Annotated in this window: 61 protein-coding genes, 8 tRNA genes and 1 rRNA gene (1 of these 70 cut by a window edge); 55 read left to right on the top strand and 15 right to left on the bottom strand. The window is 45.5% G+C overall.

All coding sequences use genetic code 11. From position 1 onward, the window contains the following. Window positions 1-321, top strand: the final stretch of a protein-coding gene (locus tag ACRC6Q_RS13765; protein WP_431466825.1) for a heavy metal translocating P-type ATPase. The gene continues 1,749 nt to the left of window position 1, outside the view; 321 of the gene's 2,070 nt are visible here — the last part of the coding sequence; its start codon lies beyond the left edge, outside the window; it ends in the stop codon at window positions 319-321. Between the two features lie 21 nt (window positions 322-342). Next, entirely contained in the window at window positions 343-1,461 is a 1,119-nt protein-coding gene (locus ACRC6Q_RS13760) for a GNAT family N-acetyltransferase (RefSeq protein WP_223637669.1), read from the top strand. Between the two features lie 146 nt (window positions 1,462-1,607). Here ACRC6Q_RS13760 and ACRC6Q_RS13755 read toward each other — a convergent pair whose 3' ends face one another. After that, window positions 1,608-1,763: a lmo0937 family membrane protein gene (locus ACRC6Q_RS13755; protein ID WP_146558271.1), complete on the bottom strand. Its 156-nt coding sequence runs from the start codon at window positions 1,761-1,763 to the stop codon at window positions 1,608-1,610. A gap of 175 nt (window positions 1,764-1,938) precedes the next feature. Between ACRC6Q_RS13755 and mntR the strand changes: the two genes are divergently transcribed. From mntR to ACRC6Q_RS13725, 6 genes are all read left to right on the top strand, one after another. Then, window positions 1,939-2,361: a transcriptional regulator MntR gene (mntR, locus tag ACRC6Q_RS13750; RefSeq protein ID WP_223636959.1), complete on the top strand. Its 423-nt coding sequence runs from the start codon at window positions 1,939-1,941 to the stop codon at window positions 2,359-2,361. 21 nt (window positions 2,362-2,382) lie between these two features. Beyond that, window positions 2,383-3,243, top strand: coding sequence for a CvfB family protein (locus ACRC6Q_RS13745; RefSeq protein ID WP_431466824.1), 861 nt, complete (start codon window positions 2,383-2,385; stop codon window positions 3,241-3,243). Window positions 3,244-3,297: 54 nt separating this feature from the next. Next, window positions 3,298-4,185, top strand: coding sequence for a DUF1002 domain-containing protein (locus ACRC6Q_RS13740; protein WP_431466823.1), 888 nt, complete (start codon window positions 3,298-3,300; stop codon window positions 4,183-4,185). A 130-nt stretch (window positions 4,186-4,315) separates the two neighbouring features. Beyond that, window positions 4,316-5,284 (top strand): ring-cleaving dioxygenase, encoded by a 969-nt coding sequence (locus ACRC6Q_RS13735; protein ID WP_223636952.1) that lies wholly within the window; start codon window positions 4,316-4,318, stop codon window positions 5,282-5,284. An 18-nt stretch (window positions 5,285-5,302) separates the two neighbouring features. Next, a complete protein-coding gene (locus ACRC6Q_RS13730; protein WP_223636949.1) occupies window positions 5,303-5,584 on the top strand; it encodes a GNAT family N-acetyltransferase in 282 nt (93 codons plus the stop codon). Between the two features lie 370 nt (window positions 5,585-5,954). Continuing rightward, entirely contained in the window at window positions 5,955-6,551 is a 597-nt protein-coding gene (locus ACRC6Q_RS13725) for a DUF4064 domain-containing protein (protein WP_431466822.1), read from the top strand. Between the two features lie 80 nt (window positions 6,552-6,631). On the opposite strand, the gene ACRC6Q_RS13720 is transcribed toward ACRC6Q_RS13725, so the two are convergent. Beyond that, complete coding sequence (locus ACRC6Q_RS13720) at window positions 6,632-7,123, bottom strand: GNAT family N-acetyltransferase (protein ID WP_223636944.1); 492 nt, start codon at window positions 7,121-7,123, stop codon at window positions 6,632-6,634. 95 nt (window positions 7,124-7,218) lie between these two features. On the opposite strand from ACRC6Q_RS13720, the gene ACRC6Q_RS13715 reads away from it, so the two are divergent. Next, window positions 7,219-7,665: a GNAT family N-acetyltransferase gene (locus tag ACRC6Q_RS13715; protein ID WP_431466821.1), complete on the top strand. Its 447-nt coding sequence runs from the start codon at window positions 7,219-7,221 to the stop codon at window positions 7,663-7,665. A 92-nt stretch (window positions 7,666-7,757) separates the two neighbouring features. Beyond that, the gene (locus tag ACRC6Q_RS13710) at window positions 7,758-8,156 is read left to right on the top strand and encodes a hypothetical protein (RefSeq protein ID WP_431466820.1); all 399 of its coding nucleotides are present in this window, start codon (window positions 7,758-7,760) and stop codon (window positions 8,154-8,156) included. A gap of 156 nt (window positions 8,157-8,312) precedes the next feature. Here the strand turns inward: ACRC6Q_RS13710 and ACRC6Q_RS13705 are convergent, their stop codons facing one another. Then, window positions 8,313-9,440 (bottom strand): MFS transporter, encoded by a 1,128-nt coding sequence (locus ACRC6Q_RS13705; RefSeq protein WP_431466819.1) that lies wholly within the window; start codon window positions 9,438-9,440, stop codon window positions 8,313-8,315. A 104-nt stretch (window positions 9,441-9,544) separates the two neighbouring features. On the opposite strand from ACRC6Q_RS13705, the gene ACRC6Q_RS13700 reads away from it, so the two are divergent. The 5 genes from ACRC6Q_RS13700 (at window position 9,545) to ACRC6Q_RS13680 (ending at window position 14,151) form a co-directional block, all read left to right on the top strand. Further along, entirely contained in the window at window positions 9,545-10,441 is an 897-nt protein-coding gene (locus tag ACRC6Q_RS13700) for a diacylglycerol/lipid kinase family protein (protein WP_223636937.1), read from the top strand. Window positions 10,442-10,866: 425 nt separating this feature from the next. Beyond that, window positions 10,867-11,652: a helix-turn-helix domain-containing protein gene (locus ACRC6Q_RS13695; RefSeq protein WP_223636935.1), complete on the top strand. Its 786-nt coding sequence runs from the start codon at window positions 10,867-10,869 to the stop codon at window positions 11,650-11,652. 173 nt (window positions 11,653-11,825) lie between these two features. Continuing rightward, window positions 11,826-12,605: a membrane protein insertase YidC gene (gene yidC / locus ACRC6Q_RS13690; protein ID WP_223636933.1), complete on the top strand. Its 780-nt coding sequence runs from the start codon at window positions 11,826-11,828 to the stop codon at window positions 12,603-12,605. Between the two features lie 52 nt (window positions 12,606-12,657). After that, window positions 12,658-12,903: a hypothetical protein gene (locus tag ACRC6Q_RS13685; protein ID WP_223636930.1), complete on the top strand. Its 246-nt coding sequence runs from the start codon at window positions 12,658-12,660 to the stop codon at window positions 12,901-12,903. A 417-nt stretch (window positions 12,904-13,320) separates the two neighbouring features. After that, complete coding sequence (locus tag ACRC6Q_RS13680; RefSeq protein ID WP_431466818.1) at window positions 13,321-14,151, top strand: M15 family metallopeptidase; 831 nt, start codon at window positions 13,321-13,323, stop codon at window positions 14,149-14,151. Window positions 14,152-14,227: 76 nt separating this feature from the next. Here the strand turns inward: ACRC6Q_RS13680 and cls are convergent, their stop codons facing one another. The 5 genes from cls to ACRC6Q_RS13655 all read right to left on the bottom strand — a co-directional run bounded on the left by cls (window position 14,228) and on the right by ACRC6Q_RS13655 (window position 19,961). Next, window positions 14,228-15,682 carry a cardiolipin synthase gene (gene cls, locus ACRC6Q_RS13675; RefSeq protein ID WP_431466817.1) on the bottom strand — a complete coding sequence of 485 codons (1,455 nt, stop codon included), beginning with the start codon at window positions 15,680-15,682 and terminating at the stop codon, window positions 14,228-14,230. A gap of 307 nt (window positions 15,683-15,989) precedes the next feature. Then, window positions 15,990-16,820, bottom strand: coding sequence for a squalene/phytoene synthase family protein (locus ACRC6Q_RS13670; RefSeq protein ID WP_223636921.1), 831 nt, complete (start codon window positions 16,818-16,820; stop codon window positions 15,990-15,992). A 188-nt stretch (window positions 16,821-17,008) separates the two neighbouring features. Then, entirely contained in the window at window positions 17,009-17,710 is a 702-nt protein-coding gene (locus ACRC6Q_RS13665; RefSeq protein WP_263298616.1) for an HAD family hydrolase, read from the bottom strand. After that, window positions 17,670-18,935 carry a glycosyltransferase gene (locus ACRC6Q_RS13660; RefSeq protein ID WP_223636915.1) on the bottom strand — a complete coding sequence of 422 codons (1,266 nt, stop codon included), beginning with the start codon at window positions 18,933-18,935 and terminating at the stop codon, window positions 17,670-17,672. Before ACRC6Q_RS13660 ends, ACRC6Q_RS13665 begins: the two co-directional genes overlap by 41 nt. A gap of 180 nt (window positions 18,936-19,115) precedes the next feature. Continuing rightward, a complete protein-coding gene (locus tag ACRC6Q_RS13655; RefSeq protein WP_431466816.1) occupies window positions 19,116-19,961 on the bottom strand; it encodes an MBL fold metallo-hydrolase in 846 nt (281 codons plus the stop codon). Between the two features lie 167 nt (window positions 19,962-20,128). On the opposite strand from ACRC6Q_RS13655, the gene ACRC6Q_RS13650 reads away from it, so the two are divergent. Both ACRC6Q_RS13650 and ACRC6Q_RS13645 read left to right on the top strand, forming a co-directional pair. Then, window positions 20,129-21,244: an NAD(P)/FAD-dependent oxidoreductase gene (locus ACRC6Q_RS13650; RefSeq protein ID WP_223636909.1), complete on the top strand. Its 1,116-nt coding sequence runs from the start codon at window positions 20,129-20,131 to the stop codon at window positions 21,242-21,244. Window positions 21,245-21,259: 15 nt separating this feature from the next. Next, the gene (locus ACRC6Q_RS13645) at window positions 21,260-22,813 is read left to right on the top strand and encodes a GNAT family N-acetyltransferase (protein WP_431466815.1); all 1,554 of its coding nucleotides are present in this window, start codon (window positions 21,260-21,262) and stop codon (window positions 22,811-22,813) included. Between the two features lie 13 nt (window positions 22,814-22,826). Here ACRC6Q_RS13645 and ACRC6Q_RS13640 read toward each other — a convergent pair whose 3' ends face one another. Further along, on the bottom strand, window positions 22,827-24,050 hold the full coding sequence (locus ACRC6Q_RS13640; RefSeq protein ID WP_431466814.1) for a helix-turn-helix domain-containing protein: 1,224 nt from the start codon (window positions 24,048-24,050) through the stop codon (window positions 22,827-22,829). A gap of 115 nt (window positions 24,051-24,165) precedes the next feature. Between ACRC6Q_RS13640 and ACRC6Q_RS13635 the strand changes: the two genes are divergently transcribed. The 4 genes from ACRC6Q_RS13635 (at window position 24,166) to ACRC6Q_RS13620 (ending at window position 27,232) form a co-directional block, all read left to right on the top strand. Next, a complete protein-coding gene (locus ACRC6Q_RS13635; protein WP_431466813.1) occupies window positions 24,166-24,387 on the top strand; it encodes a hypothetical protein in 222 nt (73 codons plus the stop codon). A gap of 15 nt (window positions 24,388-24,402) precedes the next feature. Beyond that, window positions 24,403-25,458 (top strand): MFS transporter, encoded by a 1,056-nt coding sequence (locus tag ACRC6Q_RS13630; RefSeq protein ID WP_431466812.1) that lies wholly within the window; start codon window positions 24,403-24,405, stop codon window positions 25,456-25,458. 96 nt (window positions 25,459-25,554) lie between these two features. Further along, complete coding sequence (locus tag ACRC6Q_RS13625) at window positions 25,555-26,412, top strand: SDR family oxidoreductase (RefSeq protein ID WP_223636898.1); 858 nt, start codon at window positions 25,555-25,557, stop codon at window positions 26,410-26,412. A 496-nt stretch (window positions 26,413-26,908) separates the two neighbouring features. Further along, the gene (locus tag ACRC6Q_RS13620) at window positions 26,909-27,232 is read left to right on the top strand and encodes a DUF5658 family protein (protein WP_223636892.1); all 324 of its coding nucleotides are present in this window, start codon (window positions 26,909-26,911) and stop codon (window positions 27,230-27,232) included. A gap of 81 nt (window positions 27,233-27,313) precedes the next feature. Here ACRC6Q_RS13620 and ACRC6Q_RS13615 read toward each other — a convergent pair whose 3' ends face one another. The 4 genes from ACRC6Q_RS13615 to ACRC6Q_RS13600 all read right to left on the bottom strand — a co-directional run bounded on the left by ACRC6Q_RS13615 (window position 27,314) and on the right by ACRC6Q_RS13600 (window position 31,635). Continuing rightward, entirely contained in the window at window positions 27,314-28,495 is a 1,182-nt protein-coding gene (locus tag ACRC6Q_RS13615; RefSeq protein WP_431466811.1) for an MFS transporter, read from the bottom strand. A gap of 114 nt (window positions 28,496-28,609) precedes the next feature. Next, window positions 28,610-30,997 carry a heavy metal translocating P-type ATPase gene (locus tag ACRC6Q_RS13610; protein WP_431466810.1) on the bottom strand — a complete coding sequence of 796 codons (2,388 nt, stop codon included), beginning with the start codon at window positions 30,995-30,997 and terminating at the stop codon, window positions 28,610-28,612. 77 nt (window positions 30,998-31,074) lie between these two features. Beyond that, the gene (gene copZ, locus ACRC6Q_RS13605) at window positions 31,075-31,296 is read right to left on the bottom strand and encodes a copper chaperone CopZ (protein ID WP_223636885.1); all 222 of its coding nucleotides are present in this window, start codon (window positions 31,294-31,296) and stop codon (window positions 31,075-31,077) included. Between the two features lie 15 nt (window positions 31,297-31,311). Continuing rightward, complete coding sequence (locus ACRC6Q_RS13600) at window positions 31,312-31,635, bottom strand: metal-sensitive transcriptional regulator (protein WP_223636883.1); 324 nt, start codon at window positions 31,633-31,635, stop codon at window positions 31,312-31,314. A 231-nt stretch (window positions 31,636-31,866) separates the two neighbouring features. Between ACRC6Q_RS13600 and ACRC6Q_RS13595 the strand changes: the two genes are divergently transcribed. Continuing rightward, the gene (locus ACRC6Q_RS13595) at window positions 31,867-32,007 is read left to right on the top strand and encodes an Lmo0850 family protein (RefSeq protein WP_186759981.1); all 141 of its coding nucleotides are present in this window, start codon (window positions 31,867-31,869) and stop codon (window positions 32,005-32,007) included. Window positions 32,008-32,034: 27 nt separating this feature from the next. Here ACRC6Q_RS13595 and ACRC6Q_RS13590 read toward each other — a convergent pair whose 3' ends face one another. Then, window positions 32,035-33,216 (bottom strand): FtsW/RodA/SpoVE family cell cycle protein, encoded by a 1,182-nt coding sequence (locus ACRC6Q_RS13590; protein WP_223636881.1) that lies wholly within the window; start codon window positions 33,214-33,216, stop codon window positions 32,035-32,037. A gap of 159 nt (window positions 33,217-33,375) precedes the next feature. On the opposite strand from ACRC6Q_RS13590, the gene ACRC6Q_RS13585 reads away from it, so the two are divergent. From ACRC6Q_RS13585 to ACRC6Q_RS13545, 9 genes are all read left to right on the top strand, one after another. Next, entirely contained in the window at window positions 33,376-34,146 is a 771-nt protein-coding gene (locus ACRC6Q_RS13585) for a hypothetical protein (protein ID WP_223636879.1), read from the top strand. A gap of 88 nt (window positions 34,147-34,234) precedes the next feature. Then, window positions 34,235-34,582 carry a DMT family transporter gene (locus tag ACRC6Q_RS13580; RefSeq protein ID WP_223636876.1) on the top strand — a complete coding sequence of 116 codons (348 nt, stop codon included), beginning with the start codon at window positions 34,235-34,237 and terminating at the stop codon, window positions 34,580-34,582. Next, entirely contained in the window at window positions 34,582-34,899 is a 318-nt protein-coding gene (locus ACRC6Q_RS13575) for a DMT family transporter (RefSeq protein WP_431466809.1), read from the top strand. Before ACRC6Q_RS13580 ends, ACRC6Q_RS13575 begins: the two co-directional genes overlap by 1 nt. Before the next feature lie 73 nt (window positions 34,900-34,972). Further along, window positions 34,973-36,043, top strand: a complete 1,071-nt coding sequence (locus tag ACRC6Q_RS13570; RefSeq protein ID WP_223636871.1) for a D-alanine--D-alanine ligase — start codon at window positions 34,973-34,975, stop codon at window positions 36,041-36,043. A gap of 13 nt (window positions 36,044-36,056) precedes the next feature. Next, window positions 36,057-37,415: a UDP-N-acetylmuramoyl-tripeptide--D-alanyl-D-alanine ligase gene (locus tag ACRC6Q_RS13565; protein ID WP_431466808.1), complete on the top strand. Its 1,359-nt coding sequence runs from the start codon at window positions 36,057-36,059 to the stop codon at window positions 37,413-37,415. A gap of 64 nt (window positions 37,416-37,479) precedes the next feature. Continuing rightward, complete coding sequence (locus tag ACRC6Q_RS13560) at window positions 37,480-38,178, top strand: alpha/beta hydrolase (RefSeq protein WP_223636865.1); 699 nt, start codon at window positions 37,480-37,482, stop codon at window positions 38,176-38,178. Window positions 38,179-38,512: 334 nt separating this feature from the next. After that, window positions 38,513-40,036, top strand: a complete 1,524-nt coding sequence (locus tag ACRC6Q_RS13555; RefSeq protein ID WP_223636862.1) for a DEAD/DEAH box helicase — start codon at window positions 38,513-38,515, stop codon at window positions 40,034-40,036. 146 nt (window positions 40,037-40,182) lie between these two features. Beyond that, window positions 40,183-40,662: a PH domain-containing protein gene (locus ACRC6Q_RS13550; RefSeq protein ID WP_223636859.1), complete on the top strand. Its 480-nt coding sequence runs from the start codon at window positions 40,183-40,185 to the stop codon at window positions 40,660-40,662. Then, entirely contained in the window at window positions 40,655-42,166 is a 1,512-nt protein-coding gene (locus ACRC6Q_RS13545) for a PH domain-containing protein (protein WP_431467000.1), read from the top strand. Before ACRC6Q_RS13550 ends, ACRC6Q_RS13545 begins: the two co-directional genes overlap by 8 nt. Before the next feature lie 57 nt (window positions 42,167-42,223). Here ACRC6Q_RS13545 and ACRC6Q_RS13540 read toward each other — a convergent pair whose 3' ends face one another. After that, on the bottom strand, window positions 42,224-42,832 hold the full coding sequence (locus ACRC6Q_RS13540) for a rhomboid family intramembrane serine protease (protein ID WP_223636856.1): 609 nt from the start codon (window positions 42,830-42,832) through the stop codon (window positions 42,224-42,226). Window positions 42,833-42,900: 68 nt separating this feature from the next. Between ACRC6Q_RS13540 and acpS the strand changes: the two genes are divergently transcribed. From acpS to ACRC6Q_RS13420, 24 genes are all read left to right on the top strand, one after another. Beyond that, entirely contained in the window at window positions 42,901-43,254 is a 354-nt protein-coding gene (acpS, locus tag ACRC6Q_RS13535; protein ID WP_223636853.1) for a holo-ACP synthase, read from the top strand. A 15-nt stretch (window positions 43,255-43,269) separates the two neighbouring features. After that, window positions 43,270-44,427 carry an alanine racemase gene (gene alr, locus ACRC6Q_RS13530; RefSeq protein WP_431466807.1) on the top strand — a complete coding sequence of 386 codons (1,158 nt, stop codon included), beginning with the start codon at window positions 43,270-43,272 and terminating at the stop codon, window positions 44,425-44,427. 43 nt (window positions 44,428-44,470) lie between these two features. Next, window positions 44,471-44,755, top strand: a complete 285-nt coding sequence (locus tag ACRC6Q_RS13525; protein ID WP_142827252.1) for a transcriptional regulator — start codon at window positions 44,471-44,473, stop codon at window positions 44,753-44,755. A gap of 4 nt (window positions 44,756-44,759) precedes the next feature. Beyond that, window positions 44,760-45,110: a type II toxin-antitoxin system PemK/MazF family toxin gene (locus ACRC6Q_RS13520; RefSeq protein WP_008432415.1), complete on the top strand. Its 351-nt coding sequence runs from the start codon at window positions 44,760-44,762 to the stop codon at window positions 45,108-45,110. A gap of 170 nt (window positions 45,111-45,280) precedes the next feature. Then, window positions 45,281-46,108, top strand: a complete 828-nt coding sequence (locus ACRC6Q_RS13515; protein WP_223636848.1) for an RsbT co-antagonist protein RsbRA — start codon at window positions 45,281-45,283, stop codon at window positions 46,106-46,108. Beyond that, window positions 46,108-46,470: an STAS domain-containing protein gene (locus ACRC6Q_RS13510; RefSeq protein WP_008432419.1), complete on the top strand. Its 363-nt coding sequence runs from the start codon at window positions 46,108-46,110 to the stop codon at window positions 46,468-46,470. Before ACRC6Q_RS13515 ends, ACRC6Q_RS13510 begins: the two co-directional genes overlap by 1 nt. Before the next feature lie 2 nt (window positions 46,471-46,472). Further along, the gene (locus ACRC6Q_RS13505) at window positions 46,473-46,874 is read left to right on the top strand and encodes an anti-sigma regulatory factor (RefSeq protein WP_146558235.1); all 402 of its coding nucleotides are present in this window, start codon (window positions 46,473-46,475) and stop codon (window positions 46,872-46,874) included. A 12-nt stretch (window positions 46,875-46,886) separates the two neighbouring features. Beyond that, entirely contained in the window at window positions 46,887-47,888 is a 1,002-nt protein-coding gene (locus ACRC6Q_RS13500; protein WP_431466806.1) for a PP2C family protein-serine/threonine phosphatase, read from the top strand. A gap of 95 nt (window positions 47,889-47,983) precedes the next feature. Further along, the gene (locus ACRC6Q_RS13495) at window positions 47,984-48,313 is read left to right on the top strand and encodes an anti-sigma factor antagonist (RefSeq protein ID WP_223636844.1); all 330 of its coding nucleotides are present in this window, start codon (window positions 47,984-47,986) and stop codon (window positions 48,311-48,313) included. 1 nt (window position 48,314) lies between these two features. Continuing rightward, window positions 48,315-48,785: an anti-sigma B factor RsbW gene (gene rsbW / locus ACRC6Q_RS13490; RefSeq protein ID WP_006830181.1), complete on the top strand. Its 471-nt coding sequence runs from the start codon at window positions 48,315-48,317 to the stop codon at window positions 48,783-48,785. Next, a complete protein-coding gene (sigB, locus tag ACRC6Q_RS13485; protein ID WP_146558232.1) occupies window positions 48,763-49,545 on the top strand; it encodes an RNA polymerase sigma factor SigB in 783 nt (260 codons plus the stop codon). The genes rsbW and sigB overlap by 23 nt, the downstream gene beginning before the upstream one ends. Continuing rightward, window positions 49,545-50,144 carry a PP2C family serine/threonine-protein phosphatase gene (locus ACRC6Q_RS13480; RefSeq protein WP_191715583.1) on the top strand — a complete coding sequence of 200 codons (600 nt, stop codon included), beginning with the start codon at window positions 49,545-49,547 and terminating at the stop codon, window positions 50,142-50,144. The genes sigB and ACRC6Q_RS13480 overlap by 1 nt, the downstream gene beginning before the upstream one ends. 221 nt (window positions 50,145-50,365) lie before the next feature. Further along, entirely contained in the window at window positions 50,366-51,613 is a 1,248-nt protein-coding gene (locus ACRC6Q_RS13475; protein ID WP_223636842.1) for an MFS transporter, read from the top strand. A gap of 206 nt (window positions 51,614-51,819) precedes the next feature. Beyond that, on the top strand, window positions 51,820-53,985 hold the full coding sequence (locus ACRC6Q_RS13470; protein WP_431466805.1) for a Tex family protein: 2,166 nt from the start codon (window positions 51,820-51,822) through the stop codon (window positions 53,983-53,985). A gap of 22 nt (window positions 53,986-54,007) precedes the next feature. Beyond that, window positions 54,008-54,460, top strand: coding sequence for a SprT family protein (locus ACRC6Q_RS13465; protein ID WP_223636840.1), 453 nt, complete (start codon window positions 54,008-54,010; stop codon window positions 54,458-54,460). A 173-nt stretch (window positions 54,461-54,633) separates the two neighbouring features. Then, window positions 54,634-54,708, top strand: a tRNA-Asn gene (locus ACRC6Q_RS13460). A 5-nt stretch (window positions 54,709-54,713) separates the two neighbouring features. After that, window positions 54,714-54,788, top strand: a tRNA-Glu gene (locus ACRC6Q_RS13455). Window positions 54,789-54,980: 192 nt separating this feature from the next. Beyond that, window positions 54,981-55,057: transfer RNA gene (locus tag ACRC6Q_RS13450), tRNA-Met, on the top strand. A 3-nt stretch (window positions 55,058-55,060) separates the two neighbouring features. Further along, window positions 55,061-55,136, top strand: a tRNA-Asp gene (locus tag ACRC6Q_RS13445). Between the two features lie 7 nt (window positions 55,137-55,143). Then, a tRNA-Gln gene (locus tag ACRC6Q_RS13440) sits at window positions 55,144-55,218 on the top strand. A 109-nt stretch (window positions 55,219-55,327) separates the two neighbouring features. After that, window positions 55,328-55,413 (top strand) — tRNA-Leu (locus tag ACRC6Q_RS13435). Window positions 55,414-55,425: 12 nt separating this feature from the next. Further along, a tRNA-Arg gene (locus ACRC6Q_RS13430) sits at window positions 55,426-55,502 on the top strand. 26 nt (window positions 55,503-55,528) lie between these two features. Continuing rightward, a tRNA-Gly gene (locus ACRC6Q_RS13425) sits at window positions 55,529-55,602 on the top strand. Window positions 55,603-55,769: 167 nt separating this feature from the next. Then, window positions 55,770-55,834 (top strand): 16S ribosomal RNA (locus tag ACRC6Q_RS13420); the annotation flags it as partial.

The raw sequence follows: 55,834 nt of genomic DNA, 5'->3' as shown, positions 1-55,834 counted from the left end.
GGCATTAATGATGCGCCGGCACTGGCTGCATCAAGTATCGGCATCGCAATGGGCGGAGCGGGGACAGACGCAGCGCTGGAAACGGCGGATATCGCCTTGATGGCAGATGATTTGGAGAAACTTCCTTATACGATTCGACTCAGCCGAAAGACATTGCGTATAATAAAAGAAAATATCGTCTTTGCGCTAGGGCTCAAGATTATCGCATTGCTATTGATCATTCCAGGTTGGTTGACCTTATGGATTGCGATTTTCGCGGATATGGGTGCTACGCTATTGGTAATCATGAATGCATTGCGACTTGTAAAAGTTCAGAAGTAAGGCAAGTTTGGAGGTTTTATGTTGAAGTTAACAGAGTGGACAATGGAAGAGCAGGAACAGCTGATTCATTTTATGACAACAAATTCGTGGCCGTTTCATGGCCATGAACATCCGGTGCGGGCGTTGATTGAGAAAACAATTGAAGAAGGCGGCTATAAATCAGACCAAGTGACAACTTTCTGGATAGAAAATGATGAAAATCAGCAAGTTGGCTTAGTCAAAATCTTTGATTTGCAGGATGATATCCCGCTTTTCGATCTACGGATTGCAGATCCTTACCGCAGCAAGGGCTATGGTCCGAAAGCATTGAAACTGGTTGCTGATTTCGTCTTTTCGCTGCCAGAGAAGAAAATTCGGCTGGAAGGCAATACGCGCCACGATAACTTCGCGATGCGCAAGGCTTTCGAGCGGACTGGCTTTGTTAAAGAAGCCCATTTGCGCCAGGCCTGGTTTTCTCCACGGGAAAACCGTTATTATGATGCAGTGACTTACGGCATGACACGTGAAGACTGGCAGGCAGGAATCACGACACCGGTTTTATGGGACGATACCGTCGCAGAAACAAAAGAGCTACCGTTTAACCCCGTGCTGCTCGATTTTCCGGAAGAGTTCGAATCGGAGCGTCTGCTGATCCGGGCGCCGAGAAGAGAAGATGCGCAAGCAAGTTACGAAGCTGTTATGCATTCGTTGGAAGCATTCCGGCCATGGCTGCCATTTGCACAGCAAAAGCCTGACCTTGCAGAAACAGAGGCAACATTGATTGAAGCCGAGGCTAATTTTAAATTGCGTAAGGATTTGCGACTGCATTTCTTCCTGAAGGAAACTGGCCAATTCGTCGGCTCTACTGGACTTCACCGGATTGACTGGGAAGTACGCAAGTTTGAAATCGGCTATTGGGTCGACAGCCGCTATGAGGGCAAAGGGTATGTTACGGAAGCAGTGGAACGCATTACGCGCTTTGCTTTTGAAGAGTTAGGTGCCAATCGGGTTGAAATCCGCTGCGATCCGGACAATGTCCGCAGCCGCGCAGTCGCCAATCGCCTGAAATTCGAGCTGGAAGGAATTTTGCGCAATGATACGGTTTCCCGGGTAGGCAATAAGCTTCGGGATACATGCATCTACGCTAAAATTAAACAATAAAAAGCAGGAGAGGGAAATCGTTGATTTTTCCTCTCCTGCTTTTTATATTGGGTGGATAAGCAAAAATGCAAAAAGAAAAGGTTGTTCCAACAGCCATTTATCATGGCTTTTGGAACAACCCTGTATTTCTTCATCGAATGCTATGGCTATACGCCTTTACGTCCAGTTACTAAGTTGATAACTAAAACGATTGCAGCAATGATTAAAAGAATGTGTATTAGTCCGCCTGCTACGTCCATTAAGAATCCGATTAGCCATACTACGATAATAACTGCTAAGATAATCCAAAGAATACGTCCCATGTTTTTCACCTGTCCTTTCAATAATAACTATTTTGCTTATAGTAATAACTACCCTGACACCAATAAGCTTAAACCTTTCTGAAAAAACGGACTGTTATAAGGGGCGACAAGTCCAGTTGTTTCAATGATGGCGGTATAGTAAACTGAACATAGCTACGTGAGGGAGGAAAGAATTTTGCCTACTCCAAGTATGGAAGACCATATTGAAATCATCTATTCATTAATTGAGCAAAAAGGTTATGCGCGTGTCTCGGATATTGCGGAGGCCTTATCTGTGCTGCCGTCTTCTGTCACCAAGATGGTGCAGAAGCTGGATAAAGACGGGTACTTGATATACGAACGATACAGAGGCCTTGTGTTGACGCCAAGAGGCCAGAAGCTTGGCAAACGCCTATTGGAACGGCACGGCTTGCTTGAACAATTTCTTCGGTTGATCGGTGTAGATGAAGAGCGGATCTATGGGGATGTTGAAGGAATCGAGCATCATCTGAGCTGGAATTCAATCGATCGAATTGCCGATTTGGTCCAACTGCTGGAAGAAAGCCCGGAGTTTACGGAAAAGCTGGAACAGCTGAATAAAGAAGGAAAAGAAAGTTAAGAGAAATAGGAGGAGCTAATTATGGCTTTACACCCAGGGTTAAAAGCGGTACTGCAAGTGAAAGACCGTTCAACATCGCAATGGATCTTATCGGATGGTTCAGGCGATGAAGTAATGATGAACGCATCAGAAATAGAAGAAGGCCAGGAAATCGGGGAAGAGATTGAAGTTTTCCTTTACCGTAACCGTCAGGGAGGCGTTTCAGCCACACCGATGATTCCTCATATCCTGCCAAGTGAGTATGGCTGGGCGAAAGTATTAAAAGTATCACCACGTGAAGGTGCAGTAGTTGATATCGGCACCACACGCGAAGTCTACCTACTGCCAGCTGATCTTCCGCAGATCATGGAATTATGGCCGAAACAGGGCGACCATATCTTTATGACACTTCGTACAGATCGCCACGGCGATTTGTACGGGCGTCTCGCAACTGAAGAAAAAGTTCTGGAATTGATGCAGCCGGCACCTGAAACTGCCTTTAACCAAAATGTGCAGGCACGCGCTTACCGTTTGTTGCCGGTTGGGACTTTCATGCTGTCCGTACCTGAAATGTACCGGATCTTTGTTCACGAAACAGAACGCCATGAAGAACCACGCCTTGGGGAAGAAAAAACCGTCCGCATCATTGATGTCAAAGACGATGGTACACTTAACGGCTCGTTGCTTCCAAGAAAACAGGAACGTTTGTCTGATGACGCGGATGAAATCATGCGTTATCTCGAAGAATCAGGCGGCAAGATGCCGTTCACCGATAAATCTTCACCGGACGAAATCCAGGAAATCTTCGGCATGAGCAAAGCGGCATTCAAGCGCGCGCTCGGCAAATTGTATAAGAATCGTCAGATCATCCAGGAAGAAGGATGGACCAAGTCGACGAAATAAAGGAACCTTTTCAAATTGATTTCGTATTAATTTGAAGAAAGGGGCAATAAAAAAATGAAAAAATTACTCACTGTCATAGCATTACTGTTTACGCTATCTGTCGTCCTGCCATCCTATAGTTCGGCAAATGTCGGCATCAATGAAAAATTCGGCCTGCCAATCGTTGTTTACGGAGGCAATCTGTCGGCTGATGAAAAAGCATCTGTTGCTGAAAGCCTGGATGTTGCAGGGGAAGCTGATGTAGAAGAAATCGAAGTGACTGGCCAGGATTTGGTCAATTACATTAAAGATGGCGATTCCCGTGCCAATATGTATTCGTCTGCTAAAATTACACGCAAAGATGAAGGCAACGGACTGGTCATTGAAATCGTAACTCCCGATAATATTACACAAGTGACATCTGAAATGTATGCCAATGCCATGCTGACTGCAGGAATTGAAAATGCTACTGTGGAAGTTGCGGCGCCCAAAAAGGTAACCGGCCACTCAGCACTTGTCGGAATCTACAAAGCTTATGAAGTGAACGGTGAAGAGCTGGATCCGGAACGGACAGACGTTGCAAATGACGAATTGACTGTAGCGACTGAACTTGCGGACGGCGGCGTGGAAGATGCCAAAGTCAGCGAGCTGTTAACCGAAATCAAAAAACAGATTGCTGAGCAAAACCCGGCATCACGTGAAGAAGTGGAACAGATTGTCGAAGATCAACTGAGCAAGCTTCAAATCGAATTAAGCCCGGAAGATCGTCAATTGTTGGTTGATCTGATGGACCGTATCCGTCAGCTTGACATCGATTTTTCCCAGTGGTCAACTCAGTTGGAAGATTTGAGCAAGACGATTGAAGACAAAATCGGCAACATCGTCAATGATGAAGGTTTTTGGGAAAGCGTCAAAACTTTCTTTAGAAACCTGGCTGATACAGTACGCGGTTGGATGAATTAACCCGAAAAAAGGCAAGCCCGAAACTTAGGGCTTGTCTTTTTTTTATGAAGCTCAATGGCTTGCGTGGAATAAAAGACAATGCTACTATGAAATAAATATCTCGAATTCAAGATAAATAGGAGGAACTTATATGAAATTAGAAGGAATTCACCACGTTTCAGCTTTGACCGCCAATGCCGATGCCAACCACGATTTTTTTACAAGGATACTGGGGATGCGCTTAGTGAAAAAAAGTGTCAATCAGGACAATCCATCTTCCTACCACCTGTTTTATGCAGATGCGGTCGGCACTCCGGGTACTGACATGACGTATTTCGATATTCCGATGGCTGGACGGACGCATCCAGGGGTTTCGAGCATCAGCAATACCGCATTCCGAGTGAAAAGTGAAGCAGCTTTGGATTATTGGACTGGACGTTTTGATGAATTCGAAGTTCCCCACGGAAAAATTGAAGAGCGTTTCAACCGCCCGACCTTGACGTTTCAGGATTTTGAAGGCTCCAGGTTGATGCTGGTCGTTGATGACGGCAAGGGCATTGACTATGGAATACCTTGGACCAAAACTGGAGTTCCGGAAGAGTTCGCGATTGTCGGTTTGGGGCATGTCCGATTGACAGTCCGCAAAAGCGAGAAAACGGCTGCCGTTCTGACGGACATTATGGGATTTGAAGAAATAGGGGCATATCCGTCTACTGTAGAAGGGCAAAAAGATATTTTGGTCTTTTCGACAGGAAAAGGCGGTCCCGCTGGCGAAATACACTTAGAGGAGCGTTCGGACCTTCCGCCGGAACGTCCGGGAAGAGGCAGTGTCCATCATGTTGCGTTCCGGGTAAAAACGTTCGAAGAGTACAGCAAGTGGAATGAGTATTTGCGTTCGAACGGATTCGTGACTTCTGGTGAAGTCGACCGTTATTACTTTAAGGCAATTTATTTCCGGGAGCCTAATGGGATTCTTTTTGAATTATCAACAGACGAACCGGGCTTTGCAACGGACGAACCGATGGAAAGCTTGGGAGAGGAGCTTGCGCTACCGCCATTTTTAGAGCCAAAACGCGCTCAGATCGAAGCATCTCTTCGTCCGTTGAGCATCAATCAGTGAAGAGGAGGAGAAGGAAGAATGGACTTTAAATTAATTGAATTAGGCAGTGATGAATTTGCCTACCGCCTTGAAGAACAAGGGGAGACAAAAGCGGAAATCACGTGGACAGAACTGGCGAATGTCATGGTCATCGAACACACCTTTGTCGATGAGTCGATGCGCAATCAGGGAATGGCCAAGAAGCTTTTGGATCAGGCAGCAGATTACGCCCGTGAACATAGCTATAAAATGGAACCCGTGTGCTCCTATGCCGTAACGGCTTTTGACCGCTACAAAGAATATGATGACGTCAAAATATAGAAAATTCGTACCAATTGAATAAGTGAACATATAAAAAGCAATCCGCTCTCAATTACAGTGGATTGCTTTTGCTAGTTATCAAGTATGTAGTTTACCATTTGTTACCTCCACTTTAGATGCTGGTCATAAAGAAAACGATAGCTGTTAAAATCGAAGCTCCACCAACACCATACATGAAATCTGCTTGGCTAAAAATTAGGTTTTTTTCCATTTTATAGAACTCCTTTCAAATCTTTGTTATTATTAAAATACCCGACTTCCCATATTTTAAACAGGTTTTATTAATTTTATTAGGGGAACAGAGTAATTAAGTAACCAAATCCTTATTTGTACGTATACTCATAAGAGACTATAGGAAGAGGTGGATTGAATGAACCAAGAAACAGTGAATAGAGCAGGAGAAAAAGTGCTCGGCATTATCGGAATCATCTTTAATGTTTTAGCGATTGCCTTAATCGGGTTTGCGATGGCAAGTTACGCAAATGTCCAAGGTACTCCAGAATTCCAGCAGTATATAGAAGATGAAATTATGGCAGATCCAGCCTTTTCAAATCCTGAAGAAGCCCAGATGGTCATGGATATGATGTCTTCAAGCTTCAGCGTAGTAGGATGGGTGCTGATTGCGCTATTGGCATTAAGCACAATTCTGGCAATTGTCGCCTTAGTTAATCTCCGCAAAACCGAGAAAGCGTCCATTGCCGGTGTCTTATTCATCGTCGCCGGTCTGTTTGCAGGCTTGCTGTCATTAACCTCGATTCTTTTCTACATCGCTGCAATCATGTGTTTTGTCCGCAAACCACGTGTGCAAAACGATCAGAATTTGCGCGATGAGGATTTCAAGTATCAAGAGGATCAGCTTCGCCGCAAAGAAGAGTCTGTGCGCCGTGAAGATGAGGTGCGCCGCGATGATACAACAACCCGCAGTAATCGCAGCAATGACGATGATACCCCTTACCGTCCGCTGTAAAGCAGACATGTGCATCAAAAAAGAGACGTCCGAGCTGTAACTACTCGGACGTCTCTTTTTAAATATATAAAAACAGCCGCCTATAAGGCAGCTGTTTTCAGGTGGTAGACATATTTGGCGGTCTGCAAAGGGTGGCCTTCAAATAATTCTTCAAATTCTTCGAGTAGCTCAAAGCCGTTCGCTTCATAGAAGTTGCGGCCTTTGGTGTTTTCGCTTTCGACATAGACAAATAACTGGTTGCCGTTAAGCAGGTAGCTTAGACCGCTGTTCAATAATTGTTTGCCATAGCCTGACCGTTGAAATTCAGGTTTCATGTAAATGGCGATCAGCTCAGCATCTCCGTCTTCATCCACTTTCGTGAAATTGGCGAACCCGACAGGCTGTCCTTCATGTTCCGCAAGCAATATAATCGTCCTCTTTAAACGCATCTCCATCATAGGAGTAGAATATGATTTATCTAAAAAACTTTCTTGGACTGTAGAGGGAATGATTCCAGCGTACGTATCATTCCAGCTAACTTTGGCAATCTCCTGAACAGATGTAATATCTGCGGATGTACCGGTACGAATCATGCAATCACCTCTGAAATTCTTTCTGCAATCATATCAAAAAAAGAGTCCAATAGCCACTAATGTGGAATAATAGAAACTAAAGGAGTGTGTCAGATATGAACTGGAATACCTATCGATTCGACGATTTTACAGCAAGGGAATTATACGGAGTTCTGAAGTTACGGGTAGATGTATTTGTCGTTGAACAAAATTGTCCTTATCCCGAGTTGGATAATTTAGACCAGCAATCCATTCATTTGCTTTATGTTGAAAATGGGGAAGTATTGGCCTATGCACGACTGGTTCCCGCTGGCGTAAAATACGAGCTGCCTTCGATTGGGAGAGTCATCGTACGAGAAGATGCCAGAGGACGTGGCTTAGCGAAGCAGCTATTGGAACGGAGCATCGATTACATTGTAGGGGAATGGCGGGCGGAAGCCATCCAATTGCAGGGCCAAGTATACTTACAGGAGTTCTATCAATCATTTGGGTTCCAAGCTGTCTCAGACAGCTACGAAGAAGATGGGATCCCGCACGTAGACATGAAACTTACCAATAGTTAAATGTAATACTTTTGACATACAATCGAGGATTAGCTTTGGAGAGAATAGGGTAAATAAATAGTAATATATAAATTGATGAAGGAGTGCTGCAAATGGCAAGAGGAAGAGGTCTCTTATTAGCAGGATTAGCTGCTGGAGCATACGCATATTTCAAGAATCCTGAAAATCGTGAAAAAGCTACGAAGGCGTTCAATGATACGAAAGTGAAGGTGAATTCTTACATGGAATCACAAAACCTGGACAAAGATGGAAATCCGACTTCGAAAACTACAGATACGCTGAGTAATACGGAAAAACGTGAAAACAAAATGGTTGCAGAAGGTGGAGCCTCAGCAAGTGTTCAATATTATAACGAGCAGCAGCAAAAGGAAAAGGACAATGAAAAAGACAAGGACGATGTGAAGCTGTCGTCAAACGATGTCAGCAAAGAGAAAGCTGAAAACACAAGTTCAGCTGCTCCCGAAAATAAAATAAGCACCGATAATTTATAAAGAGAAGCATCAATCAGTGGGGGGGTTCTTCATCCCCACTGATTGTTGGTTGATCCTTTACGGTCAGTGATCTCCCGCTTATAAAAGCGGGAGTCTTACTGCCTGTTAAAGCGGGATAAAAAAAGGATGGTCCGGGACCATCCTTTTTACTGCCAACTATTTTTTATAAGACCATATATTTAGTGAAGCGATAATCAACAATAGAGAGCCACTGACGAAAAATCCTTGATTGGGGCTTAAAGCAAAAGCTCCTGTAATACTCGATCCGGCTACAACACCGATGGAAAAGAAAGCATAGAAATACCCATAGGCGCGTCCGCGGGTTGAAACACTTGTTGAATCGATCAATATGGAATTGATTGAAGGAAACAGCAGAGCAAAGCCCAACCCATACGTGCACATGCTGGCATACAGCAACGGCTCAATTGTCACGGCACTTAAAAAGAACAGGGAAGCCCCCATTATCGTAAAACCGGCGATCAAGGTGTAGATGGGTTTGGCAGCGTCAAAAATTCGATTGACGGGAAGCAGGAACACCAAGATGGCTGAAATTCCAAAGGTGCTCAGCAGCAAACCGCTGAGCTGGGAATCCAGCCCAAGTCCTTCAACTTTCAGCGGCAGCATATAAGCTAGGACCCCTTGTGAAAACATCAGGAAAAAAGCGCCTGAAAAAGAACGGATCAACCCATTGTTCTTTAAGATATCCTTGAAGGAAACGGCGTCTTTGACAGCTTTGTCTTTCTTGATGGTGGTCTGCCGCAAGATGAAAAATGCGGCTATTCCTATCAGCAGAATCAGCGTTCCGGTAAGGAACATGGTCTGCGGCACATCGTTTCGGCTTGTATAGATTGCACCATACGCTGGTCCAAGAATTGCTGCAAGCCCGACAAAAGCGCCTGATAAAGCAGCTCCTTTGCCGCGTTTAGCGGATTCAGTTCGATTGGCCAAGTACGTGAAAGCGGCGGGAACTGTCAGGCCAGCTGCGAGCCCGTGGATAAACCGGACAGCAAGCAAGCTATAAGGGCCGTCGATTGAAGCATATGTAAACAAGGTTAAACTGGTCGACAATAAGCCGGTCACCAGAATTGCAAAAGGTCCTTTTCGATCTGAAAAAATACCGGAAATGACATTCCCGAAGGTATTCGACAGTGAATACATGCCGACTGCGAGTCCGGCGATAAAAGGACTGGCACCCAATGACACCGCATAAGTGCTCATGATGGGAAGTTGGGCAAATAAGTCGAAAAAAGCAAAAAAGATAATAACATAAATGAAAATTCGCAAGATGGCTCCTACTTTCTTAAACAACGTACCCTTTTGTGGATTTGTTCATCCTGATACAAGAGTAAAGATAATTATAGATGTATTATACCATCGGAGGTCTGATGATGAAAAAAGCAATGTTTATACTGAATCCGTCTGCCGGAAAAGAACGCGCTTCCGAGTATCGTGGGCAGGTGGAAGAAACGCTCGCTTCAATGGGTTATGAGGTTGATACAAGAGAAACACAAAAGGCAAAGGATGCGACACATTTTGCCACTGAAGCATGTGAAAAGAAATACGACTTTGTTGTAGCGATGGGTGGCGACGGAACAATCAACGAAGCGGTGTCCGGAATTGCGGAACAGCCGCATGAGCCTTTATTTTCTTTGATTCCGCTTGGCACCGTCAATGATTTCGCGCGGGCGTTAGGAATTTCCCTAGATCCGCCCGAAGCTATTGAAGCACTTAGAACCGGCTATGAAAAACGGGTGGATATTGCCAAAGTCGGCAAACATTTCTTCATGAATATACTGGCAATCGGAGATATTGCGGAATCCACATACGACGTGGATCCGGAGCAGAAAACGAAATTAGGGGCATTGGCTTATTTCATTGAAGGGGTCAAAGCCATTACGGCGGATACAGAAACTTATTTTGAAATTGAACATGATCACGGCGTTTGGTCTGGAGAAGCAAAACTGGTATTGGTCGCTTTAACAAATTCAGTAGGCGGTTTTGAAAAATTAGCGCCAGAAGCCCTGACGGATGATGGTTTGCTGCATCTGTATATTGTGAAGAATGCAGCGTTGCCTGCTTTTGTCCGTATTGCAACTTCAGTTTTAAGAGGCAAGCTGGAAGAAGACCCGGCAGTGGAAGCGGTTCATACGACAAAAGTTTCCATAAAAACAACGGAACCATTATCTTGTAATATTGATGGGGATGAAGGTTGTATGACGCCTTTTGTCATCGAAATTCTGCCTCGCCATATCCGTGCGCTTATTCCGCCAGACAAAGATGAATAACAGAGAAAATATTGTATTATAAAAGTTGAGCTTGAAAGATCGCCATTTTGTACAAGGTTTAATAGAGTGGGGGATTTTTCCACTTTTTGAAGCGATGCATAAAAGTTGATTTCTCTTAGCTCACCTTAATTGATCGCCAAACAGGAATTTAAAGCAAACTGTCTTATTTCTAGGGTTTGTTTTGGATTCCTGTTAAAATTGAGTTTTATGAAGTAAAAATGAAACCTTTTTCAAGCTATTTCGTTATGTATAGTATAAATTTTGTATTAAAATGTTACTGATGGCATAAGAAAAGGAATTAAGTACTAGAGCAAATTACACAAAAAAATTACAAAAACAGAAGCGTAACTCTATTATTTTGTGGTATTTCAGTATATAGTTGAGGGAATGCTGCAAAAACTTGGATAAAGAAAGACGGGGAACCCATGAATATTATTACAGCGCCATCCATTCAAGAAACCATTTCGAAAATATTTATGAACGAAACAGAAAATTTAAACCAAATTGAAGGATTGGATAGATTTTTTGAAATTGAAACACAATTGATGTATGAAATTCATCACCTTGAAAAAGAACGTGCAAAAGAGACCTTGAGAGAATTGATTGATATGCTCTCACTCCGTTCGGAAAAAGACATCATCCGTTCTATCCGCAATTACTACATCATCCTATCTTCCGTTATGGCACGCAAACTTTACGAAATGCGTGTACCGCCCAAAAAAGCATTTGCTTTCAATTCAGCGTGTGTGGAATTAGTGGACAAGCATATGAATGATTCTGAATTCATGTTTGTGGCAGATGAATTGATCGAATTCTTTGTGTCGATTATTTCAGAACGCAAACAGCCTTCTTTTGGACATCAAACTGTCAACAAAGTTGTCATCTACATCAACGACGAAGTGGAGCGCGATTTGTCAGTTGAAGAAATTGCCAAGCATTTCAACATTTCGACAAGCCATTTATCCCGCATCTTCAGAGAACATGCCGGCATTACGCTTGTTGAATATTTGAATGTACGTCGTGTGGAAGAATCCCAATATTATCTTCGCCACTCGGATAAAGGGATTTCAGATATTTCGAAGCAATTCCATTTCTGTAACCAAAGTTATTTTACACGGATCTTTAAAAAGTATACTGCCGTTACACCGAAGCAATTCCGTGACAGCCAACACATTCCGTATTTCCGCTATACGTTGCCGAATGCCAAGTAAGGAGAAGCAATTCTCCTTTTTTTCTTGCTTACTTTCCATCTTGATTGAGCAAATGGGGTGCCGTAATTTTGTCACAAAACTTAAAAAATCCAATAGTGTTCCCTCCATGGATTGAATTTTCCAGCGCTTATCGTTATACTTCTTAGTAGTTGAAAAAGGTGAAGGTGACTAATTTGAAAAAGAAAATTACATTATTAATGATGATGGCGACAGCCGTTGTTCTATTGAGTGGTTGTTCGGCTGTTGAAAACAAGGAAGGGTTCTTCTATTCCATCTTTGTTAAACCATTTGATTTCTCGTTGGATTATTTAGGTGGATTGTTCGGCGGCAGCTACGGCATGGCCATTGTTGTCATTACAATTATCATCCGTTTAGTATTGATGCCTTTCATGCTGCGCACATATAAACGCCAGCAAGGTATGAAAGTGAAAATGGATAAGATGCGCCCTGAAATGGAAGATATCCAAAAGCGTTTGAAAGAAACAAAAGATAAAGAAGAACAGATGAAACTGCAGCAGGAAATGATGGGGCTTTACAAGAAGCACGAAGTGAACCCGTTGAACATGGGTTGTTTGCCTGTCGTTATCCAAATGCCGATCATCATGGGCCTTTATTTTGCGATTCTTTACTCACCGGATGTCCGTTCCCACGAGTTCCTTTGGTTTAATCTCGGGTCGCCCGATGTGATCATGACCTTGATTGCTGGAGCAGTTTACTTCTTCCAGGCAAAAGTTTCTTTATGGACAATGCCTGAACAGCAGCAAAAACAGATGAAACTATTCGTCTACATTTCTCCAATCATGATCATGTTCATTTCATTCACATCGATGGCAGCTTTACCGGTTTACTGGGCAGTCGGAGGGATCTTGTTGATTATCCAAACTTTCATTGGCCGTAAATTCTATTCGAACCATCCAGAAAAAGCACTTGAAGCAGTAGAAGAGAAGAAATAATACAGAAGGAGCCGGCAGTTATTGCCGGCTTTCTTTATTGGGGGATAGCTGCATGAATATGAAACTTCTGCAAGGAATCGGAATTGCACTTTTGAGTATCACTGCGTTGACCTGCTTGATATTCGGCTACCTGGAAGTAGCGGTCTTGTTCATGACCTTATTGTTCGTTCTGACAAACAGTTTCCGGTACCGCCACATGAAGGCGCAAGGGATGCACCGGGAAGCCAAGTGGATGCTGGGCATGTCCATTATTTTTGGTTTATTGTTTTTTGTCGTGTTAGCGACTATTTTAGTGTAGACGAAAAAACAGCGCGATCTCATTTATTGAGATTGCGCTGTTTTTATATATTCGTGCTTTTCTTTCATTCGTTCTTCCAGTAGTGTATCCAATTGATTCATTAAGGCTTGGATATCACGTTCCGATATTCGATTCAATGTTTCCATCTCCTTATGCGTTTATACTTATTTTTTCGTAAAAAGCGTATGCCTTATGGGGGTAATGAGTTAATATAAAAGAAGTTTATTTATGGTTAATAGTTCCATTATTCCGAAATCTGAATGACTTAAGACAAAATAGACTGTTTGTGTTTCAAGAGTTGTCTTCAACTCTTGAAATAGGACGAATGCACAGAAAAAAGCGCTGCCTGTTAAAGAGAGAAATTCACCGATAAGAATGGTAGAATAATAAAGACGTTGATAGAAGGAAGGCCTTGGCATGAAGTTTATAGATAAAGGAAAACAAGCTAATAAAAAGTTATATCGTAAATGGATGGTGATCAGTTTGTCAGCAATTATGGCTGCTTTAGCAGCAATGTGGTTTTATATACATGACTGGAATGTTGAACAAAGCATGAGAGCATTGGCGGAAGCTGTGGCAATCGAAGAAACTGCTACAGAAGCACCGAAGGAGGAAGCGGCGATGCCGGTTGAACCTGAAGAAACGGAGACAAGTGTAGAAGAGGAACCGGCTGCAGAAGAAAAAACGGATGCGACGATTTATCCGGCAGACAGTGCTTTGCCTGAAGCACCGACCGTGATCAATGGCGTCCTGCTGGCAAATAAGCAGCACCCGTTGCCTGCAACATACGCGCCGGGAGAAGTGCCGGAAGCGCGTGCAGCTTTTGAAACCATGAAAGCGGCGGCGGCTGAAAATGGCCTCAACTTATCAGCGTTCAGTACCTATCGCGATTTTGCACGGCAAAAACAACTATACGAAGGCTATGCAGCAAAGGATGGCCAGGACGCGGCGGATCGATACAGTGCACGCCCTGGATACTCAGAGCACCAGACAGGTCTTGCGTTTGATATCGGCGAAGCCGGAAAAGAACAGCATTGGGCTTCTGCCTCATTTGGTGATACAAAGGGTGGCAAATGGTTGGCAGCCAATGCGCATGCGTACGGATTTATCCTTCGTTATCCAGAAGGCAGTGAACACATCACGGGCTATATGCATGAGTCCTGGCATTTCCGCTACGTAGGAAAAGATGTTGCTGCAGATATTCATCAAAAAGGCATTACCCTGGAAGAGTATTTAGGGGTTCAGTAAAATAAAAAACGTCTCCGGTTTTATTCGGAGACGTTTTTCTATGGACATAAATACCTTGGAGAGTTCTTATTATTTGTCACAGAATAGGTGCCAGCAAACGGGCGATGGATTCTTTGGTTTTGATCATACGGGTGCGATCTAAATACATCATATAAGTCAATTCGGTTGAAAGCTTCATATCCCGGTGAAAGAGTTCTGCAAGATCTGTGGATACTTTTTCATCATAAATAAAGGCGTTCACTTCAAAATTCAATTTAAAGCTTCTGACATCAATATTGGCCGTACCGACCGTGGATGCCTTATTGTCGATGACAATCATCTTGGTGTGCAAAAAGCCGTTGTCGTAGATGAAGACGCGGGCTCCAGCTCTCAACATTTGGCCGGCGTATGAGTAGGTTGCCCAGTAGACGAATGGATGATCGGGCTTGTTGGGGATCATGATGCGCACATCGATGCCCGACAAAGTTGCGATGCGTATAGCATCGTAAAAACTGGCGTCTGGTATGAAGTAAGGGGTCTGTATGTAAATATACTCTCTTGCTAAGTTAATCAGCTTCAAATAACCATCTTTGATTTGCTCCCATTCCTCATCCGGTCCGCTGGAGACAATCTGCATCGATGTGTTTCCTTTTTCCTGCTTTAGCGGGAAGAACGATTCATGGTATTCAATATCATGGCGTGTAGAAGCCTGGTTCCAATCCCGGATGAAGCGTGTCTGTAAAGGATACAAGGCACTGCCTTGGATGCGCAGATGCGTATCCCGCCAATAACCGAATTTCCGGCTCAGCCCAATATACTCATCCCCAACATTAAAGCCGCCGATATAACCGATTTGCCCATCGATTACGACGATTTTCCGGTGATTTCGGTAATTCAGCCGTGGGTTAATGATTGGTAAAATTGAGGGGAAGAAAGTTTCGACTTCTCCTCCGGCTTCTATAAGGCCTTTAAAATGCCGTTTACTTAAGCTTCTGGAGCCCATGTCGTCATACAGTAACCGAACCTTAATGCCTTCTTTTGCCTTGAGGGTCAATGCATCGACAATTCGGGTGCCCAGTTCATCCAATCGGAAAATATAGTACTGAATGTGAATGTGGTGGGTGGCATTTTCAATGTCCTGGATAAGGGAATCGAACTTTTTTCGTCCATCATTAAAAATTTGAACGCTGTTATCCTGGGTCAGTAAAGCACCGTTATTGCGCAGATGCAGATAAACCAGATCCGTATAGTTTTTGGCGTTGGAATCTTTGAACTCAAAGGTCTCGTCGTTCAATTCATTCATTTGGTGTGCAATCCGGCTTTCAATCCCGATCCGTCTGCTGCCTTCCCATTTGAAAAGCGTTTTTTTTCGCAATTGTCTTCCTAAAAGAAGATAAATGAAGAACCCGAAAATAGGGATGAAAAACAAGACCAACAGCCATGCCCACGTAGAAGAGGCATCTCGTCTTTCTAGAAAAACCAGCGCCGCTGCAAGCGCGATATTGAATATGAAGATCGCGGCTGTTAAAACACTGAAAATGGTTACAGTCATTGGAATTCTCCTAACTTATAAATCTTCGATCACCAAAGCGAACCAAGAAAATCAATTTCTTCCAGTTTCTCCGATGATTATTCGCATTGAATTGTTGCATCAACGTACAGCCTCTTCCTGCAAAAGATCCAATGCATAGACGCATTTCTATTTTACCATTGTTTGGCTAAAGGATAGAATGCAAGGCAGTGGATGTTCTCCAATGGACAGCAATATCAAAAAAAAGGGGGGGCAATGTCTTTCCTAACTTAAATAAGAGCTTGAATTTAAAAAATCCGGCCTCTTTGTAAAATCAAGGCCGGAAATCTTAACGTAAGTGTTCTTCTTGTTTTAATTGTTCGACGATGCCTTCCACTTCCTGGCGGCTCATCTTTTCTTTTCCGGATTTCAATGCTTTTAATGTGCTGTGGGCTAACGCCAAAGGAACTTTACAGAACATCAATATTCGCTTGTTCTTGATTGGTTTGACGTACAGGTCGGCTTTCGCCAAATTGTCTTTAGCGTAGTTGAACATATCTTCACGCGTCCAGCCTTCCGGTACGAATGTCACGCCCCGCTCAAAATCTTCGTCGTAATTCCGCAGCATATTGACTGCCTGCAGCCCGCGGCCGAAAGCGATGGCATGATCAGGGTCAGTTTCCGTTCCGTCAAACCAGTGCCAGATGTCTGAGAGCATCGTGCCGACCAGACCGGCTACGTAATACGTGTATTCATCCAGATCTTCTTTTGTTTTGATGACCCAGTCTTTTTCAACCCATTTGGACATGCCGCCAGCCATAATGGCGGTGGATTCCATCACTTTTCCTTTTATCTCTTCGGGGCACACGCTGATCCAGTCAGCTAAGCGCATAGTGACAGGTGGAAGGAGGTGTTCGTAAGGAGTCACAAGTTCCAAATAACGTGCCTCATCAAACTCTGTTGCCAACATCTGTTGAATGCTGCTCAGCAAGTTGATCTTTATCTGGTCCTCAAGCTCTGGGTGGTCTTCAATTTCATCAATTGCCCGCATACAAAGATAAGCGGAGCCGACAGTCTTCTTTAAAGTAGGTTCCAAAAAGCTGATTGGGATGAAAAAGGTCCGGCTAGTTTCTTTTAGCATAACCAAGGACTCTTTTTGTAGATTCGAAACTTTGCTCATCTCAATTTCCTCCTGTTATGGATTGACGTTAACTGATTTTATGTACGCAAAATCTTTTGATTATAAAACGGCTTCCTACTAAATATAAACCATATAGGCAAAAAAACAAACGATTACCCGTAAACTCATCATTTGAAGAGAAAATAACCCCTTTGAACAGGTTTTTCATGCTCAAAGGGGGAGGGGGGTTAATCCGTATGGAAATGGCTCCATGCTTCATGGATGCCGCCTGCAAACTTCTGCTTGGCCCGGTAGATGGACGGATGTTCGGGCTGTTCAAGCAACTCAGGCTGGGCATTGCCGACAATGACAGAAGGGAAGCCCAGCGTCAACATTTCGACGTCGTTCCCGGAATCGCCGGCTACCAACAACTTGGCTTCTGACAACTTGTATTTATCCAGGATGTACTGGAGAGCCTGCCCTTTGCCGCTTTCGGCTGGAAGAATATCGACATCCCGACCGCCACTGTAGATCAATTTGTATGGAATTCCGGCTTTGGTCAACTTTGATCGAAAAGTCTCCACAATAGTAGAGTCGGAAGCGAAATACGAACAACGATTGGTGATGGGCAAATCCTGTGAGGTAAGACCCGGAACCTCGCTCGCGATAGACTCTATTTTTTCAGGCGTCCAGGATTTTTCCAGCCGTCTGCTCCACTCCAGGTCTGGCTCCAAACGATCGCCTATGTATATGCCAGTTCCCACGTCTGTAATCAGCACGTCGGGAACTGGTAAATTTTCTTCTTCTATAAGAGACAAAGCGGATTGATAATGGCGCCCGGTAATGTAAACCAGAGAAACCTCATAGGTCTGGCTGCCGTAAAAATCCAGCAGCGCCTCTAAGCTGCTTTTATCGCCGACCAATGTCCCGTCCAAATCTGTTGCTAACAAATGCGTTGCTCCGTGCACCGATGATCACCTCATACAATGAATTTATCCGTTTGGAAATGGAATCCCAGTCGAAATCTTTACGTGCAATCTTTACCGCTTGACGGCTTAGGCGTTCCGTCAACAGCGTATTCGCTGATAGGACTTCCATCGCGATTGCCAAATCGATTTCATTTTTTGTTTCAACCAATAGGCCGGTAATGCCGTCCTGCACAACGTTCTTCAATCCGCCGACGTCTGACGCGATGACAGGACTGCCGCAAGCCTGTGCTTCTGCAGCGACCATTCCGAAAGATTCGTAGAAACTTGGTACAATCGTTGCGGTTGCAGAATTGAATAACAAAGCCAATTCGTCTTGAGATTGTGGTCCCAGGAACTCGACCCGATCTTCAATGCCTCGCAGGGCTTCCCGTAATTTTGTGTCTTTAGGCAATTTGGTTTCCATATCGATGGATTCTGCATCTCCGCCTGCGATGATCAGGTGTGGAGTATTGGAAGAGTCGGTTCTTTCTGCCAGCAATTGAAAAGCTCTCAATAAAGTGAAAATGCCTTTGGTTACTTCCAGTCTCCCGGCAAAGACAAAGAGAGGGTTATTGTAGCCGAATTTTCTGCGTAAATGTGTCCGGTTGCCACGCACTTTGAATGCCTGGTCTACTCCGATGGGGATAACTTTGATGGGAGAAGGAGAATCAACAAAAGTTTTGATCAATTGTTTTTCGTTATTGGTGGTAGCCAATACCTGATCGGCGTTTTTCAAAATTGCTTTTTCCGCATTGATGCGGCGCTGATCATGAACTCCTGTTGCTTTTTCTTTTGCCCATCCAAGTGAGTGTGCGGTATGCACATATGGCAGGCCAAAGTCTTTCTTCAGTTTTTTGCCGATTAAGCCTGACAGCCAATAATGCGTATGAACAATATCATAGGAATCAAGGGTCAATGTAGTTTTCAGTTCTTCATAAAAAGCTGGAAGCATGGAATACATTTCATCTTTCGAAACGAATCCTCTATGGCCGGCTTCAAGTCTGATGACACGGCATGTGTTTCCGAATGTCTCTATTTGAGGAGCTGAAGAATCGCACCAATGCGTAGCGACATCAACTTGCCAACCTTTATCTTCTAATGCAAGCGCTAATTGTTTTACATAATTATTTTGTCCACCCGCTTGTTTGCCACCGAGTTTCGCTAAAGGATCACCATGATCCGAAATAAACAATGCTTTTTTATTCATCAAAGCTCAACTCCTTTTTATCGTACTTAGGCTCTTAGTAAACAGAGACCGCTTAATTAGTATACCCGTCTAAAATAAATCTAAACATCGTATTTTGAATTTTCCTTCATTTGAAATTACATAAAAACCAGCAAGAAACACCGGACTGTAAAACCCGCTGTTTCTTGCTGGACAACACTTTTATTTGGTATGAACGTATTTTCCGTGCGCTGGGACAGCTTCTTCCTGGAAGTTCTCGGCCAGGGAAACCAGTCCCTTGGCCAGTGCTGCTCCTTTTACGGGTTTGCCATGTCCTGTTGCAGCAATGGAAGGCTCAAGATCCGCCAGCTTGCAAACCGATTCCCAGGCGGCTCGCCAGTTTGTTGTCAAATAGACCGGCGGCCCATGAATGGCTTTTTTCTGGCGCAGCACTTTATAGAGTGAATCCTGTTTCACTGTAACAAAAGCGTCTCCGGCAATCAGGACGCGGCCCCGCTCCCTGAACAGCGAGACATGGCCTTCTGAATGTCCAGGCGTATGAAGCCATTGCCATCCCGGCATTCCCGGTACACTGCCATCTGAGGGCAGCTCGTGAAGATGCGCAGAGATGTCGATGGCTTTGACAGGGAAAATCCCGGACATTTTGGCTACCATGCCGCCTTGAACAGAAGTATCGGGTTGTGGATAATCGGTTGCGCCTGTCAAGTATGGGAATTCGAGCGGATGAGCATAGACCGGAACTTTGTATTGCTCCAAGATGTCGATTAGGCTGCCAACATGGTCGAAATGGCCGTGTGTCAGAATGATCGCTTTCAACTGGTGGTCGGGTCCGAAGCGGTTTTCCGCGGCCTTAAGAATTTTGTTCGTGGAATGCGGCATACCGGCATCGACCAATACCCATTCATTGCTGACTTCCGGATTTCCGATAAAGAAGACATTTGCGATCTGTACGGTATAACAGTAAACATCGGGGGTCAACTCAATCCCTGATCCACTTCGAATGGATGTCATAGGCAAGATACTTTCGGTTGCTGAACTTCTTTCCATAAAACTGATTCCTCCTCCTGTAGACTTCCGCTGACTTTCTATTCTATGCTTTACCCCCAAAACCGAAATTCAAATCCGGTGGCTGCTAAATTCACGAAATGGGTTTGAGTCTCCTCGCTGACTCGATTAGAATGAAGACACGAGACTTTTTGAAACTGGGTGTTTAAATGAAATCATTGATAATTATCGGATCAGGAATATTAGGGGCCTCTGCTGCATATCATGCGGCAAAGGCAGGAGCATCGGTGGTGTTGGTTGACCGGGGCGATAAAGGACAGGCAACAGGAGCGGCAGCAGGAATCGTCTGTCCATGGATCTCACAGCGAAGAAACAAAGCCTGGTATGGCCTGGCGAAAAATGGTGCCAAGTACTACCCGGACTTGATTCGGGAGCTGGAAGCTTTAGGGGAGACGGATACAGGTTATAAGCAAGTCGGCATTGTCAGCATCCATGAAGACAGCAAGCTGGATAAGATGGAGCAGAAGGCTTATGAACGGCGATTGGATGCTCCGGAAATGGGGGATATCAAGCGGTTGTCTCCAGATGAAACAAGAGAGCTTTTCCCATTTGCAACAGAAGAGTATGGGTCATTATGGGTCAGTGGGGCTGCCCGTGTCGATGGCCGGGCAATCCGCGATGCGTTGATTTCTGCTGCCGTCAAATTGGGAGCAAAAAAACTGGTGGGCAATGCTGAACTGTTGATTGAGGAATCGCAAGTCATCGGAGTGACAATAGACGCCGAGGATTTGCTGGCGGATCGGGTCATTTCGACAGGAGGCGCCTGGGCAGCGGACTTATTCAAACCTTTAGGATTGGATCTCGATATTGTTCCGCAAAAAGCCCAAATTCTTCATTTGCAGGCGGAAGGACAGCAGACCGGCAAGTGGCCGGTTGCTATGGTGCCTTATGGACAATATATTGTCCCGTTTGATGAGGGCCGGATCGTTGCGGGGGCGACGCATGAAAATGGCGCCGGTTTTGACGACAAGCTGACAGCAGAGGGCATGCACCACATTCTGGACAAAACACTGGAAGCGGCTCCGGGTCTCGGGAAGGCGGAAATCGCCGGTGCGGCGACCGGCTTTCGGCCAGCTACGACCAGCGCGCTGCCGTTTATCGGCCAAGTTCCCGGGCAACCCAACTTCTTTGCGGCGAACGGCCTCGGGGCATCAGGTCTGACGGCGGGCCCTTATCTGGGTGGCCAGCTGGCAAAGCTGGCGCTCGGGGAACCTGTTGAGATCGATTTAAGTCTTTACCTAGTAGAAGATGCATTCAGGAAGTGAAGGGGGCGGACAATTGTGTATTGGTGCAAGATTGCCCGAACAAAAACGGAGTTCGATGAAATTGCGCGGCTGAACTATGAAACTTTTGTCGAAGAGATTCCACAGCACGAGGCCGATGGCAGTGGCATGCGTACCGATCGATTTCATGAGCAGAACATGTATTTGATTGTCCTATCGGGAATGGAAGTAGTGGGGATGATTGCGCTACGGTCTGAACGGCCTTTCTCCCTGGATCTGAAGATTGGGAAAGTGGAGGATTTTTTGCAGGATATTGGGGAAGTCTGTGAAATCCGCCTGTTGGCTGTCCGTAAAGCGCATCGCAATGGACGTGTCTTTTTTCTTTTGGCCCGGGCATTATCCGATTTTTGTCTGGAACAGGGCTTTGAATCTGCAATCATTTCCGGCACTACCCGCCAATTGAAATTATATGGCCAGTTAGGCTTCCGTCCGTTTGCCGAGCCGATGGGTACAGGTGAAGCTGTATTCATTCCGATGGTCACCACCCGCCGGCAGTACAGCAACTCTGTGGCGGCAAGGCTTCAGGGAAAACGCCGGCTGTTCGTGCCAGGTCCTGTTGCGTTGACTGAGCAGCTCGCAGCGCCGTTCCAGGAGTCACCCATTTCCCATCGGTCCGCGGCTTTCCATGAAGTTCGACAAGGCGTCGACCGCCTGCTCGTTGAAATGGCGGAATCCACGCCTTACTTACTGGCTGGAAGTGGAACCTTGGCCAATGAAGCGATGCTTGCGCAAATCAAGCGGCTGGATTCTAAAGGCCTGATTTTGGTGAATGGCGAATTCGGCAGAAGGCTGGTCAACCAGGCAGAACGTCTTGGCTTGGATTACACGGTGGATAACGCACCATGGGGCCAGGCTTTCAATTTTAAAAAGACAACAGAACAGCTGGAAACTGGAGACTATGGATGGGTGCTGATGGTTCATGGCGAAACTTCGACCGGGCAAATCAACGATTTTCGCGCCTTAGCGGATCTTTGCGCACAACAGGGAATCCGGTTATGCCTCGACTGCATCAGCAGTTTTGGTGCATTGCCATTTTCCTTGAGGGATGTCTGGTTGGCGACAGCGGCGAGCGGAAAAGCGGTCGGAACGATGAGCGGAATCGCCATTGTTTTTGCACATCACGAGATTACGCCGGATAGCAAGCTGCCAAGCTATTTGGATTTGGGTCTTTATGCTGAAGGTGTGCCTTTTACGTTTCCTTCAAGTGTGTTGGAGAGCATGAAGCGTGCATTGAGCGCTTATCCCGAGCGCTATAAACTTTTGGATGAACGTTTCAGAAAACTTTTGGAAGATACGAAGGACTGGCCAGCTCTCGCAGCCGGCTATCCGACGTCCCGGACTTTTGAAGCGGAAGAAGAGACCGGTTTCTTGGCACAGGACGCCCACCTTTCCGGATTTGAGCTCCATTCGGCGAGCGGCTATTTAAAAGCCCGGGATTTGTTTCAAATCTCTTGCATCCAGCCGGAATTCGAAAAGGACTGGCAGCAATTCCTCGAATTCCATGAAATTTATCAACGCTACCATACGACTGAAAAAGCCCGCCATATGTGATGGCGGGCTTTTGCTATGCAGTCACTTGTTCATAGACCTTCAAGATGAAGAGTTTGTGCGGCAGATCCGGCATTGGTTCAATCAGGTCTTTGGCGAGAGTGGCATGTTTTACTGCCAGTTCTTTTTTACCAAGTTCCAGGTAAATCAAAGCCAGATAGGCATCTTTTTCATAATGCAGCGACAAATCATAAGGGTGGTGCAGAAATTCCCACAGCGTATGTTTTTTCAGCCAGCCTAACGCTTCCTTCAGCTGACCGAGTCCGTACAAGGCCTTGCCTTTTTCCAAGGCGAATAAAAAGATTTTATCTTCCTGATGCTTTTCCAGGTTCTGGTCGATTAGGGCGTTGGCTTTTTCGTAGTCATGTGCAAAAGAGTTCAAGTAATGGATTTCAATGGCATCCGCGAAAGCCCCGATTTCTTCATCGTCTGTAAAATCAGCGAACAGGCGAAGCTTAGCGATATAGTGATCCTTATTTTCGATATCCCCGTTTAAAACCGCCTGGAAACCGGCAAGGCGATAGAGCGCGTCGATGCGGTAAAACAATTGCTGCTCTTTGGAGAACGTGATGGCTTTTTCCATCAACCGCTTGGAGTTTTCACCATCTCCGACAGCCGAGTAAAGGATGGACTCATAATAATCGAAATCCAATTTCTTCAATGGATCCAACACACCAGCGCGCTCTTCAAAAAGGCTGCGGGATGCTTGGATCATGGAAAGGGCTTCCTTGTAACGATGCTCCGTGAAAGCCATCATTGCCCTGAAAATATGAAGGTCTGCACTTTGGTTGATCATATGGAGGCTATCATAGATTTCCTCGGCTTTTGCGAGTGGATCCTGCCAGTCGTTTTGCTTGCTATGGTAGCTGCAGCGGCTGTAGATATCGAGGAGCCGTGCGGATTCATAGCGAAAAGGCAGCTTCTCCAAATAAGGCTTTATTTTTCCGGCAATTTCCTTGTACTTGGCAATCAGCTCATCACTGATAAGTTCCCGCGTGTAAAGCTGCTCAACTTCTTCCAGCAAGTTTCTCAATTCATTGGCTGGGACGTCTTCCAGCAGTTCGTTGCGGTCCACCTCCAAGCGATCTGCTATATAAGAAAGGCTCTCCATTGAAGGGTTCGCCTTATTGTTTTCAATCAAGCTCAGCATGCCTTTTGTCAGTTGATCACCTGCCAAAGCTTGCAGGGTCAACCCTTTTTGTTTGCGTAAATTTCGGATGCGTTCGCCTAAAGTAGCCATTTTCTCACCTGTCCTTTCATTAGTTTAATTATATTAAACTTTCTCTTGCATTGCCAGTTTCTCCATGTTATATTTTGTTTAATTAAATTAAACTTTCACTGGAGGAGTGAAAAACATGAACGAGGCAACGCGCATTAAACAAGCCACTTATCATCTCTATACGTTTACGGCCAGCAAATTGATTTCGACATTCGGAAGCTCGGTTTACGCATTTGGCATCAGTTTATATGTATTGGCATTGACGGGTTCAGCGGCCAGTTTTGCGATCAACTTGATCTGCAGCATCCTGCCGAGGTCGTTGATGGCACCGTTTGCAGGATATGCCGCAGATAAGTAGTCGAAAAAAGCCATTGTGATTTTCTCTCAAATAGCCAGTATGCTTTCGGTTGCAGGCTTGCTGATTTTCAGTCTGATGAACGGCTTGTCGTTGCCGGCCATCTACACAACGACCGCATTGCTTTCCATCAGTTCCATGTTCACCAGCGTTACATTTTCTTCAGCAATCGCCAACCTTATTGACCCCGATCGCATTCAACGGGCGATGGGCTTTAACCAATCAGCGATTTCGATTGCCACAATCGGCGGGCCTGTGGTCGGGGGAATCCTCTTTGGATTCGTGTCGATGAATGTCTTTCTGTTGATCCAAGTGGCGGCCTATGCGGTTGCGGTCCTGCTGGAGTCGACGATGAATTTCAAGCTCTTCACAGTTCGGGGTGAAAATGCGATGGACGAATTGAAAAAGACCATGCTGACGGAAATGAAAGAAGGCTTTGCGTATTTGAAATCGAATCGTGTGATCATGGTGATTGTGACAACTGCTATCGGCATCAACTTCTTTTTCTCATCTTTGATGATCGGTCTGCCATTTATCGCAGTTCAGCAATTGCAGGTGGAAGCAACCCATTTTGGAATGATTGAAGCGATGATTGCGGTAGGGATGCTGGCTGCTTCCATTTATTTCTCCATCAGCAAAGAAGTGAAATTTCCTTTGCAGTTTGCTAAAAGGGGGATATTGGCGATGTCTGTGTTGCTTGCAGGGATGGGCGTCCCTTTAATTATTGGCTTATCGTATGGAGCGACGGTAATTTATTTTCTGCTGCTCATGCTGACTTTCGGCATCACCAACGTGTTCGTCAACACGCCGATCGGGGTCATGATGCAGAAAGATGTGGAGGAAGAGTATCGGGGCCGCGTCTTCGGGATTTTGGAATCAATGGCGATGGCCATGATGCCGCTCGGTTATCTGCTGTTCGGCTTGCTGTATGATGTGGTACCGGCAGAATATATTGTAGGTGCCAGCAGCCTTTGCTTAATCGCGTTGACCAGCTATCTGATGCGCCCGTCTATCCTGAAAGAAGCGCATCCTGAACTGCAAAAAAATCTTTCGAATCAGCCAGAACCTCTGTAAGTTGGAGGCGCTGGCTTTTTTTATGACCAGGTTTAGTTTGTAAGAATAAGGGAAAATCGTAAAACAATCTGAAAAAATAATTGGAGGGATAGGACAATGGAGAAAAACAAACCAGAAAATGTACCAGCGCAGGAACAGGAACGGCAACCGGGATTTGAGACAGAAATGGATCCAAAACCCGATTTTAAAGGAAATTTAGCCGGCAAGGCACACCGGCTGCCTGATAAAACAGCGTTGATCACCGGTGGAGACAGTGGAATTGGACGTGCCATAGCTCTTGCGTTTGCAAAAGAAGGAGCGGATGTGGCCATTGCCTATCTTGATGAACATGAAGATGCGGAAGAGACCAAAAAATTCGTCGAGCAGGAAGGGCGACGCTGTCTGCTGATTGCCGGAGATATCGGAGATGAGTCTTTTTGCCAGGAAGTAATCCGAAAAGTGATCGATGAATTCGGCAAACTGGATGTGCTGGTCAATAACGCGGCAGAACAGCATGTCCAGCAGTCTCTGAAGGACATTACAGCAGAACAGCTGGAGCGGACATTCCGCACCAATATTTTCAGCATGTTCCATTTGACTAAAGCAGCACTGGATCACTTGAAGCCGGGAGCATCCATCATCAACACGACTTCCATTACGGCTTTCCGAGGAGAGCCGACACTGATCGATTATTCATCTACAAAAGGAGCGATTCTGGCCTTCACACGTGCCTTATCCGCTTCTCTTGTAAAAGAAGGAATTCGAGTAAACGGTGTAGCGCCAGGCCCAATCTGGACACCGTTGATTCCTGCATCTTTTGATGCTGAAACGGTAGAAGGCTTCGGTACCAGTTCGCCGATGGGCCGTCCAGGACAGCCGGACGAATTGGCGCCGGGCTATGTCTACTTAGCCTCCGACGACTCCTCCTACGTAACAGGGCAGGTCCTTCACATAAATGGGGGTTCACCTTACTAAAGAAAAGCGGAAGCAGCCGTTAAGCTCCGACAAGCGCTGGAAGCCTTGCCGGTAATGGCGTTCTTTGCCATTGCTGGAAAGGCTGAAGCGACTCGAGGGGCTGGTTGCTGGAGTCTGGACAATGAGGAAAAGCGGAAGCGCCCGTGTAGCTCTGCCGGGCATAAGACGGACCGGCGAAGCGGCGCTCTTTGCCGTACAGCAGGGCCGGCTTATGACCCAAAGAGCTGGGCGCTGGAGTCTGGACAACAAGAAAAGCGGAAGCAGCCGTTCAAATCCATGTAAACCTAAAACAAATAAGAGAAATTGAATAGAGTAAACAAAACAGACAGGCACTTTAAAAAGGTGCCTGTCTGTTTTATTGTGGATTTCCCCTTCAATCGACCACTGTATTTAAAAAATGCACGACAAAATACCTGCTTTTATTGTCTAAAAATTCTGTTAAGTGGGTACCCCATTACTAAGGACATATGACTGATGGGATAAATGAGGTGAGGATATGAGGATAGGTAAGCAGCATAAACCGTTGGAAAAGCATGTCTGGAGCTTAGTTGTGTTGAATTTTCTTGATGGATTATTGACTTATGTAGGGCTTTCACTCGGTGCCATAACCGAAGCGAATCCAATACTGGCATCCCTTTCTCCTTTTGCCCTCCTGATGACGAAGCTGTTGTTATCACTTTGCCTTTTCAGTTTTCTCTACACGCCTTTCGTCCGCATACAATCCCACAGCTGGCGTTACAGCCTGATTTTCGTCAACACGCTCTATTCCTTCATTTTACTTCTACATCTCCTCTGGTTGATCCTGTTCTTCATCGGATAAGCCAGAGGCATTTTTTGTAAAAAAAAAGCATCGCTGAGAGCGATGCTTTGCTGATTCATCTTAAGAGCTACAGACCAGCGTTCAAACAGAAACGCTGGCTTTTTCTGTTGTCCGTAAAGTCTTATTGGAAGCTTTATACAAAACAATCAGCAGGATGCTGGCGATCGCCAAAGCCGCTGACAAATAATAGATGCTGCCGGCTTGCATCGTCAAAAGCCAAGTGAAGGTCAAAGGCCCGATGATGCGGCCGAGGTTGTCCATTGAGTAGGTCATCCCTGCGGCAGTACCGTATTTACCGCCTGATTCTTTTGACGTCAGCGACACCAACGCTGTACGCGCCAGCGCGTTGCCGGCGGTAAAGATGCTGAGAGCGACACCCGCAAAGATCAAGCTGCCGGTAAAGGGCAGAAGCACCAGACCAAGAGCCGTGACAATTTGTGCGCCGATGATCCATGTGGTTTCGGCACCGTCTTTTATGCGGCGTACGACACCGCCTTGAATTACGGCATCCACAAATCCACTCGCCATGAATAAATAGCCGAGCTGAAGCGGCGTAATTTCAATCTGATCGATTTGGAACAGCTGGAAAGTCGACTCCAATCCTGCCAGGAGAAATGTCACCATAAAGGAGAATAGGAACAGATAACGGATGCGGAATTGCCAAAATGTACTGGAACCTTTCGGCAGGAGTGCGCGTTTCACTGCTTCGCCTTTGCGGACAGGCTCTTTTAGGACCAGGCTCGCATAGCCCATCAATAGAAGGACGAGGACGGCGGAAGCCGTAAATGGCAAGGACAGGGAAACCGCCCCGAGAAAGCCGCCGATTGCTGGCCCGAAAATAAAGCCAAGGCCGATCGACATGCCGAGAAGCCCCATGTATTTATTGCGTTCTTCATTGGTGGTGATATCAGCCACGTAGCCGGTCACCGCAGTGTAAAGCGCACCAGAGAACAAGCCTCCGACAATGCGTGAAAGATACAACAGCACCAGGTTATCAAGGAACAGTGAAAACAGGAAGAAACTTAGACTGAATCCCGCTAATCCCAAAAGAATAAGCTTTTTGCGGCCGGTTCTGTCGGAAAGCCTCCCCCACAGCGGTGCGGTGAAAAAAGAAGATAAGGCATAGATGGTGATCAATCCACCGACATGGATTTCCGAATAGCCTTGTTGAACAATGACTTCGGGTAAAATCGGTATGATAATGCCGAACCCCAGGTAAACGAAAAACTGGACGGACATCAGCAGTAGAATAGTTTTTTTCATAATAAGGAATTCCTGCTTTCTCAAAAGAATATGTCCCCATTTTACTCCTGTTTCAACTTTAGGACAATGGCATAAAAAAGAGGCCCATTTCTGGACCTCTTGTCAGACTCATCCTTATTTATTCAACTTCACACGCTGAAGGCGCAGGGCATTCATGACCACCGATACGGAACTGAAGGCCATTGCTGCACCGGCAAGCCATGGAGCCAGAAAGCCGGCTGCGGCAATCGGAATGCCGATCGTATTATAGGCGAGGGCCCAGAACAGGTTTTGTTTAATGTTCCGGACAGTCAATCGACTCATCCTGATCGCATCGACAACTCTCATCAAATCGCCTTGCATCAAGGTGATGTCAGCGGCTTCCATCGCAATGGCTGTTCCGGTGCCCATTGCCATCCCGACATCCGCGCTGGCTAGTGCCGGAGCATCGTTCAACCCGTCACCAGCCATCGCAACGCGGCGGCCCTGTCCTTGGAGTTTCAAGACAACATCCGCTTTTTCAGCAGGCAGCACGCCAGCAAACACTTCGTCGATTCCAACTTCTTTAGCGATGGCCAAGGCTGTCCGCTCTTGGTCTCCTGTCAGCATAACGACGTGCAATCCCATGTCTTTCATTTCCTGGATTGCTTGTTTTGCGGTTTCCTTAACGGTATCAGCGACTGCTACCATTCCGCTGTAGCGGCCATCCACTGCAATGAACATGACGGTTTTGCCGTCTTGTTCAAAAACTTCTGCCTGTGTTTCGTCAACTTCCAAACCGTCCATCAAGCGGCGATTTCCCATGACCACCTGGCGATTTTCCACTGTAGCCCGGATCCCGTGGCCTGGAACTGCTTCAAAAGCGCTGACGCTAAGCTTAGCGTCGCCAAACTCAGAAATCGCTTGTGCTACTGGATGTTCGGATTGGCTTTCGGCGCTGGCAACCAAATTCTTCAACTCAGCAAGGTCAACATCGTCCGCTGGAATAAAGTCTGTTACGACAGGACGGCCATTGGTGATGGTGCCTGTTTTATCCAGTACGACAGTATCGATGTGCTTGGTATTTTCCAGAGATTCAGCTGTTTTAAAGAGCACCCCTTGCTCGGCGGCACGTCCGGATCCTGCCATGATGGAAGTCGGTGTAGCCAAGCCGAGTGCGCAAGGGCAGGCGATAACCAGCACTGCAATGGTACTTTCAAGTGCTGCGGCGAAATTGCCGGGTGCGACAAGGAAATACCAGACTAGGAAGGTAACGATGGCGATTCCTACGACAATCGGCACAAAGATGCTGGAAATTTGGTCGGCCAGCCGCTGGATCGGCGCTTTAGAGCCTTGTGCCTGTTCAACGACTCGGATGATATTCGACAGCACCGTGTCCTTGCCGATTTTATCGGCACGCACGCGGAGAGAACCGTTGGAATTGACGGTTGCTGCAAATACGGCATCGCCTGCTTCTTTATCGACCGGGAGGCTTTCGCCGGTCAGCATAGATTCATCAACGGCCGAATTGCCGGAAATGACAGCTGCGTCTACTGGAATGGAGGCTCCGGGTTTGATCATCAGGATATCTCCTGTTTTAACTTCGGAAATCGGGAGGCTGACGAATTCGTCATCGCGTTCGACCAGTGCATGTTGCGGCTGAAGTTTCATCAGCTTTTTGATGGCATCGGATGAACGGCCTTTTGCTCTTGCTTCGAAAACTTTCCCTAAGATGATCAAGGTGATCAAAACGGCACTTGTTTCAAAATACAAGCCCATGCTGTGCCCCATATTTAAGTTGGCCAGAACCAGGTAGACGCTGTAGAAATAAGCAGCGGATGTTCCCAGGGCGACCAGCACATCCATATTGGCTGATTTATTTTTTAAAGCAAAATAGGCTCCTTTATAGAAGGATGCACCAATCCAGAATTGAACTGGAGTTGCCAATGCCCATTGGACGAATGGATTCATCAGGATATCGGGTACATACATCCAGGACGTAAAGGAAAAATGGCTGAACATGGTCCATAACAATGGCAGGGAGAGGGCAGCAGAAATCCAGAACAGGCGAGTTTTGTTTTTGATTTCCTGTTCTTTGTGGTCAGTTGCTTCCTCGCTTTCCTGGTTAAGAACTGCGTCATAACCAAGAGATTGGATCCGTTTAACAAAATCTTCAGGGGTGACAGTTCCGGGGTTGTACAAAACATGTCCGGTTTCCATCGCCAAATTGACGTTAGCAAGTTGAACGCCTTCCATCTTATTCAAAACTTTTTCAATGCGTGCTGAGCAATTGGCACAAGTCATTCCTTGAATGGAAAAATCGATTTCTTCCTGCTGCACGCCATAACCGAGTTGTTCCACTTTGTTCTGCACGTCTGCCATGGTGGCTTGCTCATCATCATAGACGACTGCAGCTTTCTCGGTAGCGAAATTAACGCTAGCCTCTGAGACGCCCGGTAATTTTTGAAGGCCTTTCTCCACGCGGTTGGCGCAGGCCGCACAGGTCATACCCGTAATCGCTACTTCAGTTTGTTTAGTGCTCATCGCAATCCCGCCTTTTCTGAAAACAGTATACCTATCGGGGGTATCTAATTTTGAAAAAAATAACTGCGTTTCCGCAGTTATTCACTTAAAGTTGCAACGTCGTATCCTTGATCCTCGATAGCTTCTGCGATTTGGCTTACTTCTACAGCTGAAGCATCGTAAGCAACATCAACTGAGCCGTTTTCAAGAGAAACATCCACTTTTTCGATTCCTGGAAGCGCCATGACGCTATCTTTTACGGAGCTGACACAATGCTGGCATGACATGCCGCTGACCTGTAGGTTGATTTGTTCTTTCATGAAAATTTCCTCCTTTTATTTACGCATCATTTTTTGGATAGTAATTAGCAATTCATCCAACACTTCTTCTTCGCCGTTTTCCAGGCGATCTCTGACACAGCCCTTTAAATGGCCTTCCAACAAAACTTTGGTGACACTGTTTAATGCAGATTGAGTGGCAGCAAGCTGCGTGATAATGTCATCACAGTAAACATCCTTATCCACCATACCTTTAATGCCACGGATTTGGCCTTCCACACGACTCAACCGATTGGTCAAATCCCGTTTAACAGAAGGAGGATGGTGACTTTTTCGACAAGAGTTATCCACTACTAAGGTTTCTTCGATCAATTCGCTCATCTGAAGATCCTCCCATCTTATTTCTAACTATAGTATACCTAACGGGGGTATGCAAATCAATTGATTTACACCACCTTCGCAATTGTCATCAAAATGATAAGTTTAAAATCCTGAAATGATGGTATTATAAGCATAGACACAAAAAAGTCAACGATTTATACCTTGCCCTTGAAACATGGCAAGTTTCTATACGTCCCTATATGTAATGAAAAATACAAAGAGGTGATATGGATGGCGAAGAACGTAGATGTTCGCAACATTGTTTCAAATTTATCGAAACTTGGAATCCAAGCAAAAATCACAAAATCCCGCGTAGAATTAATAAAGGCGATTGCCTTGCCACAACCGATCCAAACCCAATCGCAACAATAAAAACTCCGACGCAGGACGTCGGAGTTTTTATTTTTTGTTTTTATCGAACATATAATTCTTATGGTGGAATTTCATGCTGAAGACGATTCCGAGTGCCAGCATATTTCCGATCAGCGAACTGCCTCCGTAACTGATGAAAGGAAGCGGAATCCCAGTGATCGGCAATAGCTGGATGGTCATGCCGATATTTTGGAATACATGGAACGTGATCATGGCGATGATCCCTGCACATACATACGTACTGAATGTATCTTTGAATTGCAGTGTGATTTTAGTCAAGTGATAAATCAGCATGAAGAATAGGATGATGACGGCACTGGCTCCGATAAACCCGAAGTCTTCCGAGATGACAGTGAAGATGAAATCGGTATGGTTTTCCGGAACATAGACCTGGCGACCTTGATAGCCTTTTCCGAAGACTTCCCCAGATCCGATGGCGTTCATCGCAGCAATCAAATTATACCCGCCCGATTCAGCATAGGAGTAAGGGTCAAGCCATGTGTAAATTCGTTCGAACATATAAGGTTTTAAACCAAACGCACTGGACAGGAAGTTCTGGGCATTGATGGTCATCCACAACAGCAAAGTTCCGATGACTGCAACACCGCCAAAACTCGGAACAATGATTTTCCAGGAGATTCCTGAAACCACGACGATGGCCAAAGTGATGGCGATAAATACGAGTGCAGTCCCTAAATCCGGCTGCAGCAGGATAAAACCGAGAGGAATAGCAAGGCAAAGGCCGATTTTACCGAGTAAGTAAAAATCGGATTTGATGGTTTTCATCAGGTATTCCTCGTGATGGGAAGAAATCATTTTCGCCAACGCTAGTATATAGAAGGTTTTCATGAACTCAGCTGGCTGGATATTGACGAAGGGTGTATGGAACCAGGCTTTGGCACCGTTCACTGGTTGGGCGATTTGGCCGACGCCATCCGGCGAAATCATCAACACGATCAGCAGGAAGATGCCGAAACCGTATAAATAATAAGCCATCTTCTTATATTGTTCTGGATCGAAATACATCAGTACCCCGATCATTCCGACAGAGATGATGTAAAATAAAGCTTGCCTCGGGACAAAGTTGGTTAAATATTGACCCGAAGTCTGGGCAGAGGAAATCGCCACGAGACTGACGATGAAGAATAGGAATAAGATGAAAGCCAGCGACCAGTCAAGCCGATCGGTGAAGCTTTTGTTTGTTTGCATGTAATTTCACCTGTACTTTTTATTATTATGAGTCGGAATATATTATAACGTATATATCTGTAATATGCGCATGACAAAAGTAATGACGCAATTGAAGCAGGTATGTTTCATATTTCGCCCCTTTGGTCGTATAATAAGAAATGGAATGGAGTGGGGGATATGGTGAAAAAACCGTTGAACACGGACGCCTACATACAGCATTTATATATTTACCTAAACGAATCCGATCAATTTGCTTTATTCAGCGGACTTACCTTCGCCCATTTTTTGGATGCCATGAAACTGCCTAAAAATTTGCTGCTGTTGAAGCACCCATATGAAGATGCATCCTTTAACATGCACACCCATATGGAATTCGCTACGCAGGAAGAGTTTGGGCAGCTGCGTAAAGCACGTGCAAACAAAAAAAGCGAATTTTGCTGGGTTGATTTCAAAAGTGAAAAGCAATTAAATTCCCTGACACCACAGGAACAAGCCGAATTGCTGTACATCGGCCATAAAAAAGAACCGGTTAAATCCCCGTTCTATTCGACTCTTCAAAATGAATTCGTCTATTTGTCCAGCGAAGAAGAAGAAACCACAAAAATTTACTTCCGCAAATTAGAACGCCTGAATGAGCTTGTCGGAAATTATTTTACGTATTTGATTCGCCGGGAAGAAAATGGGCAGAATTTCTGGCGCCGGAAATCTAAAGACCTGATTCCGGAATTGCCTTCTGAAATTCTGCAATCCTTGAAAAAGAATTACCGTGAAGGCGTACTCATTTCTCTGGCTGACCCCGAAAAAACGAAAAACACAATCGAATTGCATGTTCGGCCAGTGGAGGAGATCTCTTTTCTGGATGAGTTCTGGTCCGATATTGAAGAATACACAAAACAGGGGATTTCACGTAAGATCATCTATGACAGAAAACAAAAAGTATGGAAATGATACCTGGAAACAGGTATTATTTTTTTCGGGCTGCCTTTCGGTCGATGGCTGAAAGTGGAGCAGGTTTAAAATGAAAGTAGGGAACCAAATGGCTTGGATCTACCTTTTGATTGCAGGAGTCACGGAAATTGTGTGGGCAATCGGCTTGAAGCTTGCTGATGGCTTTACGAATTTAGCCCCTTCTCTTGTGACGCTGATTTTTATCGTCATCAGTTTTCTCTTGTTTGCTATAGCGATGAAAACAATCCCGATCGGAACAGCTTATGCAGTCTTTACCGGCATCGGTGCTGCGGGCACAGCTGTTCTCGGCATCTGGATATTCAATGAAAATGCCAGCGCGGAAAAACTGTTCTTCTTAAGCTTATTGCTCTTCGGCATTATCGGTTTAAAAGTGATGGATGGGAAAGAAGCATCCGGTAAAGGAGTGGAGCCGTGATGGAATGGCTGATTTTGATTGCTGCTGGACTATTTGAAGTCGCTTTTGTCACAACGATGAAGTTATCGGATGGCTTTAAAGTGAAAGTATATACAGGATTGACCATTTTGACAGGCGCGCTCAGTTTCTATTTATTGTCACTGGCTCTGACGACTATTGCACTCGGAACAGGATATGCAGTCTGGACAGGCATCGGTGCAGCTGGAAGCGTTTTGGTCGGGATGCTGTTCTTTGACGAAAACCGCCAGCCGGCGAAATTATTTTTTCTATCCTGTATTATTGCAGGAGTAGCCGGTCTAAAAATTTTCGGCGGCTGACATGAAAAAATTATTCGTCCCTGTGGGTTCGTGATAAACTAAGCAATATGGACAATGAAATGAGGTTTCTTGGATGAAAAAACGAATCGGTTTATTATATGGTGGCAAATCGGCAGAGCATGAAGTTTCTCTGTCTACAGCCCTGGCAGTTACAAAAGCAATTGATTTTGATGCATACGAAGTCTATCCCATCTACATTACGCAAGATGGAGAATGGCGAAAAGGAGCCCGTCTTGAAGAGACGGCAAAAACGATCGAGCAGCTTCAATTGAATGGAGAATCTTCGAAGCCGAATGATATTTCCGGATTCCTTCCGGCACAAAGCAGGGAGGCGCTGGATGTCATCATTCCTTTGCTGCACGGACCGAACGGAGAAGACGGAACCGTTCAAGGCCTTCTTGAAGTCATGAATATTCCCTACGTCGGTAACGGAGTATTGGCGTCTTCCGCAGGCATGGACAAAGTCGTGATGAAGCAATTGTTTGAGCAGGCAGGTTTAGAACAAACGCCTTATGTGTATTTTATAAGAAGAGACTGGGATAAAAACCGGGATTTTTGGCTGGATAAAATCGAAGCGGAACTCGCTTGGCCAGTTTTTGTAAAACCGGCTAATTTAGGGTCGAGTGTCGGCATCAGCAAAGCGGATAATCGGGAAGAACTGATCGCCGCAATCAAAGAGGCTCTGAAGTTCGACCGTAAAATCGTGATTGAGCAAGGGGTAGTTGCGCGTGAAATCGAAGTCGGTGTGCTTGGAAATGACGAGCCGTCCTGTTCAGTAGCAGGAGAAATTAAACCATTGAAAGCCTTCTATGATTATCAGGCGAAATACAAAGACGGCAACACCGCTATGATCATTCCAGCTGAATTGGATGATGCAGTCTACGCAAAATTGGAGACGGACGCTAAAAAAGCATTCAAAATCCTGGATTGCTCCGGGCTTGTTCGTGCAGACTTTTTCGTGACAGAAGCCAATGAAATCTTGATCAACGAAGTGAACACCTTGCCTGGCTTTACGCCTTACAGCATGTTCCCCTTGCTTTGGGAACATACGGGTTTACCTTATCCGGAACTGATTGAACGCCTAATCGCTTTAGCAATTGAGCGGCATGAAGAAAAGCAATTACTGCAAGTTAAAATAGATTGAGTGGAGAAGCCAAATGAAAAAAAAGATTGAGCAAGTAGCCAAATGGCTGGATATCAAAACTAATTTAAAAGGCTTTGACGTTACGGGGGTCTCGATCAACACGAGAACGCTCAAGCCGGGCGATTTGTTCATTCCTTTCCGTGGCGAACAAGTGAATGGGCATAAGTATGTCCGTTCAGCTATCGAACTAGGCGCAGCAGCTTCTTTATGGCAGCGCGACGAGCCGGGGGCACCGGAAGATCTGCCTCTGCTTTTCGTGGATGATTGTGAAGTTGCTTTGCAGGAGATGGCTAGAGCCTACCGCGATGAATTGTCTGCGATTGTCATCGGGATCACTGGATCCAATGGTAAGACTTCGACAAAAGATCTCGTAGCGAGTGTGTTAAAGCCTTATTTCAAAGTGCAAAAAACCCAGGGGAATTACAATAACGAATTGGGCTTGCCATTGACCATCCTGTCTTTGGACGAAGACACCAAAGTCGCTGTTCTGGAAATGGGCATGAGCGGCAAAGGGCAGATCGAGTTTCTGTCTGAATTGGCACGTCCCGATTACGCCATCATCACCAATATCGGTGAAGCGCATCTGCAGGATCTTGGATCACGTGAAGCGATAGCGGAAGCAAAGTTTGAAATCACTGCAGGCCTGCAACAGCACGGTAAACTTTTCTATGACGGAGACGAGCCGCTGTTGCAGCCGTTTATGGAATCTTTCCCGCAGGCAGTCTCTTTTGGATTCGATGACAACAACGAATTGACGGTAACGGATATTAAAGCGACTGAAAATGGCAGCAGCTTTATGGTGAGCGGAATCATAGATGCCGCCTTCACCATTCCTGTATTGGGTGAGCATCAGGTGAAGAACACCCTGGCCGCCATTTTGATCGCTCTTGAAGCAGGCCTGTCAGAGGAGCAAATCCGCAAATCCTTGAAAGACGCAGCTTTGACCGATATGCGCATGCAGATGATCCAAGCGGATAACGGAGCCATTTTCATCAATGATGCCTATAATGCAGCTCCTTCATCGATGAATGCAGCATTGAATTTCATCCGTGAAACAACGATGAAAGACAAGAAGTGGGTCGTCCTTGGCGATATGCTTGAACTTGGAGACGACGAACAAAGCTATCACGAAGCACTGAGCAACTCCATTTCAGATAGCCTTGCCGGGGTCTGCCTCTATGGACCGCGCATGAAATGGCTGTATGATAAATTGCAGCCGGCCTATAACGGCAAGTTGCTGTGGAGTGAAGACGACTACGGACCGATTATTGATTTGTTGAAAAGGTATACCAACAAAGACTCAGTCATATTAGTGAAAGGTTCCCGTGGTATGGCGCTGGAGAAAGTGATTGAACCTTTCACCGGCCAATAAAGAAGACGGCAGTGTAGGGGCTGAAAAGTTTTATGCTGTTAAGCGATGAAAAGAGGGAAGCGATTTGAAGACCGGGGTTCTTTGTATTCATGGCTTTACAGGAGGCCCGTTTGAAGTTGAGCCGTTTGCTGATTTTTTAACCGGTGAGACCGACTGGATCGTAGAAATACCGACGCTTCCAGGACATGGTGAAAAATTGGCCTTAAAAAGTATTTCAGCTGAAAGTTGGATGATGGAAGCGGAGCTGGCATTGAAAAAGCTGAAAAAATCAGCGGACCGCATCATCATTGTCGGCTTTTCGATGGGCGGATTGATCGCGCTGTATCTAGCAATGCGCTACAAGGTCGATCGGCTGGTTCTATTGAGTGCAGCAGCCAAATACATCAGTCCTGCACAGATTTTTGAGGAAGTGCAGGAAGCGATGAGAGATGTGTTATCTGGGAAAATAGCGGAAAATTCATCTTTTCATCTTTATGAATACAAACTGATGAACACACCTGTCAGTTCAGCCGTGGAATTTCTGCGGGTTGTCAGAATGGTTGAACCCTATTACGACAAAATCAAAGTTCCGGTTTGTATTGTGCAGGGAGGCAAGGACAGCGTAGTTCCCGCTTCTGCCGCTGACTATATTCATGACCACATCGGTTCAACAGAAAAATACATGATCCATTCAGAAACCGGCAAGCATTTGATTTGTTACAGCGACGACTGTGACGATTGGTTTAAGAAAGTTTTTGAGTTTATGAATAAAGGCGCAGAGTAAACTGATTATTAGAACCTTTGCGTATTGATTGCAAATAGGAAAAAAACATGGTATTCTTTTGAAAGCAATGGATACATTTTTGAATTACTCTTCCCTGTGAAGAGTATTTTTTTGAGCAAAACGGTTTGTTCTATAGATAGGGCATCAAACACCCGCCGATCAGACCGCTCGGCAAAGCCCGAGCTTTTCCTGTTCACACATCCCCTCTGACTTAAAACTACAGAGTATGATTTTCGACGTGAAACTTCCTCATAAAGGCTCGACCTTGTCACGAATTCATCTAAAATGTACACCATTTGTAAATCAGATGAAGACAAAAGGAGATTGAAAAAATTTGGTAAAATTTTCAGAGTTAAATATTAGCGAAACAACTTTAAAGTCCGTAAAACGCATGGGGTTTGAAGAAGCAACACCGATTCAAGAGGGGACTATCCGTCTTGGAATGGAAGGCAAGGACATTATCGGACAAGCACAAACTGGTACTGGTAAAACAACTGCGTTCGGTATTCCTTTGATTGAAAAAATCGACACTAAAGACGGTAATGTTCAAGGATTGATCATCGCACCAACACGCGAATTGGCAATCCAGGTTTCTGAAGAACTTTACAGATTGGGCCAAGATAAAAACGTGCGTATCCTTTCAGTATACGGCGGCCAGGAAATCAGCCGACAAATCCGTGCACTTAAAAACCGCCCACAAATTATCGTTGGTACTCCAGGACGTCTATTAGACCATATCAACCGCCGTACTCTTAAATTGGATAATGTAAACACATTGATCCTTGATGAAGCAGACGAAATGTTGAACATGGGCTTTATCGAAGACATTCAAACAATCATGGCAAGTGTTCCTGATACTCGCCAGACCTTGTTGTTCTCAGCAACTATGCCGGATGCTATCCGCCGTATTGCAGAGAAATTCATGAAGACTCCTGAAATCGTTAAAATCAAATCAAAAGAAATGACTGTTGAAAACATTGAGCAATTCTATGTGAAAGCAGTAGAACGCGAAAAATTCGATGTTCTTTCACGTCTTTTGAATGTTCAACAGCCTGAACTTGCGATCATTTTCGGACGCACAAAACGTCGGGTTGACGAATTAGCTAAAGCTTTGAATATCCGCGGCTATTTGGCTGAAGGAATTCATGGCGACTTGAGCCAAGCAAAACGTATGTCCGTCTTGAAGCAGTTCAAAGCAGGCAAAATCGATATTCTAGTTGCAACAGATGTAGCAGCTCGTGGACTTGATATCTCAGGCGTATCACACGTATACAACTTTGATATTCCTCAAGATCCTGAAAGCTATGTTCACCGCATCGGCCGTACTGGCCGTGCAGGCAAAAAAGGAGTAGCTGTCACGTTTGTAACTCCACGTGAAATGGGCTACCTTGGAATTGTTGAACGTACAACTAAGAAAAAAATGGAAGCTTTGGTTCCCCCAACAGCTGACGAAGCTGTACTTGGCCAAAAACGCGTTGCTATGGAGCAATTAGTTGAAATGACTGAGAAAAACAATCTTGGCGACTATCGTGAATTTGCGACTCAAATGTTGGAAAAACACGAAGCGGTTGACTTGATTGCAGCGGCTCTTAAAACAATGACCAAAGAACCGGAAGATGTTCCAGTCTCTATTTCCGAAGAACGTCCTTTGCCATCACGCGGAGGCGGCGGATATAAAGGTAAAGGCGGAAGCGGACGCAGTGGCGGAGGCGGCGGCTATAAAGGCAATCGCTCTTCATCATCATCTCGTCCATCTTCAAGCCGTGGAGCGAGCTCAGGCGCAAGCCGACGCCGTGAAGGCGGAAGTGGAAGCGGTGGCGGACGTCCAGGACGTACGACTCGCCGCAGCGAATCTTAATACCGATCCATCCAAAGGGCGTATGCCAAACAGGAAACTGTTTGGGCATGCGCCCTTTTTTGCTGTCCGGATTTCAGTTACAATTGACTGAAACGTTTAGATAAGTAAATCGTATAATGGATAGGCACGCGATTGGAGAGAATAGAATGGACAACCAACCGAAAAATCAAATTTCACGAAAAGGATTAACCGTCTGGCGTGTTTACGGCAGTATGGAAACTGCGGTGATCGCATTGATCGCGATTGGAGCTGGCGTTCTAACGTACTTTTTTGACTGGCCGCAATGGCTGTACGCTGTTTATGCAGCAGTGATTCTGCTATTTGGCTTCCTGTTTATTTACTTGTTTCCAAAAATCCGCTGGCAACGCTGGCGTTATGAGGTGAGGGAGCAGGAAATCGAATTGCAGCATGGCTTATTCATCGTTACCCGGACATTGGTGCCGATGGTGCGTGTTCAGCACGTCGATACGGAACAAGGCCCGATTTTGCGGAAATATGATTTAGCGGAAATATCGATTTCAACAGCGGCAACCACTCATACGATTCCTGCGCTTGTAACAGCGGAAGCAGATGAGCTGAGAGCCAGAATTTCTGTATTGGCAAGGGTGGCGGAAGATGATGTATGAAGAACGTTATAAGCTGCATCCCATTTCGGCATTTCTAAATTTCATCAAAGGCTTAAAAGAATTGATTGTTCCGTTCATCATTATTTTTGGTGTCAATATATTCAGGGACGGCGGAGTCAGTTCGATGTTCAACCAGGGTTGGCAAGGCTTGATTCCGGTAATCGTGGGCAGTGTTGTACTGGTCTTCCTGCTGATTGGTGGAATCATCAAGTGGAAACGTTTTGTCTACTGGTTTGAGGACGGGGAATTGCGCATTGAATACGGCCTTTTTGTAAAGAAAAAAAGGTATATACCTTTTGACCGGATCCAGAGCCTGAATTATACTGAAGGCATTTTTCACCGGCCGCTCGGTTTGGTGAAAGTGAAAGTGGAGACTGGCGGCTCAGGTAAGGTCGGCCAGGCCGAAGCCGAATTGACGGCTATTTCGCGCGAAGATGCAGACCGTATCGAAAATGAAATGGAGAAAGCAAAACACCAGCTTCCCGAAGAAAGCGTTGCAGTAATGGGACCGGTGGAACAAGTGGAAGCACCGCCTAAAAAAGAGGCACAGGTACTTTACCGCATGTCCATGAAGGAACTATTGATTCTTGCAACAACTTCTGGAGGGATTGGGGTCGTGATTTCAGCAGTTGCGATTTTCCTTTCCCAGTTTTCAGAACTGATTCCGTATGATGCGATTTACGAGGAAGTCATGCTGTTTCTGCGTTTTGGTGCATTGATTGTCGCGTTGACCATCTTTTTTGTGTTATTGATTGCTTGGATCATTTCGGTCATTATGACCATCGTGGCGAATTACCAATTTACCATCCAGCGTGATGAGGACCATATCTATATCACCAGGGGATTATTGGAAAAGAAAAAAGTTTCCGTCCCCCTGAAACGCGTTCAAGGCATCAAGATCAGCCAGAACCCTTTGCGTGAGCTTTTCGGATACGCGACAGTATTGGTTGAAAGTGCAGGAGGGTCAATCGGGGACAAAGATGAGAAGATCCGCCTGTTTCCTTTGGTCAAAGCAGATCGGATGATTCCCATCCTGGCTGAGTTGTTTCCTGAGCTGGAATGGACGCCGGAATTGGTCAAGGCACCGAAGCGCAGCGTCCACTTTTTCTATCGTCTGGATTTGCTTTGGCTGTCGCCAGTATTTGCTGCGGTAGGCTATTTCTTCTATCCGTACGGCCTGTTTGCATTGATTTTTGTGCCGATCATTGTCGCCATCGGAATCTGGCAGCACCGGACAGTGGGGTATGCGCTGGGAGAACGTCAATTGACGATGCAATTCAGAGGGCTCAGCAAACACCAATTCTTTATGCTGAAGAAGCGGGTGCAGGTTGTTCAAGTGACGCAAAGTTTCTTCCAGCGCCGTAAAGGGATTGCATCGATCAACTCAACGATCAAATCGGGCATGATGGGGGCCACTGCATCAACGCCCCATATGGAAAAAAGCGATGCCAGCCGAATCTTGTCATGGTACGAACCTTCCAGCACCAGAGAAATAAAGGATTGAACACACCCAATTTTTCGCAAAAAAAAAAAGCAGCCGGAATTTTTATTCCGGCTGTCTTTATTTTTTTGCCCGCCAACTGACGATCCGCTTTGGATGGAAATAACTGAGTCCGATTAGGAATCCGGTTATCATTCCAGCGATATGGGCTGTGACATTTACGTTGGGAGTCAAGAAAGTCATGACTATACTAATCACGATAATTGGGAGTATAATTTGTTTTAGCTGAGGCAGAGCGCGTCCGCCGTAATACACCAATGCGCCGAATGCGCCAAACACTCCGAAAATCGCACCGCTTGCTCCTACGTGGGCATAATCGAGCGGCTGCAAAAAGTAGGTGGCCGCTGAAGCAAAGAATCCTGCCAGCAGGTAGATCGTGATGAAGCGGACTTTACCGGTTAAACGTTCCAATTCAGGTCCGAACAGGAACAGTGAAAACATATTAAACAGCAAATGCATCAATCCGCCATGCAGGAACATCGGTGTAAAGAAACGCCACCATTGGCCTTCTGCAATGTAGAAGTTGGAACCGACACCATAAAAGTAAAGCCATTCACCAAGCAAAGGAAGCCATGTCAGTACATAGACCAACAGATTAAGGGCCATCAAAGTGGAAACAACCGGATACAGGCGCAGGTATTGCTTAAAGCTTTCTGTTCGAATAAACATTTAGTCACCTCTATTTCATATCTTTAATTATACCTGTTACCCGTTTGCGATTGAAAGGAGAAACATTTATGATTACAGGAATCGGGTTGGATATCGTTGAATTGTCACGGATCCAGCGATTGGATGCGAAATCAGCGAAATTTCGTGAGCGTGTATTAACACAATCCGAGCACGCTGAATACATTCAGTTAACTGCTGCAAGAAAAGTTGAATTTCTGGCTGGCCGCTTTGCAGCCAAAGAAGCGTTCTCCAAAGCGAAGGGAACGGGAATTGGCGGAGCCTGTTCTTTTCAGGACATTGAAATCCGGAAAGACAGCAAAGGCAAGCCTTCCGTTTACTTTCAGAACAAGGAAACGGGTCTGGTCTCCATTACGCATTCAAAGGAATTTGCAGCAGCGCAAGTTCTTTTACAAACAAATTAACTGGGTGGTGTTACGATGACAGAATATTATCGTCCGACAAAAGCAGTCATTGATTTAGGTGCAATCAAAAAGAATTTAACCGCTTTTCAGGAAAGAAGCAAGGATGCTGAAGTGATCGCAGTAATAAAAGCGGATGCTTACGGGCATGGTGTTTTGGAAGTGGCGAAGACGGCGATTGAAAATGGTGTCCGCTTGCTGGCCGTGGCAACCCCGGATGAAGCTCTTTTTCTGAGGGAAGAGGGCATCGACACGGAATTGCTGGTCCTTGGGGCGACTCCACCGAATTTCATCCCGGTCGCGCAGCAGCATAATATTATCGTTACGGCTGTTTCTCTTGATTGGCTGTCTATGGCGGCAACCCAGTTGGCGCCTGATCTGAATGCATTGAAGATCCATTTGAAGGTGGATACCGGAATGAGGCGCATCGGCATCCAATTGGACGAGGTGGATGAAGCCTTCGGTTTTATTGCTGATCATGATTTTGATTTTAAAGGCATTTTCACTCATTTTGCCACAGCGGATGAAGAGGATTCTTCGTTGTTCAGCCGACAAGTGGGCGCTATGAATAGCGTAATCGATAAATTGGATGATCCTTCCGTCATGGTCCATGTCTCCAATAGCGCAGCGGCCATCATGCATCCGGAATTGTCCTGTGACGCGGTGCGCGTAGGAATTTCATTGTACGGCATCGCGCCATCCCCTTATGTAGGCAAGGAAATGCCATTTGAACTCCATCCGGCGCTTAGCTTGGAAACGGAAATCATCCATGTGAAAAAAGTGAAAGCTGGTGAAGGGCTGAGCTACGGGGCGACTTACCATGCCGAACAGGACGAATGGATTGCAACCTTGCCCATCGGTTATGCGGACGGCATGCTCCGGGGACTGCAGGGGCAGGAAGTTTTAGTGAGAGGACAGCGCGTGCCGATTGTAGGCCGGATTTGCATGGATCAATGCATGATTCGGCTTTCTGAAAAATTACCAATCGGAGAAAAAGTGCAACTGATCGGCGCACAGGGCGGACAGCGTATTTACATCGACGAATGGGCGCGCAGGCTGGATACGATCCCTTATGAAATCCCGTGTATTTTAACAAAACGGGTGCCTCGGGTATACTCGGACAGCACCAAAGTTTCCGATTTACCTTTTCAGGAGCCCGATACAATGTTAAGATGAGAAAGATAAAGGCAGAAGAACGGGATTTTCGGAGGTGTCGGCTGTGTACGAGAAGTCAAAGACAAAAGAAGTGGTTGTAAAGTTACCAAAACAATTTATTTCGGAGTTGACAACTCATTCAGATGAACGTGTTCAAGAAAGTGGAGATTATATTTACGTTTCCACGCACCGGGTGACTAAGAACCTGTACGACTCATATCATATTCGGGAAGCGATGATCAAGGGCTACGTGGAGATGTCACAGATCAATCTATCGATTGCTTGTGAATGTTCTCACGCTGAGTACGAAGCGGAGCACACGACAGTGCGACTCGTAAGCGGAGGGTGACAACTTGATTGTAAAACGCGGGGATGTTTTTTTTGCAGAATTATCACCGGTCGTCGGGTCTGAGCAAGGCGGGACCCGTCCTGTCCTGGTGATTCAAAACGATATAGGCAATCGTTTCAGTCCTACTGTAATCATTGCTGCAATTACTGCGCAGATTCAAAAAGCCAAATTGCCGACTCACGTAGAGATCAATGCCAAGAAGTATGGCTTTGAACGTGATTCAGTCATTCTGCTTGAACAATTGCGGACTATTGATAAGTCTCGGCTGACCGATAAAATCACCCAACTTGATGACACGTTGATGGAAAAAGTAGACGAGGCACTGGAAATCAGTGTTGGCCTAGTAAAATTTTAAGCATACATACTCCTTGAAAGGCACCTTGAGAATTTTTCTCGAGGTGTCTTTTTTTTCAGAAAATAGACTAGCCGACAAAAAAGATGTGAAAAAAACGAATTTCCGATACAATAAAGAGTAGCAGATAAAATTTAAGATACATAGTGTCGCAGGGAGGGTTTTTAATCCATATGAATAAACAGATGGCTCAATATATACAGGGCAATTTAACTGAAATTATTTCACAATGGCAAGAAAAAATGAAGAACGAGAAAGATGAACGTTCTTTTCAGGTGATGCCCACAGAGTTGATGAATCAGACAAGCCATGAATTCGCTGAATTGATGATATCCAATTTGCTGGAAAGCCATCAAGCATATGAAAGCCGATTAATCGATTTTGCGGAAAAGGTAGTTCGCCTTGGTTGGTCCATTACATTCGTTACGAAAGCAATCAATCATTTCGCTGAAATCGTCTATGAAGGCATGACCAAAGAAGGCATTATTAACGAAAGTAATATTGCCGCATTTGTAGAAGAGTTCAACAAATGGATCTCGCCGATCCGCGACAGCACCATCGAGGCATACTCCAAGACATGGGAACGCACGGTCAGCCTCCAAAAGATCGCGTTGCAGGAACTTTCAGCATCGCTTATTCCGGTTTTTGAGAAAGTCTCGGTCATGCCGCTTGTCGGAACAATTGATACAGAACGGGCGAAATTGATTATGGAGAACCTGTTGGAAGGTGTCGTCAAACATCGGGCAGAAGTTGTGTTGCTCGATATCACCGGTGTACCGGTAGTGGACACAATGGTCGCCCATCACATTATCCAGGCAGCAGATGCTGTGCGTCTTGTTGGAGCGAAATGCATGCTTGTCGGAATTCGACCTGAGATTGCCCAGACGATTGTCACGCTCGGCATCAACCTGAACGACTTTACGACAACAAGCACTTTGCAGCGAGGCGTGGAACAGGCATTGGCTTGGACAAACCGAAAAATTGTGGAGGTTGAGGACTGATGAATTTTAGAATTCCAATTTTAAAGTTAAGAGATACATTGATTGTTTCCATCCAATGGGAGCTTGACGACCAGACAGCTCTTCAATTTCAAGAGGATTTACTGACCAAACTGCATGAAACAAGTGCGCGAGGTGTCGTGATTGATTTGACTTCCATTGATTTCATCGACTCATTTATCGCGAAAGTTCTGGGAGACGTCATCAGTATGTCAAGCCTGATGGGGGCCCGAGTAGTCATTACCGGTATCCAGCCAGCAGTTGCTATCACTTTGATCGAGTTAGGAATTCGACTTGAAGACGTTATGACAGCACTGGATTTAGAAAATGGTTTAGATAAACTTCAATTGGAATTGGAGGCTTAAAAATGAGCGACCAGTCCTCGGTGGAAATTTTGACAGAATGGGATATTGTAGCTGCAAGACAACTCGGACGCAATGTAGCGAAAGAGCTTGGCTTTGGCACAGTTGACCAGGCCCGTATTACGACGGCCATCAGCGAGCTTGCCCGCAATATTTACTTATATGCCGGAAAAGGCAGAATCGAAATTCAACAATTAACGGAAAATGGCGTGAAAGGAATCCTGATCATAGCTGCAGACAGCGGTCCGGGAATTCCAGATATCCGCAAAGTCATGGAAGACGGTTTTACGACTTCCGGTGGACTAGGGGCGGGACTGCCAGGTGTCAAACGATTAATGGACGACTTTAAAATCGAAACGATATTAGGCGAAGGTACAGATATAAGAGCTACCAAGTGGCTTCGTTAGGGGGAACACCCAATGGCTCAAGAAATTGAGAATCAGTATAAAGAGATTCTAAATGAATACATGAAAAAACAGACTGAACAAAATCTGTATGTCGGCCAAAATTTCAGCCGGCAGCTGATTTTAGAGAATATCGCGCCTGAAGAAGTCATCAGCATGCACAAAGCGGCGATTCAAGAACTGTATGGTGAGTTGCCGGATGTTGTGTGGCATTCTTTTGATTTTCTGATTGAAATGATGATCAATTATGGCTTGGCGCTTCAGGAGCGGCAAAGTCTCCTGAAACAGCAGGAAGAGCTGAAAGTGGAAATGGATCTTGCTGCCAACGTTCAGGAAACGTTGTTGAAAACCAAATTACCCCTACTGGAAGGTTTGGATATCGGCCTTCTCTCTATCCCTGCGCGAAAAATGAACGGGGATTATATTTATTTTGTCAGTGATCATGATGGCTATGCCGGGGTGGCGGTTGCGGATGTAATCGGCAAAGGCCTTCCGGCTGCTCTTTGCATGTCTATGATTAAATTCGGTATGGATAGCTTGAGCAGCACCCACGCACTTCCGAAAGACGTCTTGAGCGTCATCAATCGGATTGTAGAAAAAAGTGTCGATGATTCGATGTTCGTGTCCATGTTCTACGGCAATTACGATGCCAAGCAAGCGCGCTTGACTTACGGATCAGCTGGGCATGAACCGGCTATCTTGTATCGTGCCAAGGACCAAGAGTTCAGCGAACTGTTTGCAAAAGGGTTGCTGCTGGGTGTATCTCCAGCCGCTGTCTATGAAGAGCATACTGTCGATCTCGAAAAAGGCGACCTGGTGATCATGATGACTGATGGCGTGACGGAAGGCCGGAACGAAGAAGGTTTTATCGAGCGTGAGGTTATTTTTGAATTGATTGAGCAGAAGAAAGACGAGCCTGCACAAACCATTGTGCAATATGTCTATGATGAGCTTGAACGCATGCAAAATGCGCAGTTCCAAGATGACTTTACTTTGGTGATATACAAAAAAGTGTAGTAGCAGGTTTAACTATGGGTCAAATGTGGTATTAATGCTTAGAACAGCTTTTTTTAAGCGGGATTGAATTTTAAAAAACGGGGTGTCGAAATACAATGAATATTCAAGTGGATTTAACTGAATCGGACAATATTCTTGAGGGCTTTGTACGCGGAGAAATTGATGCGCATACTGCACCGGTCCTACGGGAAAAACTAGAAACTTATCAGAATCACCAAGGATTGAAAGCAGAGTTGGATCTTTCCGACGTTAATTATATGGATAGTACAGGATTGGGAGTTTTTGTGGCTTTTTATAAATCGGTCAATTCAAATGGCGGACACGTAAAGTTAAAAGGGCTCTCTGCGCGATTAAAACGGCTTTTCGATATTACAGGTTTAGGAGATATTATGGATATCGAATCAGTCGGGAAGGGTGGTAACTGATATGCGTCCTTTCGATTATGTAGAAATGAGAGTTCCTGCCAAATCCCAATACGTTGGTGTCGCAAGACTCACCATTTCAGGATTGGCCAGCCGTATCGGATTTTCGTTCGATGATATAGAGGATTTGAAAATTGCTTCGAGTGAAGCGGTGACCAATGCAGTCCAGCATGCTTATGCAGAAGGCGAAGAAGGCGAAGTTGTCATTGGCTGTGCCTTGTATGAAGACAAGATCGAGATTATGGTAGCGGATCATGGACAAAGCTTTAACTTCGAAGAAACTAAAGCAAAAGTGGGCCCTTATCATGACCAAGAAGAAGGTGCTTTTCTTCGTGAAGGAGGTCTCGGCTTGTATTTGATTGAAACATTGATGGATGAAGTCAAAGTTCATCATCAAGAAGGAGTGACAATCTTCATGACAAAGCATGTTGAAGGAGAGCAGGTGGAAAAGGATGTCGAAACAGTCTCATCCTAATCAGCCTACTAAAGAGCAGGTGCTTGAGTGGATTGAAGCTTATCAAAAGACAGAAGATGAAGAAGCCCAAACAAATCTAGTGTTGAATTACAAGCGTCTTGTCGAGTCCATTGCACGAAAATACTCTAATGGTAAATCTTACCACGAGGACATTGCGCAAGTGGGCATGCTTGGGCTTTTAGGCGCAATCAGACGTTATGACCCTTCATATGGCCGTAGCTTTGAAGCTTTTGCCGTGCCTACGATCATCGGTGAAATCAAACGCTTTTTACGCGATAAGACATGGGCAATCCATGTACCGCGGCGCATTAAGGAATTGGGACCCCGTATTAAAGCGACGGTGGAAGTGCTGACGACAGAGCTTCAACGTTCGCCGCAAGTATGGGAAATCGCTGAATATTTGGATGTCGAAGAAGACGATGTGCTGGAAGCGATGGAAATGGGCAAAAGCTATCAGGCACTTTCAATGGACCACTCTTTGGAGGCGGATTCAGATGGCAGTACCGTCACATTGTTTGACGTAGTAGGCCAGGAAGATGATGGTTACGAGAAAGCGGATCAGCGCATGCTTGTAGCTGAAGCGATGAATGTGCTTTCAGAACGGGAAAAGCAGATCATCCAATTCACTTACATAGAGCAGCTGAGCCAAAAAGAAGCCGGAGATAAACTCGGAATTTCTCAAATGCACGTTTCCCGTTTGCAAAGAAAAGCCATTAAGAAATTGCAGGAAGCTATTTTAGCGGCTGGTGGGGTTTCGTAGTGGAGAAAATTCAGCATAGTTTTGTAGATGCTTTTATTTTCAACGAAGCAAAAAAAGGAAATCATGAATCCGGTGACAGCTACCATACTGTATTGACGGACGATTATTTCATTTGCTCCGTAGCCGATGGATTAGGGAGTGGGCCTGTGGCGCGTGAATCGTCTCAAGTCATTCCTCAAATTTTACGTGAATACCATCATGAAACAATCGATCAATTAATGTATCGTTTTAACGGATTAATGCTCCAGAAGCGGGGAGCTGCCGTGGCTATCTTTAAAGTCGATTTCAATAAAAAGACGCTTGAATACAGCTGTGTCGGCAACATCCGGTTTTATCTGTACCGTAAAGCTACGGATGAAATCATCTACCCGTTGCCGGTCATGGGTTATTTATCAGGGCGTCCGCAAAAACTGCGTACTCAGCTTTACACATACGTGGAGGACGATTTGTTTCTGATCCATTCCGATGGAGTGGATTTAAGAAATCCGAAAGCCATGATGCGAAAAGCTGCGGTACCGGAACAACTATACCGCGACATATTGGCATCTATCCAAACAGGTGACGATGCCACATTCATAACAGGAAGCCTTCTCAAATGAGATGGCCTCTTTTTTTTTTTGCCTAAAATGAAGATGAAAACCGAATAAGTTTATTTAAAATTCTGAAAAAATCAGAAGGTATTTATTCTATAATTTGAAAGCGCTTTCTCATACAATTCAATTAGTGCAAAAACAGAGCTGAAAGGGGATGGCGAAGGGAGCGCGCTGAAAGAGCTGCTGGTGGGAGTAAAAAGAATGGACAAATCGAGGGGGTTGACAGAATGGCAAAAATTAAAAAAGGGTTAAGTTATGAAACTGTATTGGTCATGCTCTTTTTCGTCGCATGGGGTTTTCTTTATTTGGATAGACAGGCAATTTCTATGCTGATGCCTTTTATCATCGAAGACATCGCTTTGACGAACACAAAAATCGGTCAAATCAATATGTGGCAAACCATAGGATTTGCGCTGGCAGCTCCAACGTTTGCGATTCTCTCAGATCGCTTAGGGCATAAAAAAACGATCTTGTTCTGGGCGATGATCGTCACGTCTGTATTGGCGCTTTTGACGATGTTTGCAGAAACCTACACGTTTATGTTGATTGTCCGTACCTTGCTGGGTGCGAGTGAAGGGGTTATTCTTCCGATTTCGCTTTCACTATTGGCTTCTGTTTCGCGTCCGACGACATTGGGGCGCAATATGGGTTTGGTGTATGCAGGAGCTGCAGTCATCGGCGTCGCGATTGGTCCGTTGGTTGTGACGCAGTTGGGTGAATTGGTTGGTTGGCGTTACGCATTCCTGTTTGTCAGTATTCCGAGTTTTGTAGTAGCTTTGCTGATGCTTCGTTTTGTGAAGCCGCCTGAAGCTGTCGTGAAAACTGAAGCGGTTACTGCTTTCAATGTAAGCACTATCTATAACAGTGTGAAAAACCGCAATATCCTGATCTGTATTCTCATCAGTATTTTCTGTATGGGTGCCATGTGGACATTCAATGCATTCTTGCCACTCTATTTGACGCAAGTGAGTTTGCTATCTAATACCCAAATGGGCTTGGTCTTTTCGCTCTTTGGATTGTTGACCATCATCTGGCAAGTATTCATTCCTTATTCTTCCGATAAAATCGGCAGAAAACCGGCAATGTCTGGCTATCTGGCAATGGCGATGGTGACCCCGCTCGTCTTGTTCATCTTTCCGCAATCTGCCGTAAGCCTGGTGGTTCTGGTGTTGTTTGGTGGAATCATTCTCGCCATGAACACGCTTTACCAAAGCATCATACCGGTTGAAAGTGTGCCCGTTGCCGTCATGGCTACGGCCAATGCGCTCATCATGGGGATCGGTGAATTGGTAGGGGCCTTCTCGATCGGCTTGTCCGGTGTACTGGCAGACTCTTTTGGATTGACTGCTGTTATGGTCGTCATTCCGATTTCTTATCTGATCGCATTCCTTATTTCGTTCGGATTGATTGAAACGCTGAAAGGCAAGGCGGCGCGAAAAGAACCGGGATTGGTCGAAGTTCCGACTGAGACTTGAGTGGAGAAGTACTGGGAAAAGGTCGGCTCGTTTACAGTGAGAGCTGGCCATTTCAATAAATGAATAGAATAGCCGACAAAAAAGAAGCCTTCTTTCAAGAGAGGCTTCTTTTTTATGTTCTCCTGTAAATGCCCGTCGAATCAACACGGCTGCTTCCGCTTTTCTGTATGTGTTAAAATAGAAAGGAACTGAAGGGAAGTGTCTAGATGGAAATGCAGCAGATTCATACATTAATCGCTAAAGAAACGGGTGTGCGAAACAATCAGGTCGCGCAAGTCATCGCATTGATTGAAGATGGCAACACCGTGCCGTTTATTGCCCGTTACCGTAAAGAGGCAACCGGATCTTTGGATGAAGTGCAGATTAAAGCGATCGATGACCGGTATACATACATTCAGAACTTAGAGCAGCGGAAAATAGATGTTATCCGTTCCATAACGGAACAGGAAAAGCTGACAGATGAACTGGAAAAGGCGATTCACAATGCCACAGTCCTGCAGCGCGTTGAAGATTTATACCGGCCATACAAGCAAAAACGGAGAACCAAAGCGACCATCGCAAAAGAAAAAGGCCTCCAGCCGTTAGCGGATTGGCTGATGGAGCCTGGCGATGAAAAACTGGCAGGTAAAGCACAGTCATTCGTAAATGAAGAGGCAGGTGTCGCGTCAGCTGAAGAAGCCATCCAAGGAGCGCAGGATATCTTGGCGGAATTATTTGCGGATGATCCGGATATCCGCGAAAAAATCCGCTATATGACTCGAAAAGACGGCACAATCGCCACCGTCGCCAAGAAAAATCACGAAGACGAAAAACAGGTCTTCCAAATGTATTATGAATACGAAGAAGCCATCCAGAAAATCGTGCCGCATCGAATTTTGGCAATCAATCGCGGAGAAAAAGAAGATGTGCTGAAAGTTTCCATCCATCCGCCGGACGACCGAATCATAACGTTGATGAAAAACAAATGGATGAAACAGACGCGTTCTACAAGCGAAGTGGTAGCTGCAGCAATTGAAGACAGCTACAAACGGCTGATTCAACCGTCAGTGGAGCGGGAAATCCGGACTGAACTGAGCGAAAAAGGGGAGACCCAGGCGATTCACATTTTCTCGGAGAACCTGCGGAATCTTTTATTGCAGCCACCGATGAAAAACAAAATGGTATTGGGTGTCGACCCTGCATATCGGACAGGCTGCAAACTCGCAGTCATCGATGAAACGGGCAAGTTGCTGGAAGTGGCAGTGATTTATCCGCATCCGCCAAAATCAGACCAAGCTGGTTCGAAGAAAACCATGGAGCGTTTGACATCCAAGTATCCGATTGAGATCATGGCGATCGGCAATGGGACAGCTTCTCGTGAGACCGAGCAGTTTGTTGCAGACTTCCTGTCGGAAACTTCGGCGGATATTTCCTATGTCATCGTTAATGAAGCAGGCGCGAGTGTCTATTCGGCCTCCGATATTGCACGAGCAGAATTTCCAGACTTGAAAGTTGAAGAGCGGAGTGCGGCTTCAATTGCGCGCCGTCTGCAGGATCCATTGTCTGAACTGGTGAAGATCGATCCCAAAGCGGTCGGTGTCGGACAGTATCAACACGATGTTTCCCAGAAGAAATTAGCGGATCAACTGACTTTTGTTGTCGAAACAGCCGTCAATCAGGTCGGCGTCAACGTCAATTCAGCCTCTTCTTCCTTATTGCAGTACGTAGCAGGCTTGAGTAAAACCGTGGCGGAAAACGTCATCAAAGCCCGGGATGAAAATGGCCGCTTTACGTCACGCGTCCAGTTGAAGAAAATCCCGCGCTTAGGAGCGAAAACCTATGAACAGGCAATTGGGTTCCTCCGGATTCCGGAAGGCAAAAATCCGTTGGATGCAACAGGCATTCATCCGGAGAGCTATGATATTGCCGAGAAGCTGTTGAAGCTTGTCGGAGAAGATAAGAAATCTGTCGGAAAAGCCGGTATCTCTGAAAAACTTGAAGCGCTCGAGCTGAAAGAGCTGAGTGAGAATTGGGACGTCGGAGAAATTACCTTAAAAGATATCTTGGATGCGTTGAAGAAACCATTCCGCGATCCGCGTGACGAATTCCCGCAGCCTTTATTGAAAAACGATATTCTGAAAATGGAAGACCTGCTTCCAGGGATGGAAGTGCAGGGAACAGTGCGCAATGTAGTGGATTTTGGCGCATTCGTTGATATCGGTGTGAAGCAGGATGGTTTGGTGCACATCTCGAAATTGAAAAAAGGCTTTGTAAAGCATCCGCTGGAAGTGGTGGCAGTTGGAGACATCGTCACTGCTTGGGTGGAAAAAGTGGAGAAAGACAAAGGACGTATTGCTTTGACGATGCTCCAGCCGAAAGAGCAGACCCTTTAACTTTAAAAATAGGGGAGTTAACATGACGAACGAAGAACTGACAGGACTCATCAAGGAAATCTCATTGACGAGCTTTCACAAGCCATTCCGGCATGAGGGTATTTTCAATGCGAGATTGCGGACCACAGGAGGCAGATACCTGTTAAGATCCCATAATATCGAAATCAATCCAAGCTCCTACGAGAAGTTTGGATATGCTGAGCTTGAAGGCATCATCAAACATGAGCTATGCCATTACCATCTTCATATAGAAGGAAGAGGCTATAAGCACCGTGATCGGGATTTTAGAGAATTGCTGAAGGAAACAGGCTCGCCGCGTTTTTGCTCTACGCTTGAAAACAAGACGAAACGGCGATCGTCCAAGTCTTATGTCTATCAATGTGTAGCATGCGAAACGAATTACAGAAGAAAGATCCGGATGAATACAGAGCGTTACCGATGTGGTCGCTGCTCAGGAAAGCTAATAGCGCAATAACATTCTTAAAGGAAAGTAACTGTCCAACATAGGGCAGTTACTTTTTTTGAATTATTATTCTTCACTGTAGATTCCATAAAGAAAAACAAATAACAAATATAAATGAAAAAGGTATTGACGATTCTCTCAGAGCTCTTTATAATAGAAAAAGTCGACAAGTACTTAAACATTATTCCGAAGTAGCTCAGTGGTAGAGCACCGCACTGTTAATGCGATGGTCGTAGGTTCGAGTCCTACCTTCGGAGCCATTCATGGCCCCTTGGTCAAGCGGTTAAGACACCGCCCTTTCACGGCGGTAACACGGGTTCGAATCCCGTAGGGGTCACCATTTTATAAACAGCAATTAATCTGAAAAGTTATAGTTGGATAACTTCTGTGGTACACTAACATATGAGCCAACAAGTATGAAGAACGAATGATTGCTTTTGGAGATGTTGCAGGCCAGACTTGCTGTCGGCGTAGCCGAAACAAATCTAGGCTGTAAAGTAGCTCTAATGAAAAACAACATCTATATTATTGTCGCGGGGTGGAGCAGTTCGGTAGCTCGTTGGGCTCATAACCCAAAGGTCGCAGGTTCAAATCCTGCCCCCGCAACCAAATGGTCCCGTGGTGTAGCGGTTAACATGCCTGCCTGTCACGCAGGAGATCGCCGGTTCGATCCCGGTCGGGACCGCCATTTTTATTGGGGTATAGCCAAGCGGTAAGGCAACGGGTTTTGATCCCGTCATGCCCTGGTTCGAATCCAGGTACCCCAGCCATTATTTATTATTTAATCGTAACGACGAATGAATTAGAAATTCTAATCTCTCATTGACATTGAAATGGAGATGCAGTATAATAGAATTTGTCCCTAAAAATTAATTCAATGCGGTCGTGGCGGAATGGCAGACGCGCTAGGTTGAGGGCCTAGTGGGAGAAATCCCGTGGAAGTTCGACTCTTCTCGGCCGCACCATAAAGCTCTAATGCGCCCGTAGCTCAATTGGATAGAGTACTTGACTACGAATCAAGCGGTTAGAGGTTCGAGTCCTCTCGGGCGCACCATTATTTTCTTCTTCTATATAATATATGCGGGTGTAGTTTAGTGGTAAAACCTCAGCCTTCCAAGCTGATGATGGGGGTTCGATTCCCCCCACCCGCTCCAATTTTTTAAACCTGAACCTTGAAAACTGAACAGCAAAACGTCAACAAACAGCAACGGCCGCGCAAAACGGCCCGCGCACTTTACTGATCAGCGTTATGCAGATCAAAGCGAACCGTGCGTCTTCGGACGGCGGTACGCCAGCAAGTATTTGAGCAATCAACTACTCTATAATGGAGAGTTTGATCCTGGCTCAGGACGAACGCTGGCGGCGTGCCTAATACATGCAAGTCGA

Source organism: Planococcus sp. SE5232 (genome assembly GCF_050686535.1).
Lineage (GTDB): Bacteria > Bacillota > Bacilli > Bacillales_A > Planococcaceae > Planococcus.
Note: the sequence above shows the minus strand (reverse complement) of the source record. Positions and strands in the feature narration are given on the sequence as shown.

Excerpts from the sequence above, each read along its gene's own strand:
- ACRC6Q_RS13755 (WP_146558271.1), bottom strand. The coding sequence starts at position 1,763 with ATGGGACGTATTCTTTGGATTATCTTAGCAGTTATTATCGTAGTATGG.
- ACRC6Q_RS13745 (WP_431466824.1), top strand. The coding sequence starts at position 2,383 with ATGGCTTTACACCCAGGGTTAAAAGCGGTACTGCAAGTGAAAGACCGT.
- ACRC6Q_RS13740 (WP_431466823.1), top strand. The coding sequence starts at position 3,298 with ATGAAAAAATTACTCACTGTCATAGCATTACTGTTTACGCTATCTGTC.
- ACRC6Q_RS13735 (WP_223636952.1), top strand. The coding sequence starts at position 4,316 with ATGAAATTAGAAGGAATTCACCACGTTTCAGCTTTGACCGCCAATGCC.
- ACRC6Q_RS13730 (WP_223636949.1), top strand. The coding sequence starts at position 5,303 with ATGGACTTTAAATTAATTGAATTAGGCAGTGATGAATTTGCCTACCGC.
- ACRC6Q_RS13725 (WP_431466822.1), top strand. The coding sequence starts at position 5,955 with ATGAACCAAGAAACAGTGAATAGAGCAGGAGAAAAAGTGCTCGGCATT.
- ACRC6Q_RS13720 (WP_223636944.1), bottom strand. The coding sequence starts at position 7,123 with ATGATTCGTACCGGTACATCCGCAGATATTACATCTGTTCAGGAGATT.
- ACRC6Q_RS13715 (WP_431466821.1), top strand. The coding sequence starts at position 7,219 with ATGAACTGGAATACCTATCGATTCGACGATTTTACAGCAAGGGAATTA.
- ACRC6Q_RS13710 (WP_431466820.1), top strand. The coding sequence starts at position 7,758 with ATGGCAAGAGGAAGAGGTCTCTTATTAGCAGGATTAGCTGCTGGAGCA.
- ACRC6Q_RS13700 (WP_223636937.1), top strand. The coding sequence starts at position 9,545 with ATGAAAAAAGCAATGTTTATACTGAATCCGTCTGCCGGAAAAGAACGC.
- ACRC6Q_RS13695 (WP_223636935.1), top strand. The coding sequence starts at position 10,867 with ATGAATATTATTACAGCGCCATCCATTCAAGAAACCATTTCGAAAATA.
- ACRC6Q_RS13685 (WP_223636930.1), top strand. The coding sequence starts at position 12,658 with ATGAATATGAAACTTCTGCAAGGAATCGGAATTGCACTTTTGAGTATC.
- ACRC6Q_RS13680 (WP_431466818.1), top strand. The coding sequence starts at position 13,321 with ATGAAGTTTATAGATAAAGGAAAACAAGCTAATAAAAAGTTATATCGT.
- cls (WP_431466817.1), bottom strand. The coding sequence starts at position 15,682 with ATGACTGTAACCATTTTCAGTGTTTTAACAGCCGCGATCTTCATATTC.
- ACRC6Q_RS13670 (WP_223636921.1), bottom strand. The coding sequence starts at position 16,820 with ATGAGCAAAGTTTCGAATCTACAAAAAGAGTCCTTGGTTATGCTAAAA.
- ACRC6Q_RS13660 (WP_223636915.1), bottom strand. The coding sequence starts at position 18,935 with ATGAATAAAAAAGCATTGTTTATTTCGGATCATGGTGATCCTTTAGCG.
- ACRC6Q_RS13655 (WP_431466816.1), bottom strand. The coding sequence starts at position 19,961 with ATGGAAAGAAGTTCAGCAACCGAAAGTATCTTGCCTATGACATCCATT.
- ACRC6Q_RS13650 (WP_223636909.1), top strand. The coding sequence starts at position 20,129 with ATGAAATCATTGATAATTATCGGATCAGGAATATTAGGGGCCTCTGCT.
- ACRC6Q_RS13640 (WP_431466814.1), bottom strand. The coding sequence starts at position 24,050 with ATGGCTACTTTAGGCGAACGCATCCGAAATTTACGCAAACAAAAAGGG.
- ACRC6Q_RS13635 (WP_431466813.1), top strand. The coding sequence starts at position 24,166 with ATGAACGAGGCAACGCGCATTAAACAAGCCACTTATCATCTCTATACG.
- ACRC6Q_RS13625 (WP_223636898.1), top strand. The coding sequence starts at position 25,555 with ATGGAGAAAAACAAACCAGAAAATGTACCAGCGCAGGAACAGGAACGG.
- ACRC6Q_RS13620 (WP_223636892.1), top strand. The coding sequence starts at position 26,909 with ATGAGGATAGGTAAGCAGCATAAACCGTTGGAAAAGCATGTCTGGAGC.
- ACRC6Q_RS13615 (WP_431466811.1), bottom strand. The coding sequence starts at position 28,495 with ATGAAAAAAACTATTCTACTGCTGATGTCCGTCCAGTTTTTCGTTTAC.
- ACRC6Q_RS13610 (WP_431466810.1), bottom strand. The coding sequence starts at position 30,997 with ATGAGCACTAAACAAACTGAAGTAGCGATTACGGGTATGACCTGTGCG.
- copZ (WP_223636885.1), bottom strand. The coding sequence starts at position 31,296 with ATGAAAGAACAAATCAACCTACAGGTCAGCGGCATGTCATGCCAGCAT.
- ACRC6Q_RS13600 (WP_223636883.1), bottom strand. The coding sequence starts at position 31,635 with ATGAGCGAATTGATCGAAGAAACCTTAGTAGTGGATAACTCTTGTCGA.
- ACRC6Q_RS13595 (WP_186759981.1), top strand. The coding sequence starts at position 31,867 with ATGGCGAAGAACGTAGATGTTCGCAACATTGTTTCAAATTTATCGAAA.
- ACRC6Q_RS13590 (WP_223636881.1), bottom strand. The coding sequence starts at position 33,216 with ATGCAAACAAACAAAAGCTTCACCGATCGGCTTGACTGGTCGCTGGCT.
- ACRC6Q_RS13585 (WP_223636879.1), top strand. The coding sequence starts at position 33,376 with ATGGTGAAAAAACCGTTGAACACGGACGCCTACATACAGCATTTATAT.
- ACRC6Q_RS13580 (WP_223636876.1), top strand. The coding sequence starts at position 34,235 with ATGGCTTGGATCTACCTTTTGATTGCAGGAGTCACGGAAATTGTGTGG.
- ACRC6Q_RS13575 (WP_431466809.1), top strand. The coding sequence starts at position 34,582 with ATGGAATGGCTGATTTTGATTGCTGCTGGACTATTTGAAGTCGCTTTT.
- ACRC6Q_RS13570 (WP_223636871.1), top strand. The coding sequence starts at position 34,973 with ATGAAAAAACGAATCGGTTTATTATATGGTGGCAAATCGGCAGAGCAT.
- ACRC6Q_RS13565 (WP_431466808.1), top strand. The coding sequence starts at position 36,057 with ATGAAAAAAAAGATTGAGCAAGTAGCCAAATGGCTGGATATCAAAACT.
- ACRC6Q_RS13550 (WP_223636859.1), top strand. The coding sequence starts at position 40,183 with ATGGACAACCAACCGAAAAATCAAATTTCACGAAAAGGATTAACCGTC.
- ACRC6Q_RS13545 (WP_431467000.1), top strand. The coding sequence starts at position 40,655 with ATGTATGAAGAACGTTATAAGCTGCATCCCATTTCGGCATTTCTAAAT.
- ACRC6Q_RS13540 (WP_223636856.1), bottom strand. The coding sequence starts at position 42,832 with ATGTTTATTCGAACAGAAAGCTTTAAGCAATACCTGCGCCTGTATCCG.
- acpS (WP_223636853.1), top strand. The coding sequence starts at position 42,901 with ATGATTACAGGAATCGGGTTGGATATCGTTGAATTGTCACGGATCCAG.
- alr (WP_431466807.1), top strand. The coding sequence starts at position 43,270 with ATGACAGAATATTATCGTCCGACAAAAGCAGTCATTGATTTAGGTGCA.
- ACRC6Q_RS13515 (WP_223636848.1), top strand. The coding sequence starts at position 45,281 with ATGAATAAACAGATGGCTCAATATATACAGGGCAATTTAACTGAAATT.
- ACRC6Q_RS13510 (WP_008432419.1), top strand. The coding sequence starts at position 46,108 with ATGAATTTTAGAATTCCAATTTTAAAGTTAAGAGATACATTGATTGTT.
- ACRC6Q_RS13505 (WP_146558235.1), top strand. The coding sequence starts at position 46,473 with ATGAGCGACCAGTCCTCGGTGGAAATTTTGACAGAATGGGATATTGTA.
- ACRC6Q_RS13500 (WP_431466806.1), top strand. The coding sequence starts at position 46,887 with ATGGCTCAAGAAATTGAGAATCAGTATAAAGAGATTCTAAATGAATAC.
- ACRC6Q_RS13495 (WP_223636844.1), top strand. The coding sequence starts at position 47,984 with ATGAATATTCAAGTGGATTTAACTGAATCGGACAATATTCTTGAGGGC.
- rsbW (WP_006830181.1), top strand. The coding sequence starts at position 48,315 with ATGCGTCCTTTCGATTATGTAGAAATGAGAGTTCCTGCCAAATCCCAA.
- sigB (WP_146558232.1), top strand. The coding sequence starts at position 48,763 with ATGTCGAAACAGTCTCATCCTAATCAGCCTACTAAAGAGCAGGTGCTT.
- ACRC6Q_RS13475 (WP_223636842.1), top strand. The coding sequence starts at position 50,366 with ATGGCAAAAATTAAAAAAGGGTTAAGTTATGAAACTGTATTGGTCATG.
- ACRC6Q_RS13470 (WP_431466805.1), top strand. The coding sequence starts at position 51,820 with ATGGAAATGCAGCAGATTCATACATTAATCGCTAAAGAAACGGGTGTG.
- ACRC6Q_RS13465 (WP_223636840.1), top strand. The coding sequence starts at position 54,008 with ATGACGAACGAAGAACTGACAGGACTCATCAAGGAAATCTCATTGACG.